We start from the raw sequence: 48204 nt of genomic DNA, 5'->3' as shown, positions 1-48204 counted from the left end.
AGCCCCCGCCCCGCCCCGACGCCGGCGCCTCGGTCACTCCGTACGGCGACTGGCTGCTGCGGGCCCACGACCGCTGGACGGCCGCGGGCCGGCCCATGGGCGTGCGGGTCCTGGACTCCGTGCTGCGCACCCTGCGCGGGGCGAGCAGTCTCACCGAGTCCCTCGGACTGGCACCGGTGGAACTCGCGGTCATCGAGACCGACGGCGCGCTGGAGCAGGCCGACTCGCTGAAGACCGCGTACGACGGAGCGCCCGGCACCGGTCTGCACGTCTCCGTCAACTCCCTGGACGAGATGGCCGCGCACCCCGGCATCACGGCCCGGCAGCAGGGGCTGGACGGGCTCTGCGAGACCTGCCGGGACTGTCCCGTGGTCCGCTCGTGCGGGGGAGGGCTGTACGCGCACCGCTACCGCTCCGAGGGCGGCACCGGAGGGTTCATGAACCCGTCCGTGTACTGCGCCGATCTGAAGCAGCTCATCACCGGGATCCGCGACCGGGAAGACCGGAGGACACCGATGTCCCACCTCCCCCTGGACGACGTGCACCTGGCCGAGATCGCCGCAGGGTTCGGCGGCGCCGACGCGGTGGACCGGCTGGCCCGGCACGAGCTCACCGTCAACCGGGAACTCCTCGGCGCCGTCTGGCACGAGAGCCCGCACGACGAGACCGGGACGGCCGCCTGGGAGACCCTCGCGGTCCTCGACGCCGAGGCCCCCGAGTCGGTGGACGCGGTCCTCGCCCACCCCTATCTGCGCCCCTGGGCCCAGCGCGTGCTCCGCGGTGACGGGGAGGCCGGGCCGATCGCGATGCGCGGGGTGGCAGAGCTCGCCGCGGCCGCGCTGCTGCGGTCCGGGCAGGCGGGCGGCGTGACCGTACCGACCCACCTCGGTGTGCTGCGGCTGCCCACCCTGGGCGCACTGGTCGTGGGCGAGGCGACGGAGGCCCGGGTGACCAGCGTCTCCGACGAGAGCTTCCACGTCCGGGTCGAAGGGCGCGAGCACACCGTGGGCCCCAAGTCCGCCGCGGATACCGCCTGGTGGGCCCGGCACCGCTTCGAACTGCCGGGCTGGGCCGTCGCCCTGGAGGACACCGACCCCTGGCGGGACGCCCACGGTTACCCCGTACGGGATCGGCTGTCCCCGGCGGCGGCCGGGAGCTGGCACCGGGACCTCGCCGCCGCGTGGGAGTGGATCCGTCGTGAACTTCCCGCCTACGCCCCCGGACTCGCGGCGGGCCTGAGCGTGGTCACCCCGCTGCGGGAGTCCACCACGGGCGCGGACATCAGCTCGGCGGCCCGGGACGCCTTCGGCGCGGTCGGCATCGCCCGGCCGGGCACACCTCAGTCCCTGGCGTGTCTGCTGGTCCACGAGTTCCAGCACGTCAAACTGGGTGCCGTACTCGATGTCGCGGACCTCTACGACCCCACCTGCGAGCGGCTGTTCTACGCCCCCTGGCGCCCCGATCCGCGCCCGCTGGAAGGGCTGCTCCAAGGGACGTACGCGCACATCGCCGTCGTCGACTACTGGCGTGCCCGCCGGCGGACCGCGCCGGGCGCCGAGGCGCGGGACGCCGAGGTCCGGTTCGCGCGGTGGCGGCAGCAGACCGCCGAGGCGGTGGACACGCTGATCGGCTCCGGCGCCCTGACCGACCTGGGTATGCGCTTCGTCGCGTCCATGGGGGAGACCGTCGCGAGCCGGCTGGGCGAACCGGTGGCCGCCGACGCGCTGCTCAGTGCCCAGCGCACCGCAAGGGACCACAAGGTCCGTATCACGGGGCTGGATTGACGTCGTTTCACATCCCTTTCCGCACAGTGGTGTTCGACGTACCGTTTCGCCGATGAGGCCGTGGTTCCTACACTGAAGCTCGGTCGGACGGCGTATCGGGGGGTATTCGTGCGAGGGGACCCAGACGACCCCAGGAATGGGCGGCCGTATTTCTTTCTGAGTTACGCGCACACGCCGCGGAACGACTCCGAGATCGCCGGCCCCAACGCGTGGGTGAAAAAGCTGTACGACGGCCTGTGCGCGCACATCCTGGAGATGACGTCGTTACCGGTGGGTGCCCGGGCCGGATTCCTCGACCAGGGAATCGCGCTGGGCACCCGGTGGACGGACGAGTTGTCGGAGAACCTGGCCCGCTGCCAGGTGTTCGTGCCGCTGTACTCGCCCCGGTACTTCATCAGTGAACAGTGCGGCCGCGAGTGGTGGGCGTTCTCGCAGCGGGAGATCTATCGCCGCACCCTCCGCGGGGAGTCCCGCGAGAGCGCCATCGTCCCCGCGTTATGGGTTCCCGTCGAGGTCGCCCAGCTTCCGCAGGTGGCCAAGGACCTCCAGTTCCAGCACGCGGACTTCGGGGAGGACTACGCGGCGGAGGGGTTCTACGGACTGACCAAGCTCAGCTACCTCAAGGACCAGTACGAACGCGCCGTCTACCGGCTCGCCCAGCGGATCGTGCGCGCCAGCCGGGCCATCGACCTGGAGGAAGGGCAGATCTACCGGCAGTACGAGTCCCTGCCCAGCGCCTTCGGGGACAGTGCCCACCCACCCGAGTTCGACGTCACCGTGATCGCCCGGTCCCGGTCCGACCTGCCACCGGGCCGGGCGGCCGACTACTACGGGGACACCCCGCTCGAGTGGAACCCCTACCATCCGGTGTCCACCCGCTCCCTCGCGGAGCACGCCGCCGACCTCGTCCGGGCCATGAACTACCGGGTCACCGTCAGCGACTTCGAGAACGAGTCGGACCGTATCCTCACCGTCAGCCGGCCCACCACCCCCGCCCTGCTGCTGCTCGACCGATGGGCCCTGGACTCCCCGCGCGTGACGGAGCTCATGGCCCAGCTCGCCGAGCGGCAGCGTCCCTGGATCAGCGTGATGATCCCCCAGCACCGGGACGACACCGTGCCCCCGGAACGGGACCGGCAGTTGCAGGAGCTCACCGACCGGGTGCTGGCCGCACGGCAGGTGGTCGGCTCGGGCCACCGCTCGCCCGGCGGCGCCATACGCACCCTGGAGGCCTTCCAGCTCGAACTCCAGAAGGCCGTACGACAGGCGGTCAACTACTACGAGGCCCATGCGATGACCTATCCGCCGAAGGGGCCACCCATCGATCCCCCGCGGCTGCCCAGGCTGGGATCCCAGATCTGAGCGCGACGCCGGGCCCCGCCCGCGGCACCCGGCGCGTACGGCACGAGGGAAGTGCAAGGCCTACACAGGGGAGGGCTCCATGACCGAGAACCGCAAGGGTTCAGTGATCACCTTCTACTCGTACAAGGGCGGGACCGGCCGGACCATGGCGCTCGCCAACGTGGCCTGGATCCTGGCCGCCAACGGGTATCGCGTGCTCGCCGTCGACTGGGACCTCGAGGCGCCGGGTCTGCACCGGTTCTTCCACCCGTTCCTGAAGCCCTCGTTAATGCAGGCCACCCCTGGCCTGATCAACCTGATAGACGACTACCGGCGTGAGGCGCTGCGCGACCTCCCCGACCGCGAGCCGGACTGGCACCGCCGCTACGCCCGGGTCCGCCCGCACGCCCTCTCGCTGGACTGGACCTTCCCCGAGCCCGGCAGCCTGGACTTCCTGTCGGCGGGCATGCGGCACCGGGACTACCCGATCGTCGGCAACATGGACTGGGACAGCTTCTACAACAGCTACGGCGGCGGACAGTTCTTCGACGCGATGCGCGCGGACATGGAGCGCTACTACGACTTCACCCTGATCGACAGCCGCACCGGACACAGCGACCTCGCCGACATCTGCACCGTGCAGATGCCCAGCACCCTGGTGGTCTGCTACACCCTCAGCGACCAGAGCATCGAGGGCGCCGCCGCCGTCGCCCAGCACATCGAGGAGCGGTACGGCGACAAGGGCATCCGCATCCTGCCGGTCGCCATGCGCATCGACGACGGCGAGAAGGACAAGGTCGACGCCGGCCGGGCCCTCGCCCGCGAGCGCTTCGACGGCCTGCCCAGCAACATGGACGCCGACGAACTCACCGCCTACTGGGGCTCGGTGGAGATCCCCTACCGGCCCTACTACGCCTACGAGGAGATCCTCGCCCCGTTCGGTGACCCGCCCAAGGTCGCCAGCTCCATGCTGACCGCGTGCGAGCGGCTGACCTCCGTGGTCACCGGGGGCCGGGTCACCTCCCTGCCGCCCCTGAACGAGATCAAGCGCAACCAGTACGTCGCGGCCTACACCCGACGCCGCCCCCTGCCGCCGTCGAAGCTGCTGCTCCAGTACGTCTCCGAGGACCGCATGTGGGCGGACTGGCTGGAGGCGGTGCTGCGCGAGGCACGCTTCGAGGTGACCTCCCAGGACCTGCGGTCGATGACGACCCTGGAGCTCGGCTCGGAAGCGGTGTCCGGCGGCTCGCAGCGGGCGCTCGCCGTGGTCTCCCCCACCTTCCTCGGCTCCCGCACCGCCCGGGCCGCCTGGGAGGCCACCGTGCACTCCGGCGGCCCGCAGAAGCACCAGCCGATCGCGCTGCGCGTCGGGGACGTGCAGCAGATCCCGTACGCCAGCCGGGGCGGCACCATCGATCTGGCCAGGCTGGACGAGGAGACGGCGACAGCCGCCCTGCTGACCGGTCTGGGCCGGCCCAGCTCACCGCAGACCTCCGCCCGGCCGCACGGGGCGCGCTTCCCCAACAGCAGCACCAGCGTGTCCAACGTCCAGCCCCGCTACCCGTTCTTCACCGGCCGCTCCTCGATCCTGGAACAGGTGCGCCGGCAGTTCGTCACCAGCGCTCCCGGCGGCGGGTTGCCCCAGGTGCTGCACGGCCTCGGCGGCGTGGGCAAGACCCAGCTCGCCCGCGAGTACGCCAACCGCTTCAAGCCCGACTACGACCTCGTCTGGTGGGTCGACGCCGAACAGGCCGACCTGGTCGCGCCCAAGCTCGCCGACCTCGGACGGCGGCTCGCCCCGGGCATCGGCGACGACGTGTCCGAGGCCGCCGTGGCCGCGCTCCAGGCGCTGCGGGCCGGCCACCCGTACAAGCGCTGGCTGCTGGTCTTCGACAACGTCGAGGACCTGGACGAGGTGCTGAACCGCTTCAGCGACCAGACCGGACCGATCCCCGACGACGTCTACGGACACCTCCTGGTCACCACCCGCACCAAACCGGCCTCGACCCGGGTGCGGACCGTGGAGGTCGAGGTCTTCACCCGGGAGGAGAGCGTCGAGCACCTGACCGCGCGGGTACCCGGACTGCGCGAGGAGGACGCGGCCCTGGTGGCCGAGGCGGTCGGCGACCTGCCCCTGGCGATCGAGGTCGCGGCGGCCTGGCTGGCCACCACGGCCACCCCCGTCGGCGAGTACATCGAGCAGTTGCGCGACCAGAGCACCCAGGTCCTGTCGGTCCAGGCCGCCGTCAACGCCGTGGAGTACCCGTCGTCGGTGGGCGCCACCTGGAACATCTCCGTGGCCCGGCTGCGCCACGAGTCACCGGCGGCGGCCCGGCTCCTCGAACTGTGCAGCTTCTTGTCCGCGGAGCCGATCTCGATGGCCCTGGTCGGCAGCGACGCGATGATCAAGGCCCTGCTGCCGTACGACAAGGACCTGCGCGCCCGGTACATGCTCGGCAAGGTCACCCAGGCGCTGAACCGGTTCGCGCTGGCCAAGGTCGACGCCACCGACAACTCCATCCAGGTGCACCGGCTGGTGCAGGCCGCGGTGCGCGACAGCATGGACCCGCGGGTGGCCGAGGACACCGTGCACGAGGTGCACCGCATCCTCGCCGCCATAAGGCCTTCCGAGGACGCGGTGGACGACCCCGCCAAGTGGCCCGAGTTCGAGGTGATCTGGCCGCACCTGGTCCCCTCCAACATCCGTGAGTGCGCCGAGGAGGAGCCCCGGCAGCTGATGGTGGACCGCATGCGCTACCTGTGGAAGCGCGGCGAACTCCATCTCGCCCGCACCCTGGGCGCCCAGCTCAACGAGTTCTGGAGCACCGAGTTCGCGGACTCCAACGACGAGCAGATCCTCAATTTGCGGTTCGAGCTGGCCAACATCCTGCGCTCGCAGGGCGAGTACCAGGCCGCCCGGGAGATGGACGAGGACACCCTGGCCCGGCAGCGCCAGCTCCTCGACGACGGCCACCCCTCCCTGCTCATCACCTCCGGCAACGTGGCCGCCGACCTGCGGGCGCTCGGCCGTTTCAAGGAGGCGCTGGAGCTGGACCAGCGGAACTACAACGGGTTCCGCGAGATCTTCGGTGAGGACCACTCGCGGACCCTGCGCTCCGCCAACAACCTCGCCATCGACCACCGTCTCACCGGGGACAGCGAGGCCGCCCGGCGGCTCGACGAGGACACCGTGCGTCGCCGTACCGCGATGGACGGGCCGCTGCACCCGTACACCCTCACCACCCGCAGCCACTACGCCCGCGACCTGCGGGAACTCGGCGAGTACGACGAGTCGGTGGAGATCCTGCGGCAGGTCCGGGAGCTGTTCGGGCAGGTGCTGAACCCTTATGTGCCGGAGGTGCTGCGGGTCGACAAGAGCCTCGCGGTGTCGCTGCGCAAGGCGGGGCGGCACGCGGAGGCGCTGGAGCTGAGCGAGCAGACGTGGGAGACCCACACGCGCTACCGGGACCGGTACGGCCGTTCCATTCCCGAGGAACTGGCCTGCGGGCTCAATCTCGCCGCCGACTACCTCGCGACCGATCCGGAGCAGGGGGCGCAGCGGGCGGTACGGCAGGTCACCGAGGTGCTCGAGGGGTACCGGAACTCCTTCGGGCCGGGGCATCCGTTCACGATGTTCTGCATCAACAACCTGGCGACCTATCACCGGGCCCTCGGTGAGCCCGGCACCGCCGCCGAACTGGCGGAACAGGCCCACACCGCGCTCGCGCGGGCCCTGGGCAACGAGCACCCGGCCACCCTCAGCGCGGGGGCCAGCCTGGCCAACGCCCTCGCCGACCTCGGCCGCCTGGAGGAGGCCGAGCACTGGGAGCGGCTCGCCGTGACCGGGCTGCGCAAGCGACTGGGGCCCACCCACCCCGACACACTCGCCGCCATGGCCAACCTCGCGATCACTCTGCGCGCCCTGGGCCACGACAAGGAGGCCACCAAGCTCCACCAGGAGGCGGAGACGGAACTCGTCCAGCGCCTGGGCGAGATGCACCCGCTGAGCACGGCGACGGCGGAGTGGCGCCGCATCGACCGGGATCTGGAGCCGCAGCAGGTGTGAGGGGGGTCGGTGGAGTCAGTCGTCGTCGCGGGACGCCCAGCCGATGATGCGGGTCATGACGCGGAGGGCTCCGAAGTGTGCCGCGTCGGGTTCGACCTCGACCAGGGCGCCGGGGATGTTGCGGCCGAGCCAGCGGGTGTGTTCGACCGGGGCGAAGATGTCCTCCGCGCCGTGCCACAGCACGACGGGGGCGGTGATGTCCGTGAGGTCGAAGCCCCAGCCCGTGCTGAACGCCATGACGTCGTCCACCCACCCGTCGGCGGAACGGCGCAGTCCCTCCGCGAAGTTGCGCTCCAGCATGTCCTGGATACCGGCGTCCGCGACGATCCGGCGGTCGGACTCCGGCAGCCCGCTGCGCATCTCGGCGACGATGGCCGCGGGATCGGCGCGGATCGTCAGCGAGCGCAGGCCCAGCGCGGCGGTGAGCCGGTGCCGGCCCGCGGCCGCGTTGACGTACGCGTGGACGTTGGCCTCGGTCATGCCGTCGAACCAGTCGAGATCGGCGGCGTCCGGAGGGGCGAGTCCGACCAGCGCCCCGGTCCGCGCGGTGCGCTCTGGGATCAGTGCCGCGCAGGCCAGCGCGTGCGGGGCGCCCCCGGACCGGCCCACCACACCGAACCGCCCGATCCCGAGCGCGTCGGCGATCAGACGGACGTCCTCGGCGGCCGCGCTGACCGTACGGCCCACGCTGCGGTCCGACCCGCCGTATCCGGGACGGTCGAACGTGATCAGCCGGACCCCCATGCGGTAGAGGACCGACGGCCGCGGGGCGGGGCCGAGCCGGCTCCCGGGGGTGCCGTGCAGCAGGAACACCGGACGCCCCTTGGGGTCCCCCCGCTCCTCGACCGACAGCCGCCGGCCGTCCCTCGCGCAAACCGTCCACGCCATCGGCAGTCCCCCCACGGCCCGGCGTTCCCCTGACTCCGGTGACCGGGCAACCGGTACCGGTCGGTGCGACCGGCACCGGTCAGTATGCAGACCGGAACCCCAGGAGTCATGACATCGGATCACACCGCCATCAGCGGTGCGCCCTCCCGCCACTTCAGGATCTTGTCGAAGCTCACCACGGCGCCGCGGCCCGGCTTGTTGCCGATCTGGACGTGGTCGGCGAGTTCCTGGATGAGACCGAGGCCGCGGCCGCTCTCCGCCTCGACGGGGGCGGGGCGGGGCCGCACGGACGCGAAGCCGGGGCCGGAGTCGGTGACCTCGATCCGGCACTTCTCGCCGTCGAGGTAGGCGGTGACCCGGTAGGCCGCCGTGGAGTCCTGCCGCTCCCCGCCGTGCTCCACCGCGTTGGCGCAGGCCTCGCTCAGGGCCAGGGAGAGGTCGTAGGAGACGTCCGGGTCGACGCCCGCGGTCTCCATGGTGCCGAGCAGCAGGCGCCGGGCGAGCGGCACGCTCGCAGCCTCGCGCCGCAGATGGAGAGACCACCAGATGCTCATGCTCCAGCCTCCTGGCCGCGGCTCGACATACCGTTACGTATTGCCGCCTACGCGCGTGCGTAAGCGCATTGTTGACGTGATGCCGCCCATATGGGCGATGCGCCGGGCGTAACGCGCGGTGTATGTGGGGCAGCTCGCCCCAGAAGTGACCTTCCGGGCGTACGCCCCGTACGTCATCTTGTGGACCTGCCGTGTGGCGCTCATGAGCCCAGTGCGATGATGAGCCCGCCATGACTGCCCCCCACACGCGCTCCGGAGGGGATCTCCGGGTTCTGCGGGCCGCGGTGTTCGCCGCGGTCTGCGTCGTGCTGGCCGCGGCCGGTCACTCCCTCGCCTCCTGCGCCACGGTTCCGTGGTGGACGCTGGGCGCGGGATTCGCCGGGACCGTTCTCGTCGTGGCACCCCTCGCCGGACGCGCCCGCTCACTCGCGGGCATCGCGACCCTGCTCGCGGTCGGACAGACCGTGCTGCACGTGCTGTTCGGGCTCGGGCAGCACGGTACGGCCACGATGACGATGTCGTCGATGCCGCCGGCGTCCGACACCGCTCTGGTCCGGCAGGCCGCGCGGCTGCTGTGCGGGACCACCGCCGCGGCGATCAGTCCGGCGCAGGCGCAGAAGATCCTCACCGACGCCCGGCTCTACCCCGGCACGGCGGGGGCGGCTCCGCAGCACACGGCGGACGCCATGACCGGTGCCTCAATCTGGCCGTCCCTGCCGATGATCCTCGGGCACGTCCTCGCGGCCGTCGCCGCCGGGTGGCTGCTGCGGCACGGGGACCTGGCGCTGCTACGGCTCGCCGAACTCTCCACGTCCTCGGCGCACTCGTTCGCGGAAGGGGCGCTCGTACGGTCCCTGCGCGGGGCGCTCGCGCTGGTGCGTGCCCTGCGCGCGGGGTTGCCGGGGGCGCCCGAGGCCGGACCGCGCATCCCCGTGGCGGCGTCGCTCGCGCCGCCCCGACCGCGTACCCGGGCACTCCAGCACACCGTGATCAGGCGCGGGCCGCCGGCCGCCGCCGGGCTCGTCCTCGCCGCCTGACACGACGCGACCACCGCTCCGCCTCCCGAGTTCCTGCGCTCCCGAGCCCTTGGACTTCCCCGGGATGTGAGAGGGGCCGCCGTCGTGCGGCACGCGCGTGTGCGCACGCGCATCCCTCGTCACAGGAATCCCTTTTCGAAGCGGAGTGCTCTTTCATGAAGGCTTCTCGTCTCGCCGCCACCGGTGCCGTCGCCGCCACCGCGGTCGTCGTCCTCTCCTCGCCCGCGTTCGCGCACGTCAGCGTGCAGGCCGAGGGCACCGCGGCCAAGGGCGGCTACGCGGTCGTGGACTTCAAGGTCCCCAACGAGCGCGACAACGCCTCCACCACCAAGCTCGAGGTCAACTTCCCGGCCGACCACCCGCTGGCCTCGGTCATGCCGGAGCCGATGCCGGGCTGGAAGATCGAGGTCACCAAGTCCAAGCTCGCCAAGCCGCTCGAACTGCACGGCGAGAAGATCGCCGAGGCCGTCTCCAAGGTCACCTGGACCGCCACCGGCAAGGACGGCGGCATCCAGCCGGGCTACTTCGAGAAGTTCCCGGTCTCCGTCGGTGCCCTGCCCGAGAACGCCGACGAACTGGTCTTCAAGGCGATCCAGACGTACTCCAACAACGAGGTCGTGCGCTGGATCGAGGTCCAGGAGGACGGCGCGGAGGAGCCCGAGACGCCGGCTCCCGTGCTGGCCCTGTCCGCGGCCTCCGAGGACGGCCACCACGGCTCCACGGCCGCAGAGGACGCGGACGACAAGACCGAGAACGCCGCCGCGACCACCGAGGCCTCCGACGGCGACAGCAGTGACACCACCGCCCGTGTGCTCGGGGTGGTCGGCATCGTCGTCGGCGCCCTGGGCGTGGCCTACGGCGTGCTCGCCGGCCGCCGGCGCAGCGACGCCTGACCCTGTACCCGCGGGACGCGCGCCGGGGTCCGTACGACCCCGGCGCGCACCGAAAAACTTACATCTGGGACATTTTGATATGCGCAAGAAGATGTTCGCCGCGGCCGCGCTGGTCGCCGCCGCCACCCTGACCCTCTCCGCCTGCGGCAGCGGTGACGACAGCGGCAGCTCGCCCGTGTCGGTGGTCTCGGAGGAGGCCGGATCGGACAAGGCGGCCACCGTCCTCGACCAGCCGTTCGAGAAGCCGGACATGGTCCTCACCGACACCAAGGGCCAGAAGTACGACCTCCGCAAGGAGACGAAGGACAGGCCGACGCTGGTCTACTTCGGCTACACCCACTGCCCCGACATCTGCCCGCTGACGATGAACAACATCGCCGTCGCGAAGAAGCAGCTCCCGAAGTCCGAGCAGGACAAGCTGACCGTCGTGTTCGTCACCACCGACCCGGCCCGCGACACCGCCCCCGAACTCGGCAAGTGGCTCAAGGGCATCGACACCAGCTTCGTGGGCCTGACCGGCGACTTCGCCACCATCCAGGCGAGCGCGCGCACCTTGGGCATCTCCATCGAGCCGACCCACAAGGACAAGAAGACCGGCAAGACCGTCTCGGTGCACGGCACCCAGGTCGTCGCGTTCTCCCCGAAGACCGACAAGGGGTACGTCCTCTACGGCGAGGACGCCACCGTGGACGACTACACCAAGGACCTGCCCAAGCTCATCAAGGGGCAGAACCCGTGAAACGGACCCGCACCGGGCTCGCCGTCCTGACGGGAACGGCCCTGCTGCTGGCCGGCTGTTCGGATTCCGGCGGCTCCCCGGGCGGTCTCACCGTCTCCGGCGCCTACATCCCGCAGCCCGTCTCCGCCGACATGGCCGCCGGGTTCCTGACCATCTCCAACTCCGGCTCCGCCGCGGACCAGCTGACCTCGGTCACCAGTGACGAGGGCGAGGTCACCCTGCACGAGACCACCGGCGGCGCGATGGAGCAGGTCTCCCGCCTGCCCGTCCCGGCCCACGGTCAACTCGTGTTCAAAAGCGGCGCCAACCATCTGATGTTCGACAAGCTGAAGCGCGCACCGAAGCAGGGTCAGACGGTCACCGTCGAACTCCACTTCGCCAAGTCCGACCCCGTCGTCGTGAAGATGCCGGTGAAGTCGGCGACGTACGTCCCGACGACCGGACACTGAGGGAGGGATCACCTTGACGCAGACCATCGCCCCCCGCGTCCGGACCCTGGTACTGCTGCTCCTGGCCGCCTGCGGCCTGCTGCTGACCACGGCCGGGCCGGCCTCCGCGCACGCCGCGCTCACCGGCAGCGACCCCCAGCAGGGGGTGGTGGTCGACAAGGCGCCCGACCAGGTCTCGCTGACCTTCTCCGAGAAGGTCGCCCTGTCGGACGGCTCCCTGCGGGTCCTCGACCCCAAGGGCAAGGCCGTCCAGCAGGGCAAGCCGTTCGAGGCCGGCGGCACGACCTACGGCGTGAAACTCCACAGCGGCCTGCCCGACGGCACCTACACCGTCACCTACCAGGTCGTCTCCGCCGACAGCCATCCCGTCGCCGGTGCCTTCACCTTCTCCGTCGGCGCCCCCTCGGTCACCTCCGTCTCCGTCTCCGGGGAGACCGCGGGCGGCGGGGTCGTCGGCTGGCTGTACGGCTTCGGGCGGTACATGTCGTACGCCGGTTTCATCGTCCTGGTCGGCGGCGCCGCCTTCGTGCTCGGCTGCTGGCAGCGCGGCGCCGGAGTGCGGCCCGTGCAGCGGCTCGTCGTCGGCGGCTGGCTCACACTCACCTCGGCGACCCTGCTGCTGCTCCTGCTGCGCGGCTCCTACACGGGCTCCGGGAAGGTCGGCGACATCTTCGACCTGGACCTGCTGGGGAACGTGCTCCAGACCAAGTCGGGCGCCGCCCTCGTCTCCCGGCTGCTGCTGCTCGCGGCGGCGGCCCTGTTCATCTCCGTGCTCTTCGGTGCCTACGACAAGCGGGAGGACGAGGAGAAGCGCGACCTCACCTTCGGGCTCGCGATCGGCGGGACCGTCGTCGCGGCCGGGCTCGCGGCGAGCTGGGCCATGGCCGAGCACGCCTCGGTCGGCCTCCAGGCGGGCCTCGCGATGCCCGTCGACGTTGTCCACCTGCTGGCCGTCGCCACCTGGCTCGGCGGGCTGACCGCGCTGCTCGTCGCGCTGTACCGCTCGGACGCGCCGATCGAGTCGGCCGCCGTACGACGGTTCTCCCAGGTCGCCTTCGGCAGCGTGGTCGCGCTGGTCGCGACCGGCGTCTACCAGTCCTGGCGGCAGCTCGGCTCCTGGTCGGCGTTCACCGAGACCCGGTACGGGCAGCTGCTGCTGGTCAAGATCGGGCTGGTGGCGCTGCTGGTCGGCGTCGCGTACGTCTCGCGGCGGTGGACGGCCCAGCTGGCCGACACCGTCGTACGGCAGGGCAAGCGGGCACCGCGGAAGGAGCGGGTGGCCGCGAGCGCGTCCGGCACCGGGAAGGCGAAGAAGGGGGGCGCCGACGCCGGTGACGCCAAGGACTCCGGTGGTGCGAAGATTTCCGGTGCTCCCAAGGACGCCGGCGACGCCCAGGGCCCCGGCGGTGCGAAGGGTCCCGGTTCCCAGCGGGCCGCTCAGCTCGCCCGGCAGCAGGCCGCGATGGAGACCGCGCGGCAGAAGCGGACACGGGACGCCGATCCGAACCGCTTCGGGCTGCGCCGCTCGGTGCTGGCCGAGGCCGGGATCGCCATCGTCCTGCTGGCGGTCACGACCGTGCTGACACAGACCGAGCCCGGCCGTACGGAACTGGACGCCAAGGCGGCCGGCGCGGCCTCCTCCTCGGCCCCCGACGCGTCCGGCTCCTCCGGGGCGCTGACCCTGGACATGTCCTTCGACACCGGCGGCACGGACGGCAAGGGCGTCGTGACGGTCGACTTCGACCCCGCGCGCGTGGGCGGCAACGAGATGCACGTCTACGTCCAGCGGCCCAACGGCCGGGCCTTCGACATCCCCGAGGTGAAGGTCGCCCTCACCCTGGAGGCCAAGAAGATCGGGCCGCTCGCCGTCACCCCCGACCGCATCGCCACGGGCCACTGGTCGGCGAGCAACGTGCAGATCCCCATGGCGGGCGACTGGAAGGTCGCCGTGACCGTGCGGACCTCCGACATCGACCAGACGACCGTCTCCAAGAACGCGCAGATCGGCTGAACCGCACCATGCCTGAACAGTCCCTTCCCGTCGTCGACGAAGGCGCATCCGCGGCAGCGGGTCCCGCCGCGGGGCGGGGCGTCTCACGCCGTGCCCTGCTCGGCACCGCCGGCGCCACCGGGCTCGTCCTCGGAGCGGCCGGCGGAGCCGTGGGCTACGCCGCGGCACCCGCCGCGGCGACTCCGCTGACCTCGGTCGGCAGCGACCGGGCGATGTTTCACGGGAAACATCAGCCCGGCATCACCGAGGGCCTCCAGGCGCGCGGCCACCTCGTCGCCTTCGACCTGGCGGCGGGCGCCGGCCGCAAGGAGGCCGCCGCGCTGCTGCGCCGCTGGTCGCAGACGGCCGAGCGGCTGATGGCGGGGGAGCCCACCGGGTCCCACGACACGGATGTCGCCCGGGACGCCGGTCCTTCCTCGCTCACGCTGACCTTCGGCTTCGGACACAGCTTCTTCTCCCGCACCGGGCTGGAGAAGCAGCGTCCGGTCGCCCTCGACCCGCTCCCCGACTTCTCCTCCGACCAGCTCGACAGGGCCCGCAGCAACGGCGACCTGTGGGTGCAGATCGGCGCCGACGACGCTCTGGTCGCCTTCCACGCCCTGCGCGCGCTCCAGAAGGACGCGGGCGGCGCGGCGAAGGTGCGCTGGCAGATGAACGGCTTCAACCGCACGCCGGGGGCCACGGCCCACCCCATGACGGCCCGCAACCTCATGGGCCAGCTGGACGGTACCCGCAATCCCAAGCCGGGCGAGCCCGACTTCGACGAGCGGATCTTCGTCCCGTCCTCCGCCACGCCCGCGTGGATGGCGAACGGCTCCTACGCGGTCGTACGACGGATCCGGATGCTGCTGGACGACTGGGAGAAGCTGTCCCTGACGACCCAGGAGGCCGTCATCGGGCGCCGCAAGGCGAACGGCGCGGCCCTCTCGGGGGGCACCGAGACGACCCCGATGGACCTGGAGAAGACGGACGCCAAGGGCGATCTGCTCGTCCCGGTCAACGCGCACGCCCGGATCACCCGGCCCGACCAGAACGGGGGCGCGGCCATCCTGCGGCGCCCGTTCTCGTACCACGACGGCATCGACGCGGACGGGACCCCGGATGCGGGGCTGCTGTTCGTCTGCTGGCAGGCGGACCCGGTGCGCGGCTTCGTACCGCTCCAGCGCAAGCTCGACCGCGGGGACGCGCTCTCGCAGTACATCCGGCACGAGTCGAGCGGACTGTTCGCGGTACCGGGCGGCGCGGCGCGGGGGGAGTACGTGGGGCAGGCGCTGCTGGAGGGGTGAGCGTCCGGCCCGCGGGGGCAGGGGGTCACGCGAACGCCGGAAACAGCCCCCGGTCACGCCGTTTCACTCAGCGGAGGGGCCCTGGCGAGACAAGTGCGTCCCGTTCCGCAAGGGCCATTAGGGTGAGGTCATGCCAGCGAGCTATGCGTATCTCGGCCCCGAGGGCACCTTCACCGAAGTCGCGCTGCGAACGCTTCCCGAGGCGGCGACCCGGGAGCTGATCCCGTACGTGTCGGTGCAGTCCGCCCTGGACGCGGTGCGCGCGGGCGAGGCCGAGGCGGCTTTCGTGCCGATCGAGAACTCCGTCGAGGGCGGCATCACCACCACCCTCGACGAGCTGGTCGCGGGCGCCCCGCTGATGATCTACCGCGAGGTGCTGCTGTCGATCACCTTCGCGCTGCTGGTCAGGCCGGGCACCCGGCTCACGGACATCAAGACGGTCTCCGCGCACCCGGCCGCCCAGCCGCAGGTGCGCAACTGGCTGAAGAACAACCTCCCGGACGTCCACTGGGAGTCGGCCGCCTCGAACGCGGACGCGGCCCGGCTGGTCCAGGAGGGCCAGTACGACGCGGCCTTCGCCGGCGAGTTCGCGGCCGCCCGGTACGGCCTCCAGGCACTGGAGACCGGGATCCACGACGCCGAGAACGCGCAGACGCGGTTCGTGCTGGTCGGCCGCCCGGCCCGGCCCGCCGCACCGAGCGGCGCCGACAAGACCTCCGTGGTGCTGTGGCAGCGTGACGACCACCCGGGCGGACTGCGCGACCTGCTCGGCGAGTTCGCCACCCGCGGTATCAACCTGATGCTGCTGCAGTCCCGGCCCACGGGGGCGGGCATCGGCAACTACTGCTTCTGCATCGACGCCGAGGGCCACATCACCGACCGCCGGGTGGCGGAGGCGCTGATGGGGCTGAAGCGGATCTGCCGGGAGGTGCGTTTCCTGGGTTCGTACCCGCGCGCGGACAAGGACCCCGCGGATCTTCGCTCGCCGCTGGCCGGCACCTCGGACGAGGAGTTCATGGCGGCCTCGGACTGGGTGGCCCGCTGCCAGGACGGTCGCTTCTAGCACCGGTCCTACCTGCAGATTTTAGTTATCCACAGGAGTTATCCACAGGTCCGCTTCTCGACCTGGGGACAAGTCGACAACAAAGGGTGACCCTGTCGACAAATCGTCCCTCAGAGTCCATCGGTGTCCACACGCGCGCACATCACCCTTCGTCCACTGTTTTCCTTTAGGCAATCCTTTGGGGCGACCACTTTCCACTCGAAAGTAGGGGTAAAAGCAGGTTTGCGACGGGAATCCTCCGTGTGATCCACGGGTTTCGGAGTGATCAATTCCGAAATCCACAGATCATCCGCACACCCTGTGGATAACTTCCCGAGGGGTGTGGATTCCTGTGGACAACCGCACGCCAAGTGCCGCCCTCCACAAGGGAGTCGAGTCAACCCGGCTCCTCGGCCCTGCTTCGTCCCGGGGACCCGGCGCGCCTTTCCTTGACACCCTCCGCAATTCACCCATAACGGTACGTAAGGCATGATTCGGTGCGTCGAGGAATAGTGAGTCGTGTGGCGTATCCCCGCACCGGTAGCCTTGACCGCGTGATTGACCTTCGCCTGCTCCGTGAGGACCCCGACCGAGTGCGCGCGTCCCAGCGCGCCCGTGGAGAGGACGTCGCCCTCGTCGACGCCCTCCTGTCTGCCGACGAGCGGCGCAGGTCGTCCGGCGTCCGCTTCGACGAGCTGCGTTCCGAGCAGAAGGCGCTCGGCAAGCTCATCCCCAAGGCCACTCCGGAGGAGCGCGCCGAGCTGCTCCAGAAGGCGGAGCAGCTCAAGTCCGACGTCAAGGCCGCCGAGGCCGCTCAGAACGACGCGGACGAGGAGACCAAGCGCCTGTCGCTCCAGCTCGGCAACCTCGTCCACCCCGACGTCCCCGTCGGCGGCGAGGAGGACTTCGTCGTCCTGGAGACGCACGGCACGATCCGCGACTTCGGCGCCGAGGGCTTCGAGCCCAAGGACCACCTGGAGCTCGGCGAGGCCCTGGGCGCCATCGACGTCGAGCGCGGCGCCAAGGTGTCCGGCTCGCGCTTCTACTACCTGACCGGCGTCGGCGCGCTCCTGGAGCTCGCGCTCGTCAACGCGGCGATCGCACAGGCCACCGAGGCGGGCTTCACGCCGATGCTCACGCCCGCGCTGGTCCGCCCGCGCGCCATGGAGGGCACCGGCTTCCTCGGCCAGGCCGCGGAGAACGTCTACCACCTGGAGAAGGACGACTACTACCTGGTCGGCACCTCCGAGGTCCCGCTCGCCGCGTACCACATGGACGAGATCGTCGACGCCGACCAGCTGCCGCTGCGCTACGCCGGCTTCTCGCCGTGCTTCCGCCGCGAGGCCGGCACCTACGGCAAGGACACCCGGGGCATCTTCCGCGTGCACCAGTTCGACAAGGTCGAGATGTTCTCCTACGTCGCCCCGGAGGACGCGGAGAACGAGCACAAGCGGCTCCTGGACTGGGAGAAGCAGTGGCTGACCGGCCTCGAACTGCCCTTCCAGGTCATCGACGTGGCCTCGGGCGACCTCGGTGCCTCCGCCTCCCGCAAGTACGACTGCGAGGCGTGGATCCCGACCCAGGGCAAGTACCGCGAGCTGACCTCGGCCTCCAACTGCGACAGCTTCCAGGCCCGCCGCCTGTCGGTCCGCATGCGGGACGGCAAGAAGGTCCAGCCGCTGGCGACGCTCAACGGCACGCTGTGCGCCGTACCGCGGACCATCGTGGCCATCCTGGAGAACCACCAGCTGGCCGACGGCTCGGTGCGGGTGCCCGAGGTGCTGCGCCCGTATCTGGGCGGCCGGGAGCTGCTGGAGCCGGTCGCCAAGTGAGCCAGGCCCTTCCGTACCGGCTGATCGCGACCGACCTCGACGGGACGCTCCTGCGTTCCGACCAGTCGATCTCGCAGCGCACCCGCGACGCGCTCGCCGCGGCCACCGCGGCGGGCGCCGCCCACATCGTGGTGACCGGACGCGGAGTGCGGTGGACCCGGCACATCCTCGACGACCTCGGCTACGACGGTCTCGCGGTCTGCGCGCAGGGCGCACAGGTGTACCACGCGGGCGAGCACCGGCTGCTGACCTCGGTGACGCTGGACCGGCAGCTGGCCGGTGTGGCCCTCGCGAAGATCGAGGCGGAGGTCGGTCCGCTGTACCTGGCGGCGAGCCGCGACGGCCTCGACGGCGACGTGCTGACCGGTCCGGGGTACGCGGTGACGGGTGCGCTGCCGTCCCTGCCATTCACCGACGCGTCGGACCTGTGGGCCGCTCCGCTGAACAAGATCTACATACAGCATCCGGACCTGTCGGACGATCAGCTGGCCGAGGCGGCCCAGCAGGCCGCGGGCGGCTTCGTCACGGTCGCGCTGTCGGGCGAGGGCATCGTGGAACTGCTCCCGCTGGGGCTGTCGAAGGCGACCGGTCTGTCCCTGGCGGCCCGCCGCCTGGGCCTGAAGGCCGCGGACACGATCGCCTTCGGCGACATGCCCAACGACATCCCGATGTTCGCCTGGGCGTCCTACGGGGTGGCGATGGCGGACGCCCACGCGGAGCTGAAGGCGGTGGCCGACGAGGTGACGACCTCCAACGAGGAGGACGGCATCGCGGTGGTGCTGGAACGGTTGCTGGGCTGACGGCCACGGTGCGTCCGGCCGGGCGGCCGGAGGCTCGTCGTACGGCAGCAGCGCGTGCACCGGTCCCACCGGGGCGTGGCCTTCCGACCCGAGCTGATCGAGCCCTTTTGACGTACTCCGGCCGAGAAGGCCGGCCGAGTCCCAGTGACAACGTCTCGCGGAGGATGCACGGATCGAACGTGCGCGGGCTTTTCGGACCCGACCACGGCCGCAATGGAGAAAAACACTGCGAGCCGGTGCCTTACCACTCGGCCAATCCTCCGGGTGGGCGGCCTCACGCGAGAGCGACATCGCGTGCTCGAAGCGGCCGCCCCGGGCTTCCCGCGGTGAACTCGACGGTGGCGTAACTACACCGGAGTCCTCCGCGGGCCGCCCCGAAGGGAGCTGGACGGACTGTCGTGCAGGGACATCGTCCGGCTCCTCTCCCGGATCGCGGCGCCGGACCGTCGTCCGGCGCTGTGGACACAACCACTGTGCCGGGAGGACGAGTTGGGCGCCACCGATTAAATACGGCCGGGTGTTCGAAACCTATCCGCGCCGCCACCGCCGCCGGCGCTTGCTGAAGAACCACCCGGCCGGTGGTTCGTCCGAGCGCCAGGGCTGCGGTTCGGGCTGCTCCTCGCGCCAGCGCGCGGCCAGCATCCGGGCGCGGGCAGACGGCTCGGTCGTCCCGGCGGACCGTATGAAGTCCTCGTCCAGCACGAGGTCGTCCCAGTCGTCTGCCATGTCCCCGTCCTTTCGGCTCGCAGCCGGACATTCCCCTTTGTCCAGTGTGGCCGGACAACGGTGAAGTCCCTGTCAGTAAGCGGGACGTGAGGGGCGCTTACTCCTCGCCCGCCAGCGTCAGCGACCGCAGCTTCTGCCCCGCGTACCAGGTCGCGAGGACGGTCACCACGACCAGCAGCACCGTGGCCGTCGGCAGGCTCACGTCCGAGGTGACCAGGTCCCCGCCCGCGACCTTGTGGGCCACGGCCAGCGACCACTGCTGGACGCTCAGGGTCTTCGCCCCGGAGACCAGGGAGCCGAACAGGGCCTCCCAGACCAGCGCGTAGACGAGCCCGAAGACCACCGCGTGCCGGGACACCGTGCCCAGCAGCAGGAACAGCGCCGCGTAGGCGATCGACGAGACCAGTGCGGCCACCGTGTAGGCGACGGCGATCTGCTGGCCGTTGCCGTTGAGGATGAATCCCGCGATCAGAGTCGGCAGGGCGGAGAACACCATCGTGACGGCGATCGCCACGATCAGCTTGGTGAAGATGATCGTCGGCCGCTTGACCGGCTTCGACAGCAGGTACACCACCGAGCCGTCGTCGATCTCCGGGCCGATCGCGCCGGTTCCCGCGATGACACCGATGATGGGCACCATCGTGGCGAGCGCGAGCCCGCCCAGCAGGTCGGAGGCGGTCTGATCGTCGGCGCCGACCAGACCGCGCACGATCACGGAGATCAGGATCAGCAGCGCCGGCAGGGCGCCCAGGATGAGGGCCCGGCGGCGGCCGAGCAGGGCCCGGTAGGTGAGTCGGGCGACTGTGGGGTCGTACATCTTCGGCCTCCTACGCCGCGACGAGATACGAGAAGACGGACTCGAGCGACTCGTCGGACGGCGAGACCGTGAGCAGCCGGATGCCGTGGTCGCGCGCGACCTTGGGCAGCAACGCGGTGAAGCGGCCGAAGTCGACGGCCTGGATGCGCAGCGCGCCCTCCGTCAGGTCGACTTCGATGCCGGACGTCGACGGGTCGGCGATCAGCGCGGCCGCGAGCGCGCGGTCGTCGCTGGAGCGCACCAGGTAGCGGTGCGGGCGGTCCGTCATCAGACGGCGGATCCTGCGGAAGTCACCGCTGGCCGCGTGCCGGCCGGCCACGACCACCTCGATGTGCCAGGCGAGCTGCTCGACCTCTTCGAGGATGTGCGAGGAGAACAGCACGGTACGGCCCTCGTCGCCCATGCGGCGCAGCAGGTCCATGAGCTGCATGCGCTGGCGCGGGTCCATGCCGTTGAACGGCTCGTCGAGCAGGAGCAGCGAGGGGTCGTGGACCAGCGCGGACGCCATCTTCACGCGCTGGCGCATGCCCTTGGAGTACGTGGAGATCTTGCGGTCCTGCGCGTACTCCATCTCGACGGTGGCCAGCGCCTTCTGGGCGGCCTTGGCACCGAGACCGTGCAACTCGGCGTTGGCGACGACGAATTCACGTCCGGTGAGGAAGTCGTACATCGCCTCGCGCTCGGGCACGATGCCGATGTGCCGGTAGATCCCCTCGTTGCGCCACACCTGCTGTCCGTCGAGGGTGACGGTGCCGGTGGAGGGGGCGAGGAAGCCGCCCATCATGTTGATGAGGGTGGACTTTCCGGCGCCGTTGGGGCCGAGGAGGCCGGTGACACCGGGGCCGATCGTCATGGTGATGTCGTTGACGGCGACCACGTTGCCGAACCAGCGGGAGACGTGGTCGATCTGGAGCGTGGTCACAGTCCCACCTTCTTGTAGCGGCGGATCAGGAGGCCGTAACTGGCGGCGATCAGGCCGAGGGTGAGCAGGACGTACACCACGCCCTGGCCGGTCGAGGGGCCGTGTCCGCCGGGCAGGGCCGCGGTCGCGCCCAGGAAGGCGGACTGCACGCCGTCGATCAGCGTGACCGGCGAGAACAGGCCGATCCACGGGATGGCGGACGTGCTGCCCTGGGCGTCGGCGATGGCCTGGAGGGTGGTGACGGCGCCGTAGGAGATGGTGAGGACGGCGATCACGGCCGCGATGCCGAAGCCGCGGCGCGGGGTCACCGACGCGATGACCAGGCCGATGCCGGCGAAGAGCAGCGAGAGCAGCGCCACGGAGACGAGTCCCTGCCCGAATCCCTCGGTCTGGTCGGCGAAGTCCAGCTTGGCCAGCAGCGCGCCCACGTAGAGCACGATCAGCGGGGCGGCGGTCAGGATGAACATCGCGGTGGCCAGGGCCGCGTACTTCGCGCGGACGTAGTCGGCGGTCTCGATGGGCCGCGAGAAGTACAGCGGCACGGTCTTGAAGCGCAGGTCGCGCGAGACGGACTGGGGGGCCTGCGAGGCGACGTACAGGCAGATCACGGACTGCATGATGATCGCGTAGCGGGTGTACTCGACCGGCAGGTCGTTCGCCTTGGTGGCGACGGCGACGGCCACCATGATGGCCGCCGGCACGCACATCACCGCGAACAGCAGCATCGGCAGCACCTTGGACTTGACCGAGCGGCCGAGGCCGTAGGCGCCGCGCAGGGACTGCGAGTAGAGCGAGCGGGTGGCGTAGGAACGGCCCAGACGGGGGCCGTCGTAGGCGCGGTAGCCGATGTTGTGGATGCGGGTCTGGTCGCCCGAGGGGGCGGTGACCGGGTGCTCAACTGCCATGGCCGACGGCCTCCTTCCGCTGCTCGTCGTCGTTCGTGAAGACTTCCGAGATGTGATGCCGGCGCTGCTCCATGCGGACCAGGCCGAGGCCGAGATCGGCGACGACGTCCCGCACGACGTCGTAGGTCTCCTCGCCCCGCGCGGTCAGCAGCAGGATGTGGCCGGCGCCCGGCAGACCGCTCTGGGAGTCGAGGACCTCCACCCCGCGCGCGTGGAGCGCCTCGCGCACCGCGCGGGTGCCGTCCGGGTGCTCGTCGCTGTCGGTGACCTCGACCGCGAGGGTGGTGGTGGTCTGGGTGAAGTCGGTGGTGGAGCTGGAGCGCAGCAGCTTGCCGCCGTCGATGACGACGACGTGGTCGCAGGTGCGCTCCAGCTCGCCCAGCAGGTGCGAGGTGACCAGGACCGAGATGCCGAAGTCGGTGTAGATGCGGCGGATCAGACCCAGCATGTCGTCGCGGCCGACCGGGTCGAGGCCGTTGGTCGGCTCGTCGAGGAAGACCAGCTGCGGGTCGTGCACCAGTGCCTGCGCCAGCTTCACGCGCTGCTTCATGCCGGTGGAGTAGCCGCCGATGGGGCGGTAGCGCTCCTCGTACAGACCGACATGGCGCAGGGTGTCCGCGGTGCGCTCGCGTGCGGCGGTGGGCGGCAGTCCGGACATGCGGGCCATGTGCACGACGAACTCGGTGGCCGAGACGTCGGGCGGCAGACAGTCGTGCTCCGGCATGTAACCGACCCGCTCGCGGATGGCGGCACCCTTGGTCGCGACGTCGAGCCCGAGCACTTCGGCACGGCCCTCGGTGGCGGGGGACAGACCCAGCAGGATCTTGATCATGGTGGACTTGCCGGCCCCGTTGGCTCCGACGAGTCCGGTAACACCGGGTCCGACGTCCAAGGAGAGCCGGTCAAGCGCGGTCACCCGGGGGAACCGCTTGCTCAGGCTTTCGGTCGCGATCACAGTCACGTCTCCGACAGTAGTGACGCGGACCACTCAGGTCGTCACCCCGCAGAGCTGGATCGGCATCAGACTCCAGACGTACGGGCACCTAGGGGTCACCCTGAGGTCCCACAACCGTGGCCGCGTTTTCCACATCGGCGGGTTTTTCCACAGTTCACGGGGTCCTCTTGACGCAGCCCCCCATGACTGTCACATTCGCCAGTGTCACGTTACGGACACGTACCGCGGTCGACGGGGACGAGGCGGCATGACGACAGCGACGAACAGCGGCACCTCCCCCGCGTTGCGGGGATTCCGGCAGGTCCAGCGGCTCGCGTACGACTGCGCTGAGGCGGTCGCGGCCCGTCTGGAACCCGGCGTGAGCGAACGGCAGGCCGCCCGGATGCAGCGCGAGTGGCTGCGCAGGCGGGGCGTCCGGGACTGGTTCCATCTGCCCTTCGCCTGGTTCGGGGACCGCACGGCGTTCACCGGCTTCCGCGTCCCGCTGCAGTTCTTCCCCACCGACCGCCGCCTGGAGCCCGGGATGCCGTTCATCCTGGACATGGCCCCGGTGTTCGGGGGCTGCACCGCGGACATCGGCTACTCCGGCTCGCTCGGCGTCAACCCCGTCCAGGACAGACTGATGGCCGACCTGGAGGCACACCGCGAGCTGATCCTGCGCGAGGTCCGCGAGCGACGGCCGCTGCGCGAGATCTACGAGGACGTCGACCGCCTCATGGTCCGCCAGGGCTACGCCAACCGGCACCGCGCCTACCCCTTCGGCGTGATCGCCCACAAGGTCGACCGGGTCCGGCAGCGGCGCTGGTCACCGCAGGTGTTCGGGTTCGGCGTCCAGTCCCTGAAGGGCCTCGCCGCCGACGCGCTGCACGGCCACCGGGAGGGCTGGTCGCCCCTGTGGTCGCCGTACCGCTTCTCGGACCACCCGCCGCGCCCCGGGCTGTGGGCGGTCGAGCCTCATCTCGGATTCCGGGGCACGGGAGCCAAGTTCGAGGAGATCCTGGTGGTCACCGATTCCCGGGACCCCGAAGAGAGCGCCTTCTGGCTGGACGACGATCTGCCGCACGTGCGGCGCTGGGCGGAGGAGAAGTGACCTTGCTCGAAGGTGCGCGCGAGCGCCGGGTACCCACCGGCGGCGTCGAACTGTCCGTGGCCGAACTGGGCGACCCGGCCCAGCCGACCGTGATCCTGGTGCACGGCTACCCGGACAGCAAGGAGGTCTGGTCCCAGGTCGCTCCACGCCTCGCCGACCGCTTCCACGTCGTCCTCTACGACGTCCGCGGCCACGGCCGCTCCACGGCACCCGTACCGCTGCGCGGAGGGTTCACCCTGGAGAAGCTCACGGACGACTTCCTGGCCGTCGCGGACGCCGTCAGCCCGGACCGGCCCGTGCACCTGGTCGGACACGACTGGGGCTCGGTGCAGTCGTGGGAGTTCGTCACCGTGCGGCGCACCGAGGGCCGCATCGCCTCCTTCACCTCGATGTCCGGGCCGTCCCTCGACCACTTCGGCCACTGGATCGCGGGCCGCCTCAAACGCCCCACCCCCCGCCGCGTCGGCCAGCTCCTCGGCCAGGGCGCCAGGTCCTGGTACGTGTACGCGCTGCACACCCCCGCCCTGCCCGAACTGGCCTGGCGCGGCCCGCTCGGCAAGCTCTGGCCGCGCGTGCTGGAGCGCGCCGAGAAGGTCCCCGCGGGCGGCTACCCGACCGCCTCGCTGCCCCGCGACGCGGCCCACGGCACCTGGCTGTACCGCGACAACGTCCGGCCCCGGCTGCGTCACCCGCGCACCGACGCGTACGCACACGCGCCCGTGCAGCTCATCACGCCCCAGGGGGACGCGTTCCTCTCGGAGAGTCTCTACGACGGCTTGGAGCAGTGGGCACCGCAGCTCACCCGGCGCACCCTCCCCGCCAAGCACTGGATCCCCCGCTCCCGGCCCGACCAGCTGTCGGCGTGGATCACGGAGTTCGTGACATCCGTCGAAGGCGGCCGGCCCGCTGTGCGGGCGACCGGGAAGTACGCCGACCGGTTCGGCGGACAGCTCGTCCTCGTCACCGGCGCGGGCAGCGGCATCGGACGGGCCACCGCGTTCGCCTTCGCCGAAGCCGGCGCGCGCGTGGTCGCCGTCGACCGGGACACCGAGGCCGCCGCCCGCACCGCAGAACTGTCCCGGCTGCTCGGCGCCCCCGAGGCCTGGGCGGAGACCGTCGACGTGAGTGACGAACAGGCCATGGAGAAACTCGCCGACAAGGTCGCCGCCGAGTACGGCGTCGTGGACGTCCTGGTCAACAACGCCGGCATCGGCCTCGGCGGCCCCTTCCTCGACACCACGACCGAAGACTGGAAGAAGGTCCTCGACGTCAACCTGTGGGGCGTCATCCACGGCTGCCGTCTCTTCGGCAGGCAGATGGCCGAGCGCGGACAGGGCGGCCACATCGTCAACACCGCCTCGGCGGCCGCCTACCAGCCCTCCAGGGCGCTGTCCGCCTACGGCACCTCCAAGGCCGCCGTCCTCATGCTCAGCGAGAGCCTGCGCGCGGAACTGGCGGGCCGCGGGATCGGCGTCTCGGCGATCTGCCCCGGCATCGTCAACACCAACATCACCTCCACCGCGCGCTTCGCGGGCGTCGACGCCGAAGAGGAGAAACGCCGCCAGAAACGTACGGCCCGCCTGTACCGGCTGCGCAACTATCCGCCCGAGAAGGTCGCCGACGCGATCCTGAGAGCGGTCGTGCGCAACCAGGCCGTCGTACCGGTCACTCCCGAGGCCCGCGGCGCGCTCGCCCTGGCCCGGTGGGCGCCGAAGGCACTGCGGGCGCTCGCACGGCTGGAGCCACCGCGGTGAGCCACGAGATCGCACCGCGCCGGGTGGCCTTCGACTGGTCCCGCACACCCCTGCACTGGATCCCGGACGAGCCCACCGCCACCCATGTCATCAACGTCCTGCACCTGCTGCTGCCGGCGGGGGAGCGCTGGTTCGTGAAGGTCTTCAAGGAGGGCCTGCCACTGATCACGGACCCCGAACTCCGCGCCGCCGTGAAGGGGTTCATGGGCCAGGAGGCCACCCACAGCGTCCAGCACACCCACGTGCTGGACCACCTGGCGGCCCAGCGCCTCGACACCGCCGCCTTCACCCGCTACGTCGACTTCCTCTTCGAGCGGCTGCTCGGCGAGCGCCCGCCGTTCAACGCGCCCGTTCCCGCGCGCGAGTGGCTGCGGTTCCGGCTGTCGGTCGTCGCCGCCGTCGAACAGTTCACGGCGGTGCTCGGCGACTGGGTTCTGGCCGCCGACGGCCTCGACCGGGCCGGCGCCGACGAGGTCATGCTCGACCTGCTGCGCTGGCACGGCGCAGAGGAGGTCGAACACCGCGCGGTCGCCTTCGACATGTACCAGCACTGCGGCGGCACCGGCACCCGCCGCTATGCGCGCCGGGTCGCAGGCATGGCGGTGACGGCCCCGGTGATGCTGTACCTGTGGGTATGGGGCACGGCCTACCTGATGCGACACGACCCACAGTCCGCCGGCCGGCTGCGCTACTCCCTCAAGGAACACGAGAAGGCCGTACGCAAGGGCCTGCTGCCCGCCTGGCGGGAGCTGGGCGCGGCCGTCCCGCGCTACCTCCGGCGGACCTACCACCCCTCGCGAGAAGGGTCGTTGAACCGGGCGGTGGAGTACCTGAAGCGGTCACCGGCGGCGAAGGCGGCCTCATGAGCGACGCCCCCGCCTACCGGATCGAGGACCTGGCCCACCTCAGCGGCGCCACCGTCCGCACCATCCGCGCCTACCAGGACCGCGGACTGCTCCCCCGTCCCGAGCGCCGCGGCCGCGCCAACATCTACACCGACAGCCACCTCGCCCGGCTGCGGCAGATCTCCGACCTGCTCGACCGCGGCTACGGCCTGTCCTCCATCAAGGAGTTGCTGGAGGCCTACGACTCCGGCCGCGGCCTCGGCGGGATCCTCGGGCTGGTCGCCGAGGTCGACGGCCCGTGGACCGACGAGGAGGCCGGCCGGATCTCCCGCGCCGAACTCGACGCGCGTTTCGGCGGCATCCCCGACGAGGCCGCGGTCACCGAGGCGGTGGAGCTCGGTGTGCTGGAGCCGGTGCCCGGGGACGAGGACTCCTTCCTCGTCCCCAGCCCCCAAGAGCTCGCGGTGGCCGTCGAGTTGCACGCCGCAGGGGTTCCGCTGTCCGCGATCTCGGGCCACCTGCGGGAGTTGAGGGGCCAGGTCGAGCACATCGCCTCGCGTTTCCTGGAGTTCACCACCGAGCACGTCTTCGCCCGCTACCTGCGAGGAGCGCACCAGCCGAGCGAGGCCGACGCCGCCGAAGCGGCCTCACTCGTACGACGGCTGCGGCCCCTCGCGCAACAGACCGTGGACGCCGAACTCGCGCGCGCGATGCGACTGTTGGCGGTACGGCAGCTGCGTCAGCACCTCGCTTCGGCTGAGCAGCCCGAAGGGCGGTCGGAGTCACGTTCCGTGGCCGTGCCCGAGGAGACGATGCGGGCGGTGGCGGGACTTGTTGGGGAAGAGCGGGTGGCGGAGTTCTTCGTGCTGGCGGCTGAACGGGAGGTGCAAGCAAGGAAGTTGGATGCGCTCACGTCAAGTGGACCACCCCCCGTCAATCTTGACGAACGGGGCTGACATGACAGGGAGTTGTCCACAGAAACGCCAAGTAGCCTGTGGATAACTACAGTTGGTTGTGGACCAAACATCCGGGCCAAAATCATTCGCGTGATTCACGTCTCGCCCAGCACCCTGATGCCATGGACGAAAGACGCACCGTGAAGGTGTCGAAGTACCTCTCGAAGCACCTGCGGCACCAGCCAGAACGAATCGGGCTCACCCTCGACGAGGCCGGCTGGGTCGAGATCGACGCCCTGCTCGCCGCGACCGCCGCGCACAACTTCCGCATCAGCCGTGAAGAACTGGACCAGGTCGTCGCCGCGAACGACAAACAACGCTTCGCCGTCGACGGCACCCGCATCCGCGCCAGCCAGGGCCACAGCATCGAGATCGACCTCGGACTGCCCCCGGCGACCCCGCCGCCGTACCTCTACCACGGCACCGTGGCCCGCGTCCTGGACGCCATCCGCGCCGAGGGACTGCGCCCCATGAACCGGCACGACGTGCACCTGTCCGCCGACCGCGAGACCGCGACCCGGGTCGGAGCCCGCCGCGGCCGCCCCGTCGTGCTCTCCGTGGACGCGGCGGCCATGCACCGCGACGGCCACGTCTTCCACGTCAGCGCGAACGGAGTCTGGCTGACCCGGACCGTACCGCCGCGATATCTGCGGTTTCCCGAGTCGCACTGACCCCCTCCCAGGCATGATCAGTGGTATGGACCAGTTGCCCAGCACTGAGGCCGCCGTCACCGCGATCCGCGTACTCGCCACCGAGTACGGGCTCGCCATGGAGGTGACGCACGACATCGGCGCCGACCAGACCTCCCGTCGCAGCGCCGCGGGTGTCGGCGTCACCACCGACCCGGACGGCACCCTGCCCCACGAGGCCTACGTCGAACTCGGCGGCCGGCCCCAGGTGGATGTGCGCCTCTTCCCGGACGACGACGCCCTGATCACCGTCGACGGAGTCGAGTGCCCGGACATCGCCCGCGACGACGTCCCCGCCTTCCTCCGCGCCCTCTACGAAGGCCACGCCTGGGTGAAGGCGCGCCGCTTCCCGCCCGGCCACTTCCTGATGGTGCCGCTCCCCGCTGACCGCGTGCACAAGGAGTTCATCCCGGTCGGCCTCAGCCCCTGGCTCAGCGGCCGTACCCGGTGACCGTGCGTCACTGTTTCACGTGAAACGCGGCCCGGCACTTACGCTCGGACACATGAGTCTGCGCCTGAGCACCGTGATCCTCCCCCACCGCCGCTGGAACGAGGGGGGTCGCGAGACGTGGCAGCGCGCGGAGCAGCTCGGCTTCCACACCGGATACACCTACGATCACCTGTCCTGGCGGACCTTCCGCGACGGGCCCTGGTTCGGTGCCGTGCCCACCCTGACCGGCGCCGCGGGCGTCACCGACCGGCTGCGCCTGGGCACCCTGGTGACCTCGCCGAACTTCCGGCACCCGGTGACCCTCGCCAAGGAACTGATCACGCTCGACGACATCTCCGGCGGGCGCGTCACCCTCGGCATCGGTGCGGGCGGCACCGGCTTCGACGCCACCGCGCTCGGCCAGGACCCCTGGAGCCCGCGTGAGCGCGCCGACCGGCTCGCCGAGTTCGTCCCGCTGCTCGACCGCCTGCTCAGCGAGGACTCCGTGTCCTACGAGGGCGACTTCTACTCGGCCCACGAGGCCCGCAACATCCCCGGCTGTGTCCAGCGCCCCCGGCTGCCCTTTGCCGTGGCCGCCACCGGACCGCGCGGCCTGAAGCTCGCCGCCCGCCACGGACAGGCGTGGGTGACCACCGGCGACCCGAAGCTGTACGAGAACGGCACTCCCGAGCAGTCCGTCCAGGCCCTCCGCGGCCAGATCGACAGGCTCACCGACAGCTGCGCGGCGATCGGCCGGGACGTGAACACCCTGGACAGGATCCTGCTCACCGGGTTCACCCCCGACCGGGGCCGCCCGCTGGAATCCCTCGACGCGTTCGTCGACTTCGCGGGCCGCCACCGGGAACTCGGCTTCACGGAGCTCGTGATCCACTGGCCGATCCCCGACTCGGACTTCGCCGCCGAGCAGAAGGTCTTCGAGCAGATCGCCATGGAGGCCGTGGCGCAGTTGGGCTGAGACGGCGTCACCGGGGCAGGTGGGTCCCGTACCGGGGTCATCCATGTCTCACCTGTGCGGGTACCCGCACGGTCGTGCACGCATATGCGGGAGAATGAGCTGGTGACCTCAGCGACTCGACAGCCCGAGACCCCGGCCGCCGGCATACCGCCGCGCCTGATCGCCACCGATCTGGACGGCACTCTGCTGCGCGACGACAAGTCGGTGTCCCCACGCACGGTCGCGGCCCTCGCCGCCGCCGAGGAGGCCGGCATCGAGGTCTTCTTCGTCACCGGCCGCCCGGCCCGCTGGATGGATGTCGTCAGCGACCACGTCCACGGCCACGGCCTCGCCATCTGCGGCAACGGCGCGGCGGTGGTCGACCTGCACGGCGGCCCCGGCGCCCACCGGTTCGTGAAGGTGCGCGAGCTGGCCCGGGAGAACGCGCTGGACGCCGTACGACTGCTGCGGGAGGCGGCGTCCGGCACGGTGTACGCGGTGGAGCAGACGTACGGCTTCCACCAGGAGCCGGACTACCCGAAGCTGCACATGGAGATCCCGGACAACCTCGCCCCCGCCGAGGAACTGCTGGCCGATGACGGCCCCGGTGCCACCGAGCCGGTACTGAAGATCCTCGCCTACCACCCCACGATGGACCCGGACGCCTTCCTCACCCTCTCCCGCCTGGCCATCGGCGACCGCGCCACCGTCACCCGGTCCAGCCCCAGCGCCCTGCTGGAGATCAGCGGCCCCGACGTCTCCAAGGCCAGCACGCTCGCCCTGTGCTGCGCCGAGCGCGGCATCTCGCACGAGCAGGTCGTCGCCTTCGGGGACATGCCCAACGACGTCGAGATGCTCACCTGGGCGGGACAGTCCTACGCGATGGGCAACGCCCACCCCGACGTGATCGCGGCCGCCTCGGGGCGGACCGTCGCCAACAACGACGACGGGGTGGCCGTCGTGATCGAGCGGATGCTGGAGCGGCTGTAGGGGGCGTTGCGGCTCCGCCGAGGCAGACCTTTGTCATAGCTCAGCCGACCGGCACCCCGCGTTCCGACAGCCACGGCACCGGGTCCACCGCCGAGCCCGCCTCCGCCGTGACCCGCACCTCGAAGTGCAGGTGCGGGCCGGTCGAGTTGCCGCTCGTGCCCGACTGCCCGATCCACTGCCCGGGCGCGACGCCCGCCCCCTGGTCGACGGTGACGTCGGCGAGGTGGGCGTACTGCGTGTAGTAGCCGTCCGTGTGCTCGATCACGATCTCGATGCCGAAGGCACCGCCGCAGGACACCTTCACCACGCGCCCGGCGCCCACCGCGCGCACCGGCGTCCCGATCGGCACCGCGAAGTCCTGCCCCGTGTGCCGGCTCGCCCACCGCGCCCCGCCGCTGCCGAACCCGGCGGACAGTTCGTACCCCACCACCGGAGCGACCCAGGCGCCCTCCGAGGCCTGCTGCGGCTGCTCCAGGGGCACGGCACCCCGGCACGAGCCGGCCGCCACGGACACGTCGGCCTGTCCCTGCAACTGCCCACGGGCCTCTTCGAGGGTCCGCTCGATCTCCCGCTTCAGCGCGGCGAGTTCGGCGCTGCGCCGCTCCAGCCTCCGTGAGGCCGCCGCAGCCCTCGCTTCATCGGCCGCGAGCCTCGCCTCGGCCCGACGGCTCTTCTCGACCGCGTTGTCGACGGCCACCCTCGCCCGTGAGAACACGTGCCGGCCGCGCATCAGGTCGGCGGGGTCAGCGGCGAAGATGATCTGCGCGGTGAGCGGGAGACCGCCGCCCTCGCGGTACTGGGCCCGGGCGATACGGCCGATCTCCTGACGCAGAACGCCGGCCTCCCGCCGCTCCCGGCCCAGGAGCTCCGCGAACCATCGCGTCCGGGCCCGCTGCGCCTGCGCCTCTTGGCGTCCCGCCTCGTACCGCTGGGTCGCCAGCGCCGCGTCCTGGTACAGCCGCAGCACCTGTGCACCGACCCCGGGATCACCGTCCGTCCGGCGGCCCAGGGCCTCAGCGGAGGCGTCCGCGGGCCGTGCCGCCACCATCGCGCACGCGCACAGCAGGGCCGGAACGAGCAATGGATGACGGCGAGGTGATCGCATGTCAGCGATCCTGTCCCCGGCGCCCGGACGCGGTCCTGTTCACGTCGTACGACCGGGGGACACATTGCTGCGGACGGGTTCAGCGCGACGCCTCAGCGTGCCGCCACCAGCAGCTCCGACTCCGCCTCCCGCTCGGCCATCGCCCGCAACGGCCCCTCCACCCCCGCCAACTCCGCATAGGCGCCGCGCTGCACGACCCGCCCCTCGTCGAGTACGACCACCTCGTCCACCGCCTCGAGTCCCGCCAGGCGGTGCGTGATGAGGAGGGTCGTGCGGCCCTCGGTGGCGGCCAGCAGATCGGCGGTGAGCGCGTCGGCGGTCGGCAGGTCGAGATGTTCGGCGGGCTCGTCCAGCACGAGGACGGGGAAGTCGGCGAGCAGCGCTCGGGCCAGCGCGAGCCGTTGCCGCTGGCCGCCGGACAGCCGTGCCCCGTGCTCGCCCACCAGGGTGTCCAGACCGTCGGGCAGGCTCTCCGCCCAGTCGAGCAGACGGGCCCGCCGCAGCGCGTCCCGCAGCTCCTCCTCGCTCGCGTCCTTCCTGGCGAGGAGCACGTTCTCGCGCACCGAGCTGTCGAAGAGGTGGGCGTCCTGGGCGCACAGCCCCACCAGCCGGCGTACGTCGTCGCTGTGCAGCCCGTAGGCGTCCACGCCACCCAGGGTGTAGGTGCCGGCGTCCGCGTCCAGAAAGCGCAGCAGTACCTGGGCGAGCGTCGTCTTGCCGGAACCGGAGGCCCCGACCACGGCGATCCTCCTGCCCTCCGCGAGGGTCAGGTCGAGACCCGCGAGCGCGTCCCGGTCCTGGCCCTCGTGCCGGGTGCTCACTCCCTTGAGGACGACCGGGAAGGGCGAGGCGGGCGCCTGCCGAGCGTGCTCAGGCTCCCGTACCGGCGCGGGAGCGTCCAGCACCTCGTGGACACGCTCGGCGCTCCTGCGCACCCGCTGCCGGTACTGGACGGCGAGCGGCAGCCCGAGGACGGCCTCGAAGGCCGCCAGCGGAGTGAGCACGACGACGGCCATCGCGACCCCGCCGAGCCGCCCGGCGGCGACCGCCTGGGCGCCGACGAGGGCGGTCGCGGTGACGGTCAGGCCGCAGATCAGGGCGGTGAGGCCGTCGCCGAGTGCGGTGGCGGTGGCGGCGCGCGAGGCGATCCGGGTGAGGACACCGTCGGCCCGCCGCGCCTCGGCGGTGCGGGCGGGCAGGGCTCCGGAGACGGTCAGCTCCGCGGTCCCGGTGAGGAGATCGGTCACGCGGGTCGACAGTTCCCCGCGGGCGGGGGCGAGCCTGCGCTCGGCGCGGCGGGCCACGGCCCCAGTGACGAGCGGGACACCCGCGCCGGCGGCCAGCAGGCCCACGGCCAGCGCGGCGCCGGCCTCCGGCAGCAGCCAGGCCGTGAAGCCCACGGAGGCCGCCGACACCACCACGGCGGCACCGGCCGGCAGCAGCCAGCGCAGCCAGTAGTCCTGCAGCGCGTCCACGTCGGAGACGAGCCGCGAGAGCAGATCACCCCGGCGGGTCGTGCGCAGACCGGCGGGTGCCAGCCGCTCCAGACGCCGGTACACGGCGACCCGGGTGTCGGCGAGCATGCGCAGCACCGCGTCGTGCGACACCAGCCGCTCCGCGTACCGGAACACGGCCCGGCCGATCCCGAACGCACGGGTCGCTGTCACTGCCACCATCAGATACAGCACGGGCGGCTGCTGCGAGGCACGCGAGATCAGCCAGCCGGACGTGGCCATCAGTCCCACCGCGCTGCCGAGGGCGAGGCTGCCGAGCAGCATGGCGAGCGCGAGCCGGCCCCGCCGGGGACCGGACATGGCACGGACGCGGGCGAGAACACCACGCGACCGCGTCGGCCGCTCGATCGTCCCGGGCTCGGCCGGGGCGGGACCGTCGTCCTCGACCGTGCGTGCCGTGGCCGTCCTGGCCACGGCGGACACCGGAGCCGGTGCCGCGGGCTCCGCCAGCCGCACCACCCGGTCCGCCACCCCGAGCAACGCCGGCCGGTGCACCACCAGCAGCACCGTCCGCCCGGCCGCCAGCCGGCGCACCGCCGCCACGACCTCCGCCTCGGTCGCCCCGTCGAGCGCCGCCGTGGGCTCGTCCAGGAGCAGGACGGGACGGTCCGCGAGGAACGCCCGGGCCAGCGCGAGCCGTTGCCGCTGCCCGGCGGAGAGCCCGGCCCCGTCCTCACCGAGCACGGTGTCGGCGCCCAGAGGGAGCGCGTCGACGAAGTCCAGGGCCCCCGCGTCCGCCAACGCCCGCCTCACCGCGCCCTCGTCGGCGTCAGGTCGTGCCAGCCGGACGTTCTCCGTGATCGTCCCGGCGAACAGCTGCGGCCGCTGCGGCACCCAGGCGATGCGCGACCGCCACTCCTCCAGGTCGGCCTCCGCGAGATCGGCTCCACCGATCCGCACCCGCCCCTCGGCCGGCCGCACGAATCCCAGCAGGACGTTCAGCAGCGTCGACTTGCCGGCCCCGCTGGGTCCGACCAGCGCGACCGTCTCACCCGGCGCGACCTCGAAGGACACGTCCGTGACGGCGTCCCCCGAGCGGCCGGGATACCTGACCGTGACCCGCTCGAAGGCCAGCGCACCGGCGGGCGCGGCAGCCGTGCCCGACGCCGGTACCTCCGTCTCCAGCACCGAGAAGATCTCCTCGGCAGCCGCCAGCCCCTCGGCCGCCGCGTGATACTGCGTACCCACCTGCCGCAGAGGCAGATATGCCTCGGGGGCCAGGATGAGGATGACCAGGCCGTCGTACAGATGCATCTCGCCGTGGACCAGACGCATTCCGATCGTGACGGCGACCAGTGCCACGGAGAGCGTCGACAGCAGCTCCAGGGCGAAGGAGGAGAGGAAGGCGATCCGCAGGGTCCGCATGGTCGCCTGCCGGTACTCCCCGGTGATGCGCCGGATCGACTCGGCCTGCGCCTTGGCCCGGCCGAACACCTTCAGGGTCGGCAGCCCGGCGACGACGTCCAGGAAGTGCCCCGACAGCCGTGACAGCAGCCGCCACTGACGGTCCATCCGGGACTGCGTGGCCCAGCCGATCAGCATCATGAAGACCGGGATGAGGGGCAGGGTTCCGACGATGATGGCCGCCGAGACCCAGTCCTCGGTCACGATCCGCGCCAGCACCGCCACCGGCACGACCACCGCGAGGCCCAGCTGCGGGAGATAGCGCGAGAAGTAGTCGTCGAGGGCGTCGACACCCCGTGTGGCCAGGGCGACGAGTGACCCGGTCCGCTGCCCGCTCAGCCAGCCCGGTCCCAGCGCGGTGGCCCGTTCCAGCAGCCGTCCCCGCAGTTCCGACTTCACCGCCGCGCTCGCCCGGTGTGCGGCGAGTTCAGTGAGCCAGGCGACGAGACCGCGGCCGGCCGAGACGGCCGCCAACAGCACCAGGGGAGTGCGCAGTTCGGCGACCCCGAGGCCGTGCTGGAACGCGCCGACCACGATCTCGGCGACGAGCATCGCCTGAGCGATGACCAGCAGGGCTCCCACGCCGCCCAGGCCCACGACGGCCACCAGGAACAGTCGGGTGGCGCGGGTGTACCGGAGCAGACGCGGGTCGATCGGTTTCACGTGAAACACACCCTCTTCTCAAGGGGCATGTTTCACGTGAAACATGCCCCATATCGGGCTCAGTGCGCGGCTTCGGCGATGTGCTGGGTGCCGATGCGCTTGCGGAACACCCAGTAGGTCCAGCCCTGGTAGAGCAGGACGATCGGCGTGGCGATCCCCGCACACCAGGTCATGATCTTCAGGGTGTACGGGCTCGACGAGGCGTTGGTGACCGTCAGGTTCCAGTCCGCGTTGAGCGAGGACGGCATGACGTTCGGGAAGAGCGTCAGGAAGAGCATGGCCACGGCGGCCACGATCGTGACGCCCGACAGCGCGAACGACCAGCCCTCACGACCGGCCTGGTTGGCCACCAGAGCGGCGACCAGGGCGATCACGGCAACCACCATCGCGACCAGGCTCTTGGCGTCACCGCTGTCGACCTGCGTCCAGAGCAGGAAGATCAGCGCAAGGGCGGCGGTGACGAGACCGACCCGGGTCGCCAGCTTCCGTGCCCGCTCCCGGATCTCCCCGACCGTCTTCAGGGCCGTGAACACCGTGCCGTGGAAGGTGAACAGGGTCAGCGTCACCAGTCCGCCGAGCAGGGCGTACGGGTTGAGCAGGTCCCAGAAGGAGCCGACGTACTCGAAGTGCTGGTCGATCTTCACGCCGTGCACGATGTTGCCGAAGGCCACGCCCCACAGGAACGCGGGGATGAGCGAGGACCAGAAAATCGCGGTCTCCCAGTTGCGCTGCCAGTTCTCCTCGGGCCGCTTGGCCCGGTACTCGAAGGCGACACCCCGGACGATCAGGCAGACCAGGATGATCAGCAGCGGCAGATAGAAGCCGGAGAAGAGGGTGGCGTACCAGTCGGGGAAGGCGGCGAAGGTCGCGCCGCCTGCCGTCAGCAGCCACACCTCGTTGCCGTCCCAGACGGGACCGATGGTGTTGATCAGGACACGCTTCTCGGTCCGGTCACGGGCGAGCAGCTTGGTGAGGACACCGACGCCGAAGTCGAAGCCCTCCAGGAAGAAGTAGCCGGTCCACAGGACGGCGATCAGCACGAACCAGACGTCGTGAAGTTCCATGACTCGATCTCCCTCGGCCTAGTACGAGAAGGCCATCGGCTTGTCGGCGTCACGGGTGTCGCCGCCGATCTTCGTGGGCGGGTTGAGGTCGGCCTCGGTGAGCTCGGGCGGCCCTGCCTTGACGTACTTCACGAGCAGCTTGACCTCGACGACGGCGAGGACGGCGTACAGAGCCGTGAAGACGAGCATCGAGATGAGGACCTCTGCCTGGGAGACGCCGGGGGAGACCGCGTGCCGGGTCTGCAGGACGCCGTAGACGACCCACGGCTGCCGGCCCATCTCGGTGAAGATCCATCCCCAGGAGTTGGCGATCAGCGGGAAGCCCAGGGTCCAGATCGCCGCCAGCCAGTAGAGCCTGCCGAGCTTGGGGCTGAGGGCCTTGTTCTTGAACAGGACCAGGTGCGGCACCTCGTCCTCGCCGACCCTCAGGTGCTGCGGCAGCATGAACTTCTTGCGGGTCAGCCAGAGCCCGGCGAGACCGATGGCGAAGGACGCCATGCCGAAGCCGATCATCCAGCGGAAGGCCCAGAAGGTCACGGGGATGTTGGGCCGGTAGTCGCCGGGCCCGTACTTCTGCTGCTCCGCCTTGTTGACGTCGTTGATGCCGGGGACGTACGAGGTGAAGTCGTCGTTGGCGAGGAAGGACAGCAGGCCCGGGATCTCGATGGCCACACTGTTGTGGCCCTTCTCCACGTCGCCGTAGGCGAAGATCGAGAAGGGGGCGGAGTCCTGACCGTCCCACAGGGCCTCGGCGGCGGCCATCTTCATCGGCTGCTGCTTGAACATGACCTTGCCGAGCGTGTCACCGCTGATCGCGGTGAGCATGCCGGCGACGACCACGGTGACCAGTCCGAGGCGCAGCGAGGTCTTCATCACGGCGATGTGCTTCTTGCGGAACAGATGGAAGGCCGCGATGCCGATCATGAAGGCGCCGCCGGTCAGGAAGGCGGCCGACATGGTGTGGAAGACCTGGGTGAGCGCGGTGTTCTGGGTCAGCACCGCCCAGAAGTCGGTGAGTTCGGCGCGACCCCTGGCCTTGTTGATCCGGTAGCCGACGGGGTGCTGCATCCACGAGTTGGCCGCGAGGATGAAGTACGCCGACAGGATCGTGCCGATCGAGACCATCCAGATGCAGGCCAGGTGGATCTTCTTGGGCAGCTTGTCCCAGCCGAAGATCCACAGGCCGATGAAGGTGGACTCGAAGAAGAAGGCGATCAGGGCCTCGAAGGCGAGCGGGGCACCGAACACGTCGCCGACGAACCGCGAGTAGTCGGACCAGTTCATGCCGAACTGGAACTCCTGCACGATGCCGGTGACCACGCCCATCGCGATGTTGATCAGGAAGAGCTTGCCCCAGAACTTGGTGGCCCTGAGGTACTTCTCCTTCTCCGTGCGCACCCATGCGGTCTGGAGACCCGCCGTGAGGGCGGCCAGGGAGATCGTCAGGGGGACGAACAGGAAGTGGTAGACGGTGGTGATGCCGAACTGCCAGCGCGCCAGGGTCTCCGGCGCCAGAGCCAGGTCCACGTCGCCGCTCCTTACCTCACAGGCTTGTGGAACAAATCCTTGCAAAAGGAACGCTTGTGAACGCGTTCACATTCACAAGCAATTATGACGCATGGCAGTTCGACACGGGATGGGCGGGGGGTCCCTGAGCGGGTCCGATAGGTCACACCTGGCGGGGCCGGTCGGCCCCTGGCGCGCCGGAGGCCGGGGTTTCACGTGAAACCCCGGCCTCCCGCAGACTCAGCTGCCGCGCGTCACAGCTCCTTGCGGAAGCCCTCCGCCACCTTCAGGAAGATGTCGTTCGCCTCGGCCTCGCCGACCGTCACCCGCACACCCTCGCCCACGAAAGGCCGTACGACCACGCCGTGCTGTTCGCACGCCGCCGCGAAGTCGACCGTGCGCTCCCCCAGCCGCAGCCAGACGAAGTTGGCCTGGGTCTCGGGCACCGTCCAGCCCTGGGCGCGCAGCCCCTCCACCACACGGTTGCGCTCACAGACCAGCGAACCGACCCGGCCCAGCAGCTCGTCCTCGGCCCGCAGGGAGGCGATCGCCGCCTCCTGGGCCAGCTGGGTCACCCCGAAGGGCACCGCCGTCTTGCGCAGCGCCGCGGCCACCGGCTCATGGGCGATCGCGAAGCCGACCCGGAGGCCCGCCAGGCCGTACGCCTTGGAGAAGGTGCGCAGCACGCAGACGTTCGGGCGCGTGCGGTACAGCTCCACGCCGTCCGGCACCTCGGGGTCGCGGATGAACTCGCGGTAGGCCTCGTCCAGCACCACCAGCACGTCACGGGGCACCCGGTCGAGGAAGCGTTCCAGCTCGGCCCGCTTCACGACCGTGCCCGTGGGGTTGTTGGGGTTGCAGACGAAGATCAGCCGCGTCCGCTCGGTGATCGCGTCGGCCATCGCGTCCAGGTCGTGCACATCGCCGGGCGTCAGCGGCACCCGTACCGAGGTGGCACCGCTGATCTGCGTGATGATCGGGTACGCCTCGAAGGACCGCCACGCGTAGATCACCTCGTCGCCCGGGCCCGACGTCGCCTGGATCAGCTGCTGGGCGACACCGACGGAGCCGGTGCCGGTGGCCAGATGAGAGAGCGGGACGCCGAAGCGCTCGGACAGCTCGTTCATCAGGCCCGTGCAGGCCATGTCCGGGTAGCGGTTGAAGGAGGAGACCGCGGCCGTCACGGTCTCCAGCACACCCGGGAGCGGCGGATACGGGTTCTCGTTGGAGGACAGCTTGTAGGCCGCCGGGCCACCGGCAGCGGCGGGCTTGCCCGGCTTGTAGGTGGGAATACCCTCCAGCTCGGCGCGCAGCTTCGGGCTTGTCTCGCTCACCGCAGTCCTCCTCATGACCACCGACGCATGGCGGCCGACTCCGGCAGCCGGCTCCAATACTGCTCACCTTATGAGGATTGCGCTCCGGTGCGTACAGGTGAGAACCAACCTCATCTGCCCCACAGGCATCAGGGGCATCACCGTACGAAGGCAGACGAATCCGGGGGCGCGGTCACATATATCTATGCGCCGGTGGCTCACGCCGTGGCGCGCGTCACCCGTGCAGGTGAGTTGAGACCTCTTCGAGACATCGGGGACTTGGCAGGCTCATGCGTGCCGACAAGTTACGTAGTGCCATTGGATCGTTTAACTGACTGCGTTTCACAGGTAGTTGACCCTAAATGACCTTGCAGAAACGTGCCTGTCAATGCGTGCATATGCGTCCGCCCTACCCCACCGCATGAGCCCTACTATCGGCTCGCCATGACAGCAGCAGGGAAGCACCAGGTGAGCCGCGCGGAAACCTCACGTCGAGGCAGTCGGCCGGGCCGGGCGGGCATCAGAGACGTGGCCGCCGCCGCCGGAGTCTCCATCACGACCGTCTCCGACGCCCTGAACGGCAAGGGCAGGCTCCCGGACGCCACCCGCCGCCATGTCAGGGAGGTCGCCGACCGACTGGGCTACCGGCCCTCGGCCGCGGCCAGAACCCTCCGTACCGGCAAGTCGGGACTCATCGGCCTGACCGTGACCACGTACGGGGATGAACCTTTCACCTTCACCGAGTTCGCGTACTTCGCCGAGATGGCCCGGGCCGCCACCTCGGCCGCGCTCGCCCGCGGTTACGCCCTCGTCATCCTGCCGGCGACCTCGCGCCACGACGTGTGGTCGAACGTCGCCCTGGACGGCACGGTGGTCATCGACCCCTCCGACCAGGACCCGGTCGTCAGCGAGCTGGTCCGGCAGGGTTTACCGGTGGTCTCCGACGGCCGCCCGGCCGGCGCGCTGCCCGTCACCGCCTGGGTCGACAACGACCACGAGGCCGCCGTCCTCGGCATCCTCGACCATCTGGCCGACGCCGGCGCCCGCCGCATCGGCCTGCTGACCGGGACGACGACGGACACGTACACCCATCTGTCGACCACCGCGTACCTGCACTGGTGCGAGCGGGTGGGCCAGGACCCGGTATACGAGGCCTACCCCGCGCACGACCCGTGCGCGGGCGCCGTCGCCGCCGACCGGCTGCTCGCCCGCCCGGACCGGCCCGACGCCGTCTACGGCCTGTTCGACCCGAACGGCACCGACCTGCTGGCCGCCGCCCGCCGCTACGGACTGCGCGTCCCCGACGACCTGCTCATCGTCTGCTGCAGCGAGTCCACGGTGTACGCCAACACCGAGCCGCCCGTCACCACGCTCTCCCTCAAGCCCCGACGCATCGGCACGGCCGTGATCCAGCTCCTCATCGACGCCATCGAGGGGGTCGAGTCGGACCAGCCGGTCGAGCAGGTGATACCGACGGAGCTGATCGTGCGCACCTCGTCCCAGCGGCGGGCCCCGCGGACGACGGTCAGCCCGCCGCGGTCACCCGAGGGCCAGTGACCGGGAGATGGCCGGGCGGGGGTCGAAGCCCGGCCCAATCGGGGCGAATGCCGCGGTGAACTGGAGTCTTGCTCCGATTCACCACCCCTGGGTCATCACATGGCGCGATCCGCATTCCTATGATGGGCCCACGACACCGCGGGCCGCTGCGACCAGGCAGTCCGAAGCGGTGCAGATGCGGCGCGATGGTGGAGGGGTCTGATGACTCAGGGGGCCGGTCAGGGACCCGAGGTGGAGCGCACGGCGGTGCTGCGCGACTTCCGGGTGCCCGCGTACGTCAACGAGACCGGTCCGTACGGCCACAGCACGCACCCCGGAGACGTCGTTCCGGCCCATGAGGAGGCCTACCCGGAGGGGTACACCCCCACCGAGCAGGACCTCCCCGTCATCGACCCCGGTGACGGGCTCCAGGCCGCCGCCGACCCCGCCGAGCAGGGTGCGGACGGCCCCGGCCCGCTGTTCGTCGTCGGCGACGTCCACGGCTACCTCGACGAACTGATGGCCGCACTTCACGACAAGGGCCTGGTCGACGCCGCCGGCAACTGGTGCGCGGGCACCGCGCGACTGTGGTTCCTCGGCGACTTCACCGACCGGGGGCCCGACGGCATCGGCGTCATCGACCTCGTGATGCGGCTGTCCGCGGAGGCCGCCGCGGCCGGCGGCTACTGCAAGGCCCTCATGGGCAACCACGAGCTGCTGCTGATCGGCGCCAAGCGGTTCGGCGACACCCCCGTCAACTCCGGCGCGGGCACCGCCACCTTCCAGGCCGCGTGGCTGCTCAACGGCGGGCAGAAGACCGACATGGACCGCCTCCAGGACCACCATCTGCAGTGGATGGCCCGCCTCGACGCCGTCGAGGAGGTCGACGGCCATCTGCTCGTGCACTCCGACACCACCGCCTATCTCGACTACGGCGACTCGATCGAGGCGGTCAACGACACCGTCCGCGAGACCCTCACACGCAATGACGCGGACGAGGTGTGGGACCTGTTCCGCAAGTTCACCAAGCGCTTCTCCTTCCGCGACGAGGGCGGCGCCGACCACGTGCGCTCCCTGCTCGACACCTACGGCGGCCGTCGCATCGTGCACGGCCACAGCCCGATCCCCTATCTGCTGGGCGAAGTGGGCTCCGAGGACGACAAGGAGGAGTCCGGCCCGGTGGTCGAGGGACCGCACGTCTACGCCGACGGGCTGGCCATCGCGATGGACGGCGGAGTGACCATGGCCGGAAAACTGCTGGTCCAGCAACTGCCCCTGGACATCTGAGCCTTCAGGGGGCAGAAGTTCACCTCGACGGGCCGGCCGCCGACCGCGCAGGTCGGCGGCCAATTTCTGGAAACCCCCTGTCACCCTGTGCCGTCACCGCTCTACCATCTGGTTATCCGTAGCAGGCTCCCCTCCGTTTCTGCCCGACGGCTCGTTGGCATGCGAGCCCCAAGCCCTACGGAGCATCGGGGGATGCACATGAACAGCGTTCCGCAGCACCTGCACAGCGAGGACCGCCAGGAGTACGAGCGGATCCTCGATGAGGCGCTGCGCTCCGCACCACACCGTCCCGAACTGGCCGCGGTCGGACAGCGGCTGAATCCCGAACAGCTGCGCACCATGGCGCTCAACGCCACCGCACTCATCACGGCGGCCGCGGCGACCGAGTACCAGCACTACGTGAAGGTCCGCGAGGAACAGCGCCGCCCGGCGACGCCGTCCCCCCTGTCGTCCGTGCAGGAACCCGGCCCCGCCGATGCGGGCACGGGTGCGATGGGGCTCGCCACCACCATGGGAGAGGTCGCCGAGAACGCCGGTGCGGGCGCCGTCGCCGTCGCCGCCGTCCTGACGCCCGTCCTCGCCGGAATCGCCGCGGCGATCTTCCTGCTCGTGGGCTACATCCTCCAGATGCTCAGCCCTCCACCGGCGTTCGCCCACGCCATGATCACTACCGGGTGGCTGTTCGGCGCCCTGACCGCGGCCGCCATCCTGGTCGCCGCCGTCGGCCTGTTGATCACCGCGCTGCGCAACCGGCCCTCGCCGGACGCGGAGTACGGCGAGCTGAACGAGGAGGTGGCACAGGCCAGGGACGCCTGGCGCGAGGCCCTGCTGGAACGCGGCCTGCTCCCCTTCCTCAGGGACGCCCTGGCCGACCCCGGCACCGCCGCACTGCGCCACACGGCACCCCCCGCGCCGACCAGCCGGATGCCCAGCCTCGGCTACGACCGCCCGGGCTTCAGCAGCCCGGACGACGGAGCCTCCGGTGCCCGTCCGAGCTTCAGCAGCCCGGACTACACCAGCCCGGACTTCGGGGGGCCGGAGCACCAGCCGGAATGACATCCGGCACAGCCCCTCGGCTTGCGCCCCCACCACGGGGAGCGCAAGCCGAAGACCCGGCATCGGCTCAGAGGATGCCCGCCTGGCCGGCGGCAGCCACCCAGGCCGGGAACTCCGACAGGAGCCGGTCGTACAGCTCCTGGTCGGGGACCGTGCTGATGTCGTCCACGGCGAAGAACCCCACGTTGTCGACGCGACGTCCGGGCAGGGTGTCGAAGCGTTCCAGCACCCCGTAGTTGGACCGTCCCAGTCCCACGAACTGCCAGAAGACCGGTTCCTCCACGGCTTCCCGGAGCTCCCGCTCGATCGCCGCGTCGCGGTGGACGCCCCCGTCGGAGAAGAACAGCACAAGGGTGGGAGCGGCGGCCGGATTCTCCCGCACATAGGCACGCACCTGGGCGATCGCCTTCTGCTCCTCGTTCTGGATGCCCACCATCCGCATGTCGACCTGGCCGGCTTCCAGCTCCCGGCTCGATCTCCTGCTGCGGCGGAAGAGGCTCATCTGTCCCACCCGAACATGGAGCCGCAGCCACTCGGGAAGTTCACCGAGACGCAGATCAGGCAGCCGTGCCGCGTTCGAAGCGAAGGTCCAGGCCTGCATCTCACCGTCGTCGTCCAGCTGTGCGGCGACCGCGGCCATACGCTCCACGACGTCGGCCACGACGCCTTTGGAGTAGAGGAACGACATGGAGCCGGAGGCGTCCAGGACCAGGATGACTCTCGCGGTGATCCCGGCTGCTCCGTGCTTGCTGAGACTGACCGCGACCTGTTCCTTGCGCAGCGACAGACGCTTGCGCATGTCGACGGGCAGCTGTTCCTCGCCCTTGACGAGGCGCGGGCCGACGGGTGGGGCGGCCGCCGGCACAGGTGGCGTCGGAACAGGTGCAGGTGCCGAAGCAGGAGACGTCGACGGAGTGGACGTGTCCGAGGGTTCGTCGTCCACGGTGATGCCGAAATCCGTGGCCAGCCCGGCGAGCCCGGAGGCGTAGCCCTGGCCGACCGCGCGGAACTTCCACTGCCCCGCCCGCAGGTACAGCTCGCCGCCGATGAACGCGGTCTCCGTCCCGGCCTCCATGGAGAACCGCGCGAGCTCGGTCCCTGTTCCGGCGTCCAGCAGCCTCAAGGTCAGCCCGGGAACCGCACCGAACGTGCCGCCATCGGACGACGCACACAGCACCACCCGCTCGACGGCGGGTTCGAGCGCCCGCAGATCCACTGCGACCGTGTCCGTCAGCACTCCTGCCGCACTCTGCTTTCCCAGGTGGGTCACGGCGTTCGACGCGTGTCGCGGCTGGTTGTAGAAGACGAAGTCACCGTCGTCGCGGACCCGTCCGGCATCGGTGAGCAGCAACGCCGAGGCGTCGACGTCCGGTACGCCGGGACCGTCGGACCAGGTCAACTCGACGCGCACCGAAGAGGAATCGACGGGGAGGTTGGCGCCCTTGCTCAGTGCTCTCGCTGTCATGGGGTCAGTCTGCCCGCCGGGGGCCGGAGGGGCTGCTCACTGGAGTCCCGCGAAAGCGGAGCCCGGAGCTCCGGGGGCCGGGGTCGGGGGCCCGTCACCAGAGGGTCACGACGGCCTCGGGGTCCGGTCCGGGTGTACGTGGGGGGCATCCCGGATGGCACCACGGGCCGACGTCGGCAGCATGACAGACCATGACTCCTCTCTCCCGACGTTCCCTCATGGGCGGTGTGGCGGCCAGTGCCCTCTCGGCTGCCACCGCGAGCACCCGTGCGCACGCGTCAACCGGGATCACCCCTTCCGGTCAGGTGACCGACGGCGGCCACCTGACGACCGCGGACCCCCGTGCCCTGCAAGCGGCGATCAGCGACCTGTCCCACCCGCCGGCCACCTCCGCGCAACTGCGGCTCGGGGACCGGGAAACACACTGGTACGGCACGGCAGGCGTCTCGGACCTCAGCAGCGGCCGTGCCGTGCACGGGGACGACCAGTTCCGGGCAGGCAGCGTGACCAAGGCATTCGTGGCGACGGTCGTCCTGCAGTTGTGGGCGCAGCACCGGCTGGACCTCGACGCTCCCATCGGCGGTTACCTTCGGGGCCTTCTTCCCTCCTCCTTCGCGCGCATCACAGTGACGCACCTGCTGAACCACACAAGTGGGCTGCCCGACCATCGAGGACTGCCGGACCTCAGTACCCCGGAAGCCGTCCTACGGCATCGAGGTGACCGATGGACGCCCCGGGAACTGGTGCGGACCGTGACCCACAGCCCGCTCAAGTTCCCCCCGGGCACCAGACAGGAGTACCGCGGCATCAACTACGTGCTGCTCGCCCTGCTCATCGAGGAGCTCACCGGCCGGCCCTACGGCGAGGCGATCAGGTCCCGCATCCTGCGCCCCCTGAACCTGACACGGACACGGTTGCCCGGTGACGCCCCGTGCCTGCACGGCCCGCATGTGCACGGCTACCTCCGCATGACCGACACCTCGCTCCAGGACGTCACGACGTACGAGCAGTCGAGCTCCTGGGGCGAAGGAGAACTGGTCTCGTCCGCCGACGACCTCTTCCGCTTCCAGGAGGCCCTGTTCTCCGGCCGGTTACTGGCCCCCGAGGCCATGAACCACCTCTTCGCCCTGCCACCGGCATCCGTCACCATGCTGGACGGCAGTCCGGCCCGCTACAGCAGAGGGCTGCAGACGGCCACGGTGAACGGCGTGACGTTCTGGGGCAAGACCGGTGACACGTACGGCTACCGCACCCGCATGATCGCCACCCGCGACCTGCGGCTCCGCTTCGTGCTGTCGTACACAACGACGCCCCTGGCCGCGCAGGAGGACATGATCAACCGGGTCGTCGCCCTGCTCACCACCTGAGCGTCCGTGGTTGTCGACCACGGGGATCCGCGCCACCTGCCCACTCGCTCGGTCCGGCGGCGCGGATCCACTCACCTGCCGGGCTCAGTCCGCAAGCGGCAGGTAGACCCGGTTCCCGCTCGCCGCGAACTCCTTCGACTTCTGCAGCATGCCCTCGGCGACCTCCTCAGCCGTCGCCCCCGCGGCCGCCGTGCCGCCGAACTGCGCCGTGATGCTTTGGCTGATCTTCATCGAGCAGAACTTCGGCCCGCACATGGAACAGAAGTGAGCCGTCTTGGCCGGTTCGGCCGGGAGGGTCTCATCGTGGAACTCCCGGGCCGTGTCGGGGTCGAGGGCCAGGTTGAACTGGTCCTCCCAGCGGAACTCGAAGCGCGCGTCGGACAGGGCGTCGTCCCACTCCTGGGCGCCCGGGTGTCCCTTGGCGAGGTCGGCCGCGTGAGCGGCGATCTTGTAAGTGATGACACCCGTCTTGACGTCGTCCCGGTTGGGCAGGCCCAGGTGCTCCTTGGGCGTGACGTAGCAGAGCATCGCGGTGCCCCACCAGGCGATCATCGCGGCGCCGATGCCCGAGGTGATGTGGTCGTAGGCCGGTGCGACGTCGGTGGTCAGCGGGCCGAGCGTATAGAACGGAGCTTCATCGCAGATCTCCTGCTGAAGGTCGATGTTCTCCTTGATCTTGTGCATCGGGACGTGCCCCGGGCCCTCGATCATGGTCTGTACGTTGAAACGCTTCGCGATCCGGTTGAGTTCCCCGAGCGTGCGCAACTCCGCGAACTGCGCCTCGTCGTTGGCGTCCGCGATCGACCCGGGCCGGAGGCCGTCGCCCAGCGAGTACGTGACGTCGTAGGCGGCGAGGATCTCGCACAGTTCCTCGAAGTTCTCGTACAGGAACGACTCCTTGTGATGCGCCAGGCACCAGGCGGCCATGATCGAGCCGCCCCGCGAGACGATGCCCGTCTTGCGGTTGGCCGTCAGCGGTACGTACGGCAGGCGCACGCCCGCGTGGACCGTCATGTAGTCCACGCCCTGCTCGGCCTGCTCGATGACCGTGTCCTTGTAGATCTCCCAGGTCAGCTCCTCGGCACGGCCGTCCACCTTCTCCAGCGCCTGGTAGAGCGGCACCGTGCCGATGGGGACGGGGGAGTTGCGCAGCACCCACTCACGGGTGGTGTGGATGTTGCGGCCGGTGGACAGGTCCATGACCGTGTCGGCGCCCCAGCGCGTCGCCCAGGTCATCTTCTCGACCTCCTCCTCGATGGAGGAGGTCACCGCGGAGTTGCCGATGTTGGCGTTGACCTTCACCAGGAACCGCTTGCCGATGATCATCGGCTCGATCTCCGGGTGGTTGACGTTCGCCGGCAGCACTGCGCGGCCCGCGGCGATCTCCTCCCGGACGACCTCGGGAGAGACGTTCTCCCGGATGGCCACGTACTCCATCTCCGGGGTGATCTCGCCGCGGCGGGCGTAGGCGAGCTGTGTCACCGCCTTGCCGTCACGGCTTCGGCGCGGCTGGCGGGGCCGCCCCGGGAAGACCGCGTCGAGGTTGCGGAGGCCCCCTCGGGGTGAGGTGTGCTTGATCCCGTCGTCCTCGGGGCGCACGGGACGGCCCGCGTACTCCTCGGTGTCACCGCGGGCGATGATCCAGTTCTCCCGCAGAGGCGCGAGACCCCGGCGGACATCGGTATCGGTGAGCGGATCGGTGTACGGGCCCGACGTGTCGTACAGCGTGACCGACTGCCCGTTGGTGAGGTGCACCTGACGAACCGGCACCCGCAGATCGGGGCGTGAGCCCTCGACGTACGCCTTGTGCCAGCCGATGGACTTCCCGGCCTCCGGGTCGAGCTGGTCGTCGTTCTGCTCGGAGGCAGGCGTGCGCGCGTCCTTGATGGTCATGAGACCTACTCCCTACGCCGGCATTACCCGGTAACAGGTTCGGCGGTCGACGCAGCGGCTTCCGTCTGCCGACGTTTCGTGGGGAACGTCACTCGCTGGAGATGACGTTCCACGTGAAACATCGCTGGGACGGAGGTCAGCGCCCTCTCAGCCCGGTGCTCCGAGCTCCCGCGTGTACAAAGGTGGCTCCACGCTAGCGTCAATTCGGGCGCGGTGAACAGGGGGCCCCTGTCGTTCTTGCGATGATCGGGCGGTGACCACGACGCATCAGCCCC

38 protein-coding genes, 1 tRNA gene and 1 riboswitch are annotated in these 48204 nt (G+C 70.5%); of the genes, 24 read left to right on the top strand and 15 right to left on the bottom strand.

From position 1 onward, the window contains the following. The 3 genes from EHS43_RS00890 to fxsT all read left to right on the top strand — a co-directional run. On the top strand, nucleotides 1-1784 hold a 1784-nt coding region (locus EHS43_RS00890; RefSeq protein ID WP_125188480.1), incomplete at its 5' end, for an HEXXH motif-containing putative peptide modification protein. Between the two features lie 60 nt (nucleotides 1785-1844). Beyond that, the gene (locus tag EHS43_RS00885) at nucleotides 1845-3146 is read left to right on the top strand and encodes a TIR-like protein FxsC (protein ID WP_312023399.1); all 1302 of its coding nucleotides are present in this window, start codon (nucleotides 1845-1847) and stop codon (nucleotides 3144-3146) included. Nucleotides 3147-3225: 79 nt separating this feature from the next. Continuing rightward, nucleotides 3226-7191: an FxSxx-COOH system tetratricopeptide repeat protein gene (fxsT, locus tag EHS43_RS00880; RefSeq protein WP_125188476.1), complete on the top strand. Its 3966-nt coding sequence runs from the start codon at nucleotides 3226-3228 to the stop codon at nucleotides 7189-7191. Between the two features lie 15 nt (nucleotides 7192-7206). Here the strand turns inward: fxsT and EHS43_RS00875 are convergent, their stop codons facing one another. Both EHS43_RS00875 and EHS43_RS00870 read right to left on the bottom strand, forming a co-directional pair. After that, on the bottom strand, nucleotides 7207-8079 hold the full coding sequence (locus EHS43_RS00875; protein ID WP_125188474.1) for an alpha/beta fold hydrolase: 873 nt from the start codon (nucleotides 8077-8079) through the stop codon (nucleotides 7207-7209). A 119-nt stretch (nucleotides 8080-8198) separates the two neighbouring features. Continuing rightward, the gene (locus EHS43_RS00870) at nucleotides 8199-8633 is read right to left on the bottom strand and encodes an ATP-binding protein (RefSeq protein ID WP_125188472.1); all 435 of its coding nucleotides are present in this window, start codon (nucleotides 8631-8633) and stop codon (nucleotides 8199-8201) included. A 230-nt stretch (nucleotides 8634-8863) separates the two neighbouring features. On the opposite strand from EHS43_RS00870, the gene EHS43_RS00865 reads away from it, so the two are divergent. From EHS43_RS00865 to EHS43_RS00825, 9 genes are all read left to right on the top strand, one after another. Then, the gene (locus EHS43_RS00865) at nucleotides 8864-9670 is read left to right on the top strand and encodes a hypothetical protein (protein ID WP_125188470.1); all 807 of its coding nucleotides are present in this window, start codon (nucleotides 8864-8866) and stop codon (nucleotides 9668-9670) included. Nucleotides 9671-9825: 155 nt separating this feature from the next. Beyond that, nucleotides 9826-10563, top strand: coding sequence for a YcnI family protein (locus EHS43_RS00860; RefSeq protein WP_125188468.1), 738 nt, complete (start codon nucleotides 9826-9828; stop codon nucleotides 10561-10563). Nucleotides 10564-10642: 79 nt separating this feature from the next. Further along, the gene (locus EHS43_RS00855; protein WP_125188466.1) at nucleotides 10643-11302 is read left to right on the top strand and encodes an SCO family protein; all 660 of its coding nucleotides are present in this window, start codon (nucleotides 10643-10645) and stop codon (nucleotides 11300-11302) included. Then, the gene (locus tag EHS43_RS00850; RefSeq protein WP_125188465.1) at nucleotides 11299-11751 is read left to right on the top strand and encodes a copper chaperone PCu(A)C; all 453 of its coding nucleotides are present in this window, start codon (nucleotides 11299-11301) and stop codon (nucleotides 11749-11751) included. Before EHS43_RS00855 ends, EHS43_RS00850 begins: the two co-directional genes overlap by 4 nt. Nucleotides 11752-11764: 13 nt before the next feature. Next, nucleotides 11765-13762: a copper resistance CopC/CopD family protein gene (locus EHS43_RS00845; RefSeq protein WP_125188463.1), complete on the top strand. Its 1998-nt coding sequence runs from the start codon at nucleotides 11765-11767 to the stop codon at nucleotides 13760-13762. Nucleotides 13763-13770: 8 nt separating this feature from the next. Then, on the top strand, nucleotides 13771-15048 hold the full coding sequence (gene efeB / locus EHS43_RS00840) for an iron uptake transporter deferrochelatase/peroxidase subunit (protein ID WP_125188461.1): 1278 nt from the start codon (nucleotides 13771-13773) through the stop codon (nucleotides 15046-15048). 130 nt (nucleotides 15049-15178) lie between these two features. Continuing rightward, nucleotides 15179-16111 carry a prephenate dehydratase gene (gene pheA, locus EHS43_RS00835; protein WP_125188459.1) on the top strand — a complete coding sequence of 311 codons (933 nt, stop codon included), beginning with the start codon at nucleotides 15179-15181 and terminating at the stop codon, nucleotides 16109-16111. A 533-nt stretch (nucleotides 16112-16644) separates the two neighbouring features. Further along, complete coding sequence (gene serS, locus EHS43_RS00830; RefSeq protein WP_125188457.1) at nucleotides 16645-17922, top strand: serine--tRNA ligase; 1278 nt, start codon at nucleotides 16645-16647, stop codon at nucleotides 17920-17922. Beyond that, on the top strand, nucleotides 17919-18722 hold the full coding sequence (locus EHS43_RS00825) for an HAD family hydrolase (protein ID WP_125188455.1): 804 nt from the start codon (nucleotides 17919-17921) through the stop codon (nucleotides 18720-18722). Before serS ends, EHS43_RS00825 begins: the two co-directional genes overlap by 4 nt. A 158-nt stretch (nucleotides 18723-18880) precedes the next feature. On the opposite strand, the gene EHS43_RS46175 is transcribed toward EHS43_RS00825, so the two are convergent. The 6 genes from EHS43_RS46175 to EHS43_RS00800 form a co-directional block, all read right to left on the bottom strand. Beyond that, nucleotides 18881-18984, bottom strand: a tRNA-OTHER gene (locus EHS43_RS46175). Between the two features lie 266 nt (nucleotides 18985-19250). After that, nucleotides 19251-19448, bottom strand: coding sequence for a hypothetical protein (locus EHS43_RS00820; RefSeq protein WP_125188453.1), 198 nt, complete (start codon nucleotides 19446-19448; stop codon nucleotides 19251-19253). 97 nt (nucleotides 19449-19545) lie between these two features. Beyond that, entirely contained in the window at nucleotides 19546-20265 is a 720-nt protein-coding gene (locus EHS43_RS00815) for an ABC transporter permease (RefSeq protein WP_125188451.1), read from the bottom strand. Between the two features lie 10 nt (nucleotides 20266-20275). After that, nucleotides 20276-21187 (bottom strand): ABC transporter ATP-binding protein, encoded by a 912-nt coding sequence (locus EHS43_RS00810; protein ID WP_125188449.1) that lies wholly within the window; start codon nucleotides 21185-21187, stop codon nucleotides 20276-20278. Beyond that, nucleotides 21184-22092 carry an ABC transporter permease subunit gene (locus tag EHS43_RS00805; protein WP_125188447.1) on the bottom strand — a complete coding sequence of 303 codons (909 nt, stop codon included), beginning with the start codon at nucleotides 22090-22092 and terminating at the stop codon, nucleotides 21184-21186. Before EHS43_RS00805 ends, EHS43_RS00810 begins: the two co-directional genes overlap by 4 nt. Further along, nucleotides 22082-23047, bottom strand: a complete 966-nt coding sequence (locus EHS43_RS00800) for an ABC transporter ATP-binding protein (RefSeq protein WP_125188482.1) — start codon at nucleotides 23045-23047, stop codon at nucleotides 22082-22084. Before EHS43_RS00800 ends, EHS43_RS00805 begins: the two co-directional genes overlap by 11 nt. Before the next feature lie 247 nt (nucleotides 23048-23294). Here EHS43_RS00800 and EHS43_RS00795 point away from each other — a divergent pair, with 247 nt between their 5' ends. From EHS43_RS00795 to EHS43_RS00760, 8 genes are all read left to right on the top strand, one after another. Next, nucleotides 23295-24137: a M24 family metallopeptidase gene (locus EHS43_RS00795; protein WP_125188445.1), complete on the top strand. Its 843-nt coding sequence runs from the start codon at nucleotides 23295-23297 to the stop codon at nucleotides 24135-24137. Next, entirely contained in the window at nucleotides 24134-25891 is a 1758-nt protein-coding gene (locus tag EHS43_RS00790; protein ID WP_125188443.1) for an SDR family oxidoreductase, read from the top strand. Before EHS43_RS00795 ends, EHS43_RS00790 begins: the two co-directional genes overlap by 4 nt. Further along, entirely contained in the window at nucleotides 25888-26757 is an 870-nt protein-coding gene (locus EHS43_RS00785) for a metal-dependent hydrolase (RefSeq protein WP_125188441.1), read from the top strand. Before EHS43_RS00790 ends, EHS43_RS00785 begins: the two co-directional genes overlap by 4 nt. Beyond that, nucleotides 26754-27692 (top strand): MerR family transcriptional regulator, encoded by a 939-nt coding sequence (locus EHS43_RS00780; RefSeq protein WP_125188439.1) that lies wholly within the window; start codon nucleotides 26754-26756, stop codon nucleotides 27690-27692. Before EHS43_RS00785 ends, EHS43_RS00780 begins: the two co-directional genes overlap by 4 nt. A gap of 122 nt (nucleotides 27693-27814) precedes the next feature. Next, a complete protein-coding gene (locus EHS43_RS00775; RefSeq protein ID WP_125188437.1) occupies nucleotides 27815-28363 on the top strand; it encodes an RNA 2'-phosphotransferase in 549 nt (182 codons plus the stop codon). 25 nt (nucleotides 28364-28388) lie between these two features. Continuing rightward, nucleotides 28389-28832, top strand: a complete 444-nt coding sequence (locus tag EHS43_RS00770) for a hypothetical protein (RefSeq protein WP_260470328.1) — start codon at nucleotides 28389-28391, stop codon at nucleotides 28830-28832. Between the two features lie 52 nt (nucleotides 28833-28884). Continuing rightward, a complete protein-coding gene (locus EHS43_RS00765) occupies nucleotides 28885-29787 on the top strand; it encodes an LLM class flavin-dependent oxidoreductase (RefSeq protein WP_125188433.1) in 903 nt (300 codons plus the stop codon). Between the two features lie 84 nt (nucleotides 29788-29871). Continuing rightward, a complete protein-coding gene (locus EHS43_RS00760; protein ID WP_185806070.1) occupies nucleotides 29872-30756 on the top strand; it encodes an HAD-IIB family hydrolase in 885 nt (294 codons plus the stop codon). A gap of 40 nt (nucleotides 30757-30796) precedes the next feature. Here EHS43_RS00760 and EHS43_RS00755 read toward each other — a convergent pair whose 3' ends face one another. The 5 genes from EHS43_RS00755 to hisC all read right to left on the bottom strand — a co-directional run bounded on the left by EHS43_RS00755 (nucleotide 30797) and on the right by hisC (nucleotide 39346). Then, complete coding sequence (locus EHS43_RS00755) at nucleotides 30797-31861, bottom strand: M23 family metallopeptidase (RefSeq protein ID WP_125188429.1); 1065 nt, start codon at nucleotides 31859-31861, stop codon at nucleotides 30797-30799. Between the two features lie 92 nt (nucleotides 31862-31953). Then, nucleotides 31954-35442, bottom strand: a complete 3489-nt coding sequence (gene cydD, locus EHS43_RS00750; protein WP_125188427.1) for a thiol reductant ABC exporter subunit CydD — start codon at nucleotides 35440-35442, stop codon at nucleotides 31954-31956. A gap of 59 nt (nucleotides 35443-35501) precedes the next feature. Next, entirely contained in the window at nucleotides 35502-36506 is a 1005-nt protein-coding gene (gene cydB, locus EHS43_RS00745) for a cytochrome d ubiquinol oxidase subunit II (RefSeq protein ID WP_125188425.1), read from the bottom strand. A gap of 18 nt (nucleotides 36507-36524) precedes the next feature. Beyond that, entirely contained in the window at nucleotides 36525-38033 is a 1509-nt protein-coding gene (locus EHS43_RS00740; protein WP_125188423.1) for a cytochrome ubiquinol oxidase subunit I, read from the bottom strand. A 233-nt stretch (nucleotides 38034-38266) separates the two neighbouring features. Then, on the bottom strand, nucleotides 38267-39346 hold the full coding sequence (gene hisC / locus EHS43_RS00735) for a histidinol-phosphate transaminase (protein ID WP_125188421.1): 1080 nt from the start codon (nucleotides 39344-39346) through the stop codon (nucleotides 38267-38269). A gap of 423 nt (nucleotides 39347-39769) precedes the next feature. On the opposite strand from hisC, the gene EHS43_RS00730 reads away from it, so the two are divergent. From EHS43_RS00730 to EHS43_RS00720, 3 genes are all read left to right on the top strand, one after another. Next, on the top strand, nucleotides 39770-40882 hold the full coding sequence (locus tag EHS43_RS00730; RefSeq protein ID WP_125188419.1) for a LacI family DNA-binding transcriptional regulator: 1113 nt from the start codon (nucleotides 39770-39772) through the stop codon (nucleotides 40880-40882). Between the two features lie 201 nt (nucleotides 40883-41083). Next, nucleotides 41084-42148 carry a metallophosphoesterase gene (locus tag EHS43_RS00725; RefSeq protein WP_125188417.1) on the top strand — a complete coding sequence of 355 codons (1065 nt, stop codon included), beginning with the start codon at nucleotides 41084-41086 and terminating at the stop codon, nucleotides 42146-42148. Between the two features lie 192 nt (nucleotides 42149-42340). Beyond that, entirely contained in the window at nucleotides 42341-43204 is an 864-nt protein-coding gene (locus tag EHS43_RS00720) for a hypothetical protein (protein ID WP_125188415.1), read from the top strand. Nucleotides 43205-43271: 67 nt separating this feature from the next. Here EHS43_RS00720 and EHS43_RS00715 read toward each other — a convergent pair whose 3' ends face one another. After that, on the bottom strand, nucleotides 43272-44669 hold the full coding sequence (locus tag EHS43_RS00715) for a VWA domain-containing protein (RefSeq protein ID WP_125188413.1): 1398 nt from the start codon (nucleotides 44667-44669) through the stop codon (nucleotides 43272-43274). Nucleotides 44670-44860: 191 nt separating this feature from the next. Here EHS43_RS00715 and EHS43_RS00710 point away from each other — a divergent pair, with 191 nt between their 5' ends. Continuing rightward, nucleotides 44861-46036: a serine hydrolase gene (locus EHS43_RS00710; RefSeq protein ID WP_125188411.1), complete on the top strand. Its 1176-nt coding sequence runs from the start codon at nucleotides 44861-44863 to the stop codon at nucleotides 46034-46036. Between the two features lie 84 nt (nucleotides 46037-46120). On the opposite strand, the gene thiC is transcribed toward EHS43_RS00710, so the two are convergent. Then, complete coding sequence (gene thiC, locus EHS43_RS00705; RefSeq protein WP_125188409.1) at nucleotides 46121-47929, bottom strand: phosphomethylpyrimidine synthase ThiC; 1809 nt, start codon at nucleotides 47927-47929, stop codon at nucleotides 46121-46123. Then, nucleotides 47922-48111, bottom strand: a riboswitch (TPP riboswitch). Its footprint overlaps the gene before it by 8 nt. Nucleotides 48112-48204: the final 93 nt, after the last annotated feature.

This window comes from Streptomyces sp. RP5T, assembly GCF_003933965.1.
Lineage (GTDB): Bacteria > Actinomycetota > Actinomycetes > Streptomycetales > Streptomycetaceae > Streptomyces.
Note: the sequence above shows the minus strand (reverse complement) of the source record. Positions and strands in the feature narration are given on the sequence as shown.

Excerpts from the sequence above, each read along its gene's own strand:
- fxsT (WP_125188476.1), top strand. The coding sequence starts at position 3,226 with ATGACCGAGAACCGCAAGGGTTCAGTGATCACCTTCTACTCGTACAAG.
- EHS43_RS00875 (WP_125188474.1), bottom strand. The coding sequence starts at position 8,079 with ATGGCGTGGACGGTTTGCGCGAGGGACGGCCGGCGGCTGTCGGTCGAG.
- EHS43_RS00870 (WP_125188472.1), bottom strand. The coding sequence starts at position 8,633 with ATGAGCATCTGGTGGTCTCTCCATCTGCGGCGCGAGGCTGCGAGCGTG.
- EHS43_RS00865 (WP_125188470.1), top strand. The coding sequence starts at position 8,864 with ATGACTGCCCCCCACACGCGCTCCGGAGGGGATCTCCGGGTTCTGCGG.
- EHS43_RS00860 (WP_125188468.1), top strand. The coding sequence starts at position 9,826 with ATGAAGGCTTCTCGTCTCGCCGCCACCGGTGCCGTCGCCGCCACCGCG.
- EHS43_RS00855 (WP_125188466.1), top strand. The coding sequence starts at position 10,643 with ATGCGCAAGAAGATGTTCGCCGCGGCCGCGCTGGTCGCCGCCGCCACC.
- efeB (WP_125188461.1), top strand. The coding sequence starts at position 13,771 with ATGCCTGAACAGTCCCTTCCCGTCGTCGACGAAGGCGCATCCGCGGCA.
- pheA (WP_125188459.1), top strand. The coding sequence starts at position 15,179 with ATGCCAGCGAGCTATGCGTATCTCGGCCCCGAGGGCACCTTCACCGAA.
- EHS43_RS00820 (WP_125188453.1), bottom strand. The coding sequence starts at position 19,448 with ATGGCAGACGACTGGGACGACCTCGTGCTGGACGAGGACTTCATACGG.
- EHS43_RS00815 (WP_125188451.1), bottom strand. The coding sequence starts at position 20,265 with ATGTACGACCCCACAGTCGCCCGACTCACCTACCGGGCCCTGCTCGGC.
- EHS43_RS00805 (WP_125188447.1), bottom strand. The coding sequence starts at position 22,092 with ATGGCAGTTGAGCACCCGGTCACCGCCCCCTCGGGCGACCAGACCCGC.
- EHS43_RS00795 (WP_125188445.1), top strand. The coding sequence starts at position 23,295 with ATGACGACAGCGACGAACAGCGGCACCTCCCCCGCGTTGCGGGGATTC.
- EHS43_RS00780 (WP_125188439.1), top strand. The coding sequence starts at position 26,754 with ATGAGCGACGCCCCCGCCTACCGGATCGAGGACCTGGCCCACCTCAGC.
- EHS43_RS00775 (WP_125188437.1), top strand. The coding sequence starts at position 27,815 with ATGGACGAAAGACGCACCGTGAAGGTGTCGAAGTACCTCTCGAAGCAC.
- EHS43_RS00770 (WP_260470328.1), top strand. The coding sequence starts at position 28,389 with ATGGACCAGTTGCCCAGCACTGAGGCCGCCGTCACCGCGATCCGCGTA.
- EHS43_RS00765 (WP_125188433.1), top strand. The coding sequence starts at position 28,885 with ATGAGTCTGCGCCTGAGCACCGTGATCCTCCCCCACCGCCGCTGGAAC.
- EHS43_RS00760 (WP_185806070.1), top strand. The coding sequence starts at position 29,872 with ATGCGGGAGAATGAGCTGGTGACCTCAGCGACTCGACAGCCCGAGACC.
- EHS43_RS00755 (WP_125188429.1), bottom strand. The coding sequence starts at position 31,861 with ATGCGATCACCTCGCCGTCATCCATTGCTCGTTCCGGCCCTGCTGTGC.
- cydB (WP_125188425.1), bottom strand. The coding sequence starts at position 36,506 with ATGGAACTTCACGACGTCTGGTTCGTGCTGATCGCCGTCCTGTGGACC.
- EHS43_RS00730 (WP_125188419.1), top strand. The coding sequence starts at position 39,770 with ATGACAGCAGCAGGGAAGCACCAGGTGAGCCGCGCGGAAACCTCACGT.
- EHS43_RS00725 (WP_125188417.1), top strand. The coding sequence starts at position 41,084 with ATGACTCAGGGGGCCGGTCAGGGACCCGAGGTGGAGCGCACGGCGGTG.
- EHS43_RS00720 (WP_125188415.1), top strand. The coding sequence starts at position 42,341 with ATGCACATGAACAGCGTTCCGCAGCACCTGCACAGCGAGGACCGCCAG.
- EHS43_RS00715 (WP_125188413.1), bottom strand. The coding sequence starts at position 44,669 with ATGACAGCGAGAGCACTGAGCAAGGGCGCCAACCTCCCCGTCGATTCC.
- EHS43_RS00710 (WP_125188411.1), top strand. The coding sequence starts at position 44,861 with ATGACTCCTCTCTCCCGACGTTCCCTCATGGGCGGTGTGGCGGCCAGT.
- thiC (WP_125188409.1), bottom strand. The coding sequence starts at position 47,929 with ATGACCATCAAGGACGCGCGCACGCCTGCCTCCGAGCAGAACGACGAC.